A 56,671-nucleotide genomic window follows, 5' to 3' on the forward strand; every position below is an offset into this window, starting at 1 on the left:
CAACTGCACGGACGCCTGCCCCCGTGGCATCGAGGTCACCAAGGCGATCCAGGAAGTGAAGCGCGCGCTCATCACCCGCCGCTTCTGACCCACGAGTTGCGGGACAGGCCCCGTTTTCCGCACCGACTGTGCGGAAGGCGGGGCCTCTTGGTGCGTCCGGCGTGCCGGGAAGGTACGGTCATGCGGAGCCGGTCACCGGTTCGCCTCTTCCGGCGCAGCACGGCACGGGAGCAGAAGGCTTGATGGAGAACGGGGAACGTTGTGAGCGATCCGAATCCGTACGCGGACGACTCATACAAGTGGGGCCCGCCCCAGCCGCCGGGCAGCCCGCCCACGATGCCGGACGGCCAGGGATACGGCTACCCCGCGCCGGGCGCCGCCCCGGGGTACGGCTACCCGCAGCCGCTCCCCGACTCCGCCGCCCAGCCCGGCCCCGGTTACGGCTACCCGGGGCCCGGACAGCCCACCGAGCCCGGCTTCAACCTGCCGGTGCAGCACGGGGGCGGCAGCGTGCCGATGCTCTCCTTCGGTGACATCACCGTCATGAACGACGGCATCGTGACCCCCTCCGGGACGATGCCCCTCAAGGGGGCGGTGTGGACGGCGACCGACATGTCGCGCACCGAGGAGAAGATCCCGACCGTGGGCATCGTGCTCGCCATCGTGTTCGCCCTCTTCTGTCTGATCGGCCTGCTCTTCCTGCTGATGAAGGAGAAGAGGACGACGGGCTTCGTCCAGGTCACGGTGACGAGCGGCGGCCGGCACCACTCGACGATGATCCCGGCGACGGGTCCGGAGACCTTCCAGATGGTCATGGCGCAGGTCAACACCGCGCGGTCGATGAGCGCCTGAGCCGGAGCCGGACCCGGGCGCGGCCCCTCCGCCGCCGGGTGCCGGATCCGGCGGTGGATCTCCCGGATAGCCTGGGGCCGTGGCGAAGGACGAGAACGACCCCCCGGCTCCGGACGCGGTGGAACAGGCCGGAGACGACCGGCCGGCCAAGGCACCCAAGAGTGAGCAGACCCGCACGCTGATCCTGCGTACCGCACTGCGCCTCTTCGAGGAGCGGGGCTACGACCGCACGACAATGCGGGCCGTCGCCCAGGAGGCGGGGGTCTCCGTGGGGAACGCGTACTACTACTTCGCCTCGAAGGAACACCTGGTCCAGGGCTTCTACGACCGGATCGCCGCCGAGCACGAGGCGGCCGTCCGCCCGGTCCTGGCCGGCGACCCGGACCTGGCCGTACGCATCCGCGGGGTGTTGCTCGGCTGGCTGGACGTGGCCGGGCAGTACCACCGCTTCGGGGCCCAGTTCTTCAAGAACGCCGCCGACCCGGACAGCCCGCTCTCGCCGTTCTCCGACGAGTCGGTCGCCGCCCGCGAGGCCGCCGTCTCGATCCACCGGCGGTGCCTGGCCGGGGCGTCCACCCGGCCCGATCCGGAACTCGAGGAGTCGCTGCCGCAGTTGCTGTGGCTGATGCAGATGGGCCTGGTGCTCTTCTGGGTCCACGACCGGTCCGAGGGCGCGGAACGCAGCCGTCGGCTCGTCGAGCGCACGGCGCCTCTGGCCGCACGGGCGATCGCGCTCTCCCGTTTCCGGGTGCTGCGCCCGCTCGTGCGTCAGCTTCACGGCGTACTGGTGGAGTTCATGCCCGCCGCGACCTCGCGCCCGTCGGGAGCGACCTCGCGCCCGTCGGCCGGCACCGGGCCCGGCTGACCCCCGGGTCCGGCTGCCGTCACGCCCCGCCGACGCCGGGTCCGGCCGGCTGCCGTCGGATCCGGCGCTTTCCGTGGTCACGCGGGCAGCCCGCAGTCCGTGGTCACGCGGTCCCGCGGTCCCGCGGTCGAGGGAGCCGTGGCCGCTCAGGCCTGGCGGGAGGCGAGTTCCACCACGGTGATGTCGGAGGGCGCACCCACCCGCACGGGCGGGCCCCAGGCGCCCGCGCCACGCGACACGTAGAGCTGTGTGTCGCCGTAGCGTTCGAGCCCGGCGACCGTGGGATTGGCCAGCTCGGCCAGCAGGTTGCCCGGCCAGAGCTGCCCGCCGTGCGTGTGGCCGGAGAGCTGGAGGTCCACGCCGTACTCGACGGCGTCGTCGATCACGACGGGCTGGTGCGCGAGCAGGACGGAGGCACGGTCGCGGTCCCGGTCGCCGAGCGCGCGCCCGAAGTCCGGGCCCTGGCCCTCGCTCTCGCCCGCGACGTCGTTGACCCCCGCGAGGTCGAACCCGCCGATCTCGACCCGGGCGTTCTCCAGCGGGTGCAGCCCCAGTTCGCGTACGTGGTCCACCCACTCGGCCGCACCGGAGAAGTACTCGTGGTTGCCGGTGACGAAGTAGCTGCCGTGGCGGGCCTCGAGCCCGGCCAGCGGTTCGGCGGCGGAGCCCAGGTCGGCGACGGACCCGTCGACGAGGTCCCCGACGACGGCGACCAGGTCGGGCTGTGCCGCGTTGATCGCGTCGACGATGCGCCGGGTGTGGGCCCGTCCCAGGATGGGGCCGAGGTGGATGTCACTGACGACGGCGATCCGGAAGCCGTGCGCGGAGCGCGGCAGTTTCGCGAGCGGGACGGTGATCCGCTTCGTCCGGGGGCCGCGCAGCACTCCGTAGGTCCCGTACCCGACGGTGCCGAGCCCGGCGACGGCGGCTGCGCCGCCGACGGCGCGGGCGACGAACAGCCGCCGCGTGGGACCGGCGGCGGCCGGGGCCGCGGGGCCCTGCCCACCGGACGGGACGTCCGTACGGGTACCGGCTGCGGGCGCGGTGCCGCCGCGTGCGCCGGCGACGGCGTCCGTGGCCGCAACAGCCCCCGCACCGGCGCCGGCACCGGCGCCCGCGCCGGCAACGGCACCGGCGCCCGCGTCGGCCGTGCTCGCCGCCGTGTCCGCCGCGGGCTCCGGGGCCGTCCCGGCCACCCGGCGGGCCGTGACCCTGTGGAGCACGGGGCGTACGGCCTCACCGACGAGCAGAGCCAGCGTCAGGTACAGGAGCGCGGCCAGCCACAGGAAACCCGGCCAGGCCAGCACCTGCTGCACCACGAAGGGAAGACCCGTACGGCTCGACACGAGGGCGCCGACGCTCAGGAGCGGCAGGACGAACGCGGCGACCGTGCCGGCGCGGCGTGCGAGGCTGCCCGGGGCCGTCGTGTCACCGATCAGCCTGCGCCACACATAGCGGTGCACGCCGACGAGCAGCGCGAGGACCGCGACCGCCACCCCTGCGAAGACCACGATCACGTACGCTCCCCCGCCCACCCTCTGAAATTCGCCCGTCCGCGTTCACTCGTCGGCCGGGGGTGTCATGCGCTCTCGCGCCGCAATGCCCTGACGCCACGGAACCCGATGACCCCGACGGCCGTCCCCAGAAGAAACGACGTGATGGCGAGCAGCAGGTGGACCCAGAAGTACGCGGTCGGGTCGCCGGCGTCGTCGAAGGCGAGCCCGCTGCCGTCCTTCCACAGGTTCTTGACGAAAGTGACCCAGATGAACCAGCTCCACACCCCGAAGGCGAGCAGGAACCAGGAAACGGGGCGGCTGAGCTTCATGGCATCAGTATCGCCGCCACGCCCGGGGCCGGTCGCGCGGGGTGGGCTGTACCGGCGGTATGCACGGCGGGTCAAGCCATCCGGGTCTCTGTCCTCGTCAACGCCCTGTACGTTTTCGACCGTGCCTGCTCTGAAAAAGACCGCATTGACGGTCCTCTCTGCCGCGTTGCTGTCCGTATGTGTCATCAGCCCCGGAGTGGCGGCCGACAAGGACAAGACCGACGACCAACAGCCGAAGCCGCCCGGCCGGATGTCGACCGTGGGCGGCGGGCGACTGGGCCAGGTGGGCACCCAGGTCGATCTCGGCCCCGGCGCGCCGGTCCTGCCCAAGGGCCTCACCGGCCGGTCGTGGATCGTCGCGGACGCGGAGAACGGCCAGGTGCTCGCCTCGCACAACGCCCACTGGCGGCTGCCACCGGCCTCCACCCTGAAGATGCTCTTCGCGGACACGGTCCTTCCCGCCCTGCAGCCGAAGAGCATGACCCACACGGTGACCGAGAGGGAACTCGCCGGTATCGGCGCGGGCAGCAGCCTGGTGGGCCTCAAGGAGGACCACACCTACACCGTCCACGACCTGTGGCTCGGGGTGTTCCTCCGCTCCGGCAACGACGCGGTGCACGTGCTGTCCTCGATGTACGGCGGCGTCGACGCGACGGTCGCTGCGATGCAGCGCCACGCCGAGGAACTGCAGGCACTCGACACGACGGTCGTCTCGCCCGACGGCTACGACGCCCCCAACCAGGTCTCCAGCGCCTACGACCTGACGCTGTTCGCCCGGAGCGGGCTGCAGAAGGCGGACTTCCGCGAGTACTGCGCGACGGCCACCGCGGAGTTCCCCGGCGAGCAGAAGAAGGGCAAGAAGCGCGAGAGCTTCGAGATCCAGAACACCAACAGGCTGATCACCGGGGACATCGGGGTGGACCCGTACCAGGGCATCGCGGGGGTCAAGAACGGCTACACGACGCACGCGGGGAACACCTTCACCGGAGTCGCCGAACGCAACGGCAAGGTGCTGCTCGTCACCGTCATGAACCCGTCGTCCGACGTGAGTCACGCCGTGTACAAGGAAGCGGCCGGTCTGCTGGACTGGGGCTTCTCGGCGAGCGGCAAGGTGACGCCGGTCGGCGAGCTGGTGCCGCCGAAGTCCGCCGAGACCGGGACCGGCAAGGGGGCCCAGCCCACCGGCGAGGACACGGCCCCCGGCGACGCGGCCACGCAGGTCGCCGCGGCGCGCCCCGCCGGGGGGTCCGGCGGGGCCTGGATCGCGCTGTCGGTCGCCTGCGGGCTGCTGGTGGTCCTGGCCGGCGGGGTCTTCCTGGTCAACCGGCGCTGGCCGCTGCCGGACCTGGTGCGCCGTCTGCCTCGTCGCTGACGGTCGTGTCCGCGCTCTCCTTGCTCGGTGTGGCCGTCCAGGCGGCGCAGAACAGCAGCAGCTTCGCGCTGAAGTTGATCCAGAGGAGGAGCGCGACCGGGACCCCGAAGGCGCCGTACATGCTCTTGGAGGCGACGCCGCTCATGTAGCTGCCGAGCAGCAGCTTGAGGAGCTCGAAGCCGATGGCACCGATGAGCCCCGCGACGATCAGCCGCCGCCGGGGCGGCTCCACGCCGGGCAGCAGGGTGAGCAGGTAGAGGAGCAGCAGGAAGTCGGCGAACGCGGCGACGGCCAGGGCGGCCACCTGGAGCAGTACGCCGCCCGCGCCGTGCTCGGGGATGCCCAGCAGGTCGGCGGTCCAGCCGATGGCCGTGGAGCCGATCGTGGACGCGGCGAGTGTCACGAGAGCCGCACCGCCGAGTCCGAGCAGCAGCACCGCGTCCTTGAGCTTGCGGATCACCGGATTGCCCTCGTCCGCGTCGTCCCTCTCCCAGACGGCGCGCAGGCAGTCCCGCAGCGAACCGACCCAGCCGATGCCGGTGAAGAGCAGCAGCGCACCGGCGACCAGACCGACCGTGCCCGCGTGGGCCACGAGGTTCTCGATGCCCAGCTGGTCCGAGATGCCCGGCACCTGTTCGGCGAGCTTGTCCTCGATCGTCCGCAGCTGATCGGCGGAGAGCAGCGAGGCACCGATCGCCGCCCCGACCGCGATGAGCGGGAAGAGCGCCAGGAAACTGACAAAGGTGATCGCCGCGGCGAGCCTGGCCCAGTGGGCCCGGTCCAGCGTCTCGTAGGAGCGCCAGGCGTGCGTCTCCATCAGCCGCGCGAGAGGCGGCCCGATGACGGGGAGTCTTGTCAGCCAGTCCATGACGTACGCCTACCCTGCCGGACGCGGAAAACCGAGGTCCCGTAACTCTCCGGCTTCCGGTCACCCATTTCGGTGAGTGCTGTAACAAATCCCTCAAAAGGGTTTTCCCGGGCGATACGGTCACCTCCATGTCCGTCGACACGGTGTCCATGACCGGCTGGGGCCGCACCTCCCCGACGACCGCGCTGCGGTTCTGCCCCCGTACGTACGAGGAGGCCGTCGTCGCCGTGCGGGGCCGCGGGCCCCGGGGGGTCGTCGCCCGCGGGCTGGGCCGCGCCCACGGCGACGCCGCGCAGAACGCGGGCGGCTCCGTCGTCGACATGACCGCGCTGAACCGGATCCGCACGGTCGACGCCGTCCACGGCACGGTGGTCTGCGAGGCCGGGACCGACCTGCACCACCTGATGCGGGTACTCCTGCCGCTCGGCTGGTTCGTGCCGGTCACCCCTGCGACCCGCCATGTCACCGTCGGCGGCGCGATCGCCTCCGACGTCCACGGCAGGAACCACCTCTGGGCCGGTTCCTTCGCCCGGCACGTGCGCTCCCTCGACCTGCTCACCGCCGACGGCGAGGTGCGTACGGTGCTGCCGGGCACCCCGCTGTTCGACGCGACCACGGGCGGCCTGGGGCTGACCGGCGTCATCCTCTCCGCCACGCTCGGCTTCCGCCCCGTCGCCACCTCGATGATGTCGGTCGCCACCGAGCGCGCGGCCGACCTCGACGAGGCGATGGCCCGGCTCGCCGCCTCGGGCGGGTCCACCCCGTACGCGGCGGCCCGGATCGATCTCCTGGCGCACGGGAAGGCGACAGGACGCGCCGTCGTGACCCGGGGGGAACACGCACCGCTGGACGCGCTCCCGGCGCGCGCCCGGCGCACACCGCTCGCCTTCCGCACCGGGCAGTTGCCCGCGGCTCCCCCGTTCCTGCCTCCCGCACTGCTCGGCCGGACCTCCGCGGCGCTCCTGGGCGAGCTGCGCCACCGCAGCGCCCCCCTCTCCCGCGTCGGGGAGCTCCAGCGGATCTCCGCCTTCTTCCATCCGCTGGACGCCGTTCCCCACTGGAACCGCCTCTTCGGGCGGGCCGGCTTCGTGCGCTACCAGTTCGCCGTCGGCCACGGGCAGGAGGAGACGGTGCACCGCATCGTCCGCAGGCTCTCGGCCCGTCGCACCCCCGCCTTCCAGGCCGTGCTCAAACGCTTCGGCGCCGCCGGCCCCGGCTGGCTGTCGTTCCCCGTGCCCGGCTGGACGCTCTCCTTCGGGCTGCCCGCGGGGCTGCCCGGACTGTCGCGGCTGCTGGACGGTCTCGACGACGAGGTGGCGGGGGCGGGGGGCCGGGTCTGCCTGGCGAAGGACGCACGGCTGCACCCGGACGCCGTTGCCGCGATGTATCCGAGACTCGCCGAGTTCCGCGCCCTGCGCGAGGAGCTGGACCCGGACGGCGCCTTCCGGTCGGACCTGTCCCGCCGTCTCGGGCTGTGAATCCGGGCTCCGATCCGAGCCCCACCCACCTGCACGACCACCCCGCACGCCCGCCCCGCCACGCCCACCCCGCACACCCGGTCCACGTCGCCAGGAGTTTCCCGTGAAGGACGCCTTCGGTGCCCCGCAGTCCCTGCTCGTCCTCGGCGGCACCTCCGAGATCGGTCTGGCCACCGCGCGCCGGCTGATCGCCCGCCGCACCCGCACGGTCCGGCTGGCCGGCCGCCCCTCCCCCGCCCTGGAGCGGGCCGCGGCCGAGCTGCGCGAGCTGGGCGCGGACGTCCGCACGATCGCCTTCGACGCCCTCGATCCCGCGTCCCACGAGGAGGTGCTCGGAAAGGTCTTCGCCGACGGCGACGTCGACGCGGTACTGCTGGCCTTCGGCATCCTCGGCGACCAGGCGCGCGACGAGGAGGAACCGCTCTCCGCGGTCCGGGTGGCTCAGACGAACTACACGGGAGCGGTCTCCGCCGGCCTGGTCTGCGCCGGCGCACTCCAGGCGCAGGGCCACGGAGCGCTGGTCGTGCTCTCGTCGGTGGCGGGTGAGCGGGCCAGGCGGGCCGACTTCATCTACGGCTCCAGCAAGGCGGGCCTGGACCTCTTCGCGCAGGGCCTCGGGGACGCACTGCACGGGACGGGGGTGCACGTGATGGTCGTGCGCCCCGGCTTCGTGCGGTCGAGGATGACGGCGGGGCGCGAGCAGGAGCCGCTCGCCACCACCCCCGGCGCGGTCGCGGACGCGATCGTGACGGGCCTGCGGCGGCGCTCGGAGACCGTATGGGTGCCCGGCGCCCTGCGGGTGGTCATGTCGGCCCTGCGGCACGTGCCGCGCCCGCTGTTCCGGCGGCTGCCGGTGCGGTGAGACGGCAGGCCGTCAGGGCCGCAGCGTCGGCCGTCCCACGGGCCGGCCGCCCTGGGCCGGCACGGCGGTCGGGCCGCCGCCGGCCCCGAACGGGAATTCGTTGATCTGGCGCCAGACACTGTCCGCGCCCTGTTCGTACAGCCCGAAGGAACCGCAGGTCCAGGCCGCCTCGTAGGAGGAGAGCTCCTCGTACGCACGGTCCATCGCCTCCTCCGCGATGCCGTGCGCCACGGTCACGTGCGGGTGGTACGGGAACTGCAGCTCGCGCACCAGCGGTCCCGAAGCCTCCCGGACCCGCTTCTGGAGCCAGGAACAGGCCGAGGCGCCCTCGACGACCTGGACGAAGACGACGGGTGACAGCGGACGGAAGGTGCCCGTGCCGGACAGCCGCATCGGGAAGGGGCGGCCGGCCGCGGCGATCCCGTCGAGGTGCGCCTCGATCGCCGGCAGGTCGGCCCCCTCGGCCTCGGTCGGCGGGAGGAGGGTGACGTGGGTGGGAATGCCGTACGCGGCAGGGTCCCCGAAGCTCGCGCGCCGCTCCTGGAGCAGGCTGCCGTACGGCTCCGGGACCGCGATCGAAACGCCAAGCGTTACGGTCCCCACATCGTTCTCCTCAATCGTCGATGGTCGATTTTCGGCCGTACCGGCAGTCGTACCGACGCCAGTGTGCCGCGTCGGGCCGTGCCGCCGCCAGGGTCCTTTGACTCAGTGCTTCGCGGGCAGAAGGCCCATCCGGTCGTAGGTCTGCGCCAGCGTCTCCGCGGCGACGGCCCTGGCCTTCTCCGCCCCCTCGGCCAGGAGTGAGTCCAGCGTCTCCGGGTCGTCCAGATATTCCTGTGTGCGGTCCCGGAACGGCGTGACGAACTCCACCATCACCTCGGCGAGGTCGGTCTTGAGCGCGCCGTACCCCTTGCCCTCGTACTTCTGCTCGAGGTCCACGACGGCGGTGCCGGTGAGGGTGGAGTAGATGGTGAGGAGGTTGCTGACGCCGGGCTTCTTCTCGGTGTCGAAGCGGATCACGGTGTCCGTGTCCGTCACCGCGCTCTTCACCTTCTTGGCGGTGACCTTCGGCTCGTCCAGGAGGTTGACGAGGCCCTTCGGCGTGGAGGCCGACTTGCTCATCTTGACCGCCGGGTCCTGGAGGTCGAAGATCTTCGCCGTCTCCTTGAGGATGTACGGCGCCGGGATCGTGAACGTCTGCCCGAAACGGCCGTTGAAGCGCTCGGCGAGGTCACGGGTGAGCTCGATGTGCTGGCGCTGGTCCTCGCCGACCGGGACCTGGTCGGCCTGGTACAGCAGGATGTCCGCGACCTGGAGGACCGGGTAGGTGAAGAGGCCCACGGTGGCCCGGTCCGCGCCCTGCTTGGCGGACTTGTCCTTGAACTGCGTCATGCGGGACGCCTCACCGAAGCCGGTGAGGCAGTTCATGATCCAGCCGAGCTGCGCGTGTTCGGGTACATGGCTCTGGACGAAGAGCGTGCAGCGCTCCGGGTCGAGCCCGGCCGCCAGCAGCTGGGCGGCGGCGAGCCGCGTGTTGGCGCGAAGCTCCGCCGGGTCCTGCGGCACGGTGATCGCGTGCAGGTCCACCACCATGTAGAACGCGTCGTGGGACTCCTGGAGCGCCACCCACTGGCGGACCGCGCCGAGGTAGTTGCCGAGGTGGAACGAGCCTGCGGTGGGCTGGATTCCGGAGAGCACGCGGGGTCGATCAGAGGCCATGCACTCATTGTCTCAGGTGCGGAACCGATCTCCGCCAAGCGGTGCGGGAAAGATGTGCGGGCGGCGCACAGGGCGCGCCGCGCTTCGAAGGTTTCCCCGTGCGTGATCCGACCGACGATACAAAGTGGGCACACCCCGCCCACCCCGCACGACGAACGGAGACCCCGTGCCGACCACGGAAACCGCCCTCGCCTCCGCCGAGGCGCACAGTGCGCACAACTACCACCCGTTGCCGGTCGTCGTCGCCTCGGCGGACGGTGCCTGGATGACCGACGTCGAGGGGCGTCGCTACCTCGACATGCTGGCCGGTTACTCGGCGCTCAATTTCGGCCACGGCAACCGGCGTCTGATCGACGCGGCCAAGGCCCAGCTGGAGCGGGTGACGCTGACCTCGCGGGCCTTCCACCACGACCGGTTCGCCGACTTCTGCGCGGGGCTCGCCGATTTGTGCGGCATGGAGATGGTCCTGCCCATGAACACCGGCGCGGAGGCGGTGGAGACGGCGGTGAAGACGGCCCGCAAGTGGGGCTACCGCGTCAAGGGGGTGCCGGACGGGATGGCGAAGATCATCGTGGCCGCCGGGAACTTCCACGGCAGGACGACGACGATCGTCAGCTTCTCCACCGATTCCGAGGCGCGGGCCGACTTCGGCCCCTACACGCCCGGGTTCGAGATCGTGCCGTACGGGGACCTGACCGCGCTCGGCGAGGCGATGACCGAGAACACCGTGGCGGTGCTCATGGAGCCGATCCAGGGCGAGGCCGGGGTCCTGGTGCCACCACCCGGTTATCTGGCGGGGGTGCGCGAGATGACCCGGGAGCGGAACGTCCTGTTCATCGCCGACGAGATCCAGTCGGGCCTCGGCCGTACCGGCAGGACCTTCGCGTGCGAGCACGAGGGTGTGGTGCCCGACATGTACGTGCTGGGCAAGGCGCTGGGCGGCGGCGTGGTGCCTGTTTCGGCCGTGGTGTCCTCGGCCGCGGTGCTGGGGGTCTTCCGCGCCGGCGAGCACGGGTCGACCTTCGGCGGGAACCCGCTGGCCTGCGCGGTCGCGCTGGAGGTGATCGCGATGCTGCGCACGGGCGAGTTCCAGCAGCGGGCGACGGAGCTGGGCGACCACCTCCACCACGAGCTCGGGCTGCTGGCCGGCGGGGGCCCGGTGACGGCCGTACGGGGACGCGGTCTGTGGGCGGGCGTCGACATCGCCCCGGCGCTCGGCACGGGCCGGGAGATCTCGGAGAAGCTGATGGACCGTGGGGTCCTGGTCAAGGACACCCACGGCTCCACGATCCGGATCGCCCCGCCCCTGGTGATCACCAAGGAGGACCTGGACTGGGGCCTGGACCAGCTCCGGGGCGTGCTGCGGGGCTGAGCGCCAGCCGCCGGGCACCGGCCGGGGTGCCGGGCGCGGGGGCTTCCGTCCGGATCAGGCCCGCGAGCCCGGCATGGTCCGGACGCGAGACGCTAGAGGATGACGTGGGGCAGGAAGCGGGCGTACTCGTCCGTGACCGGTCCCGCCGACTCCCGGATGCCGAGCCCGGCCGCCTCGCTCCCGACCACCCAGGCGCCGAGGACCACCCGGTTGCCCGCGAAGTCCGGCAGCGGCGCGAACTCCTGGTAGCAGCAGGCCTCGTAGCGCGTCACCGGCGCGCTGCCCGGTTCGTGCACGGTGACTCCGGCGCCCTCGCGGCCGAGCAGCGGTTTGGTGACGTAACCCGCCGCCCCGTCGCCCGCGAGTTCGCGCGGGCCGTCGAGGTAGGCGGGCAGCAGGTTCGGGTGTCCGGGGTACAGCTCCCACAACAAGGCCAGCAGTGCCTTGTTGGAGAGGAGCATCTTCCAGGCGGGCTCGATCCAGCAGGTGGTGCCGGTGCCGCCGCCGTTGTCGAGGGTGTCCAGCACATGCGGCCCGAACCGGTCGGTCGCCAGCCACTCCCACGGGTAGAGCTTGAAGCAGCTGCGGATGAATCGGAGCCGCTCGTCGACGAAACGGCCGGTCAGCCGGTCCCAGCCGATCCGCTCCACGGAGAGGGCCTCCGTGGCGATGCCGGCCTGTTCGGCGGTCTCCCGCAGATAGGCGACGGTCATCAGGTCCTCGCCCAGCTCGTCACCGTCGGAGTGGACGAAGTGCAGCGGGCCGGACGGCAGGAGGGGGGCCTGCCGCTTCCACGCGTCGACGAGGCGCTCGTGCAGCGAGTTCCACTGGTCGGCCCCGGGGAAGCGGTCTTCCATCCAGAACCACTGGGGACCGGCCGCCTCCAGGAGGGAGGTCGGCGTGTCGGCGTTGTACTCCAGCATCTTGGCCGGCCCCGAGCCGTCGTACCGCAGGTCGAACCGGCCGTACAGGGAGGGGAGTTCAGCTCGGCGGCGCCAGGACTCGGCGATCAGCCCCGCCAGCCGGCGGTCGGTGATGCCGAGGTCGGCGAAGCGGTCGTGCTCGACGATGTACGCGGCTGCGGCCAGGCACATCGCGTGGAGCTCCTCCACGACCTCCTCCAGCGCCTCGACCTCGGGCAACGAGAAGACGTAGTAGGCGCTCTCGTCCCAGTACGGGCGCAGCGATCCGTCCGGGTAGCGGGTCAGGGGGTAGACCAGCCCCTGCTCCTCGACGGTCCGCTGCCAGCCGGGGCGGGGCTCGATGGTGCGGCGCTCCATGCGGGTCAGCCGCCGCCGGTGCCGGAGCTGCCGAAACCGCCGCGGTCGACCGCGGACTTGTCGAAGCTTCCGCCGGAGAGCTTGCCGCTGTGGCTGCTGCCCCCGTAGTAGTAGGAACCGCTGCCGCCGCTGCCCTTGCACTCGTAGCTGGGCAGTTCCTCCCGGGTCACCCGGTCGGCACACCGCCTGTCGGGTTCGGACCCGCAAGCGGTGAGCGTCGCCGCGAGCAGCCCCACGCCACCGAGCACCACCGTGCTCGACCGCAGCCTGCGCCTGATCATGTTCCGTCCCCCCGTCGTACCCACGAACCATTCGACTGCCGGTCAACCACTCCGACTTAACAGTCAGATTAGATGGCTGGCCAGCCTGGCCGAAACCCGGTGACGAGGCCCCCGCCCTCCATGTCCGGACCTCCGGCGCCCACGGCTCCACCCGCCGTCCCGCACCGGGCCGTCACGGCAGTACCCGGCAGAGGGCGTCCAGCGCCCCCGCCCAGCCGCTCTCCGACGGAGAGCCGTAGCCGATCACCAGGCCGTCCTGGACCGGCTCCGCCTCCCGGTGCCGGAACCGCGACAGCCGCTCCAGAGCGAGCCCCTGCCATGCTGCGGCCCGGGCCACCGACTGCTCGGTGCCCTCCGGGAGTTCGAGCACCGCGTGCAGCCCGGCCGCGATTCCGCTCACCCGGCAGCCCGGCACCCGCTCGGCGAGCGTCTGTACGAGCTGGTCGCGGCGCCGCCGGTAGCGCAGCCGGACGGAGCGCACGTGGCGGTCGTACGCCCCCGACCTCATGAACTCCGCGAGTGTCAGCTGGTCCAGCGTCCCGGACATCCAGTCGGAAGCGCCCTTCGCCTCGCACACCTCCCCCACCAGCCGCTGGGGCAGCACCATCCAGGCCAGCCTCAGCCCCGGGGCGAGGGACTTGCTGGACGTCCCCAGGTAGACGACCCGTTCGGGATCGAGGCCCTGGAGGGCACCCACCGGCTGCCGGTCGTAGCGGAACTCGCCGTCGTAGTCGTCCTCCAGGATCAGCCCCGACCCGGACCGCGCCCAGTCGATCGCCTCGGCCCGCCGGTCCGGGTGCAGCGGCACGCCCGTGGGGAACTGGTGGGCGGGGGTCATCAGCACCGCGCCCACGCCCCGCATCCCGCCCAGTTCACCGGTCCGGGCCCCGAGCGCGTCCACCGGCAGGCACGGGGTGCGCAGGCCCGCCTCGGCCAGGATGTTCCAGTGGATGTCGAGTCCGTACGACTCCACGGCCGTCTCCCGCACCCGGCGCTGCCGCAGCACCTTCCCCATCAGCATCAGCCCGTGGACGAACCCGGAGCAGATCACGATGCGTTCCGGGTCCGCGTACACCCCGCGCGCCCTCGCCAGGTAGTCCGCCAGCACGGTGCGCAGCTCGATGCGCCCCTGGGGGTCGGCGTACCCGAAGGCCTCGTCGGGGGCGGCGGTGAGGGCGCGCCGGGACGCCTTGAGCCATTCGGTGCGCGGGAACGCCGAGAGGTCCGGCGACCCGGGCATCAGATTGTGCACGGGGCGCCGCTCCTGGCGGGACCGTACCGGCCGGGTGGCCGGCCTCCGGGCGACGGCCCGCTGCGCGACCCTGGTCCCCGAGCCCTGACGTGCGGTGAGCCAGCCCTCCGCGACCAGTTCGGCGTAGGCGTCCGCGACGGTGTTGCGGGCTATGCCGAGGTCGACGGCGAGTGTCCGGGAGGAGGGCAGCCGGGTGCCGGGCACCAGCCGGCCGCTGCGCACCGCGTCCCGCAGCGCGTTCACCAACCCGCTGCGCACTCCGGCGCCGACCGGTTCGATGTGCAGGTCGGCACCGAAAGCGGCCCAGGTATCCGTCATGGAAATGGACCATACCGGTGCGCCACCCGCGCCGTAGCGTCATATCCATGACGACGCACACGCACTCCCACGCATCCGCCGAGCACGCCCCCGAGCACCCCGCCCGCCTGCAGTGGGCCCAGCTCGCCCCCGAGGTGTACAAGGCCATGGTCCGGCTGGACATCGCGGCCTCCAAGGGGCTCGACCCGGTGCTCGTCGAACTCGTGAAGATCCGCGCCTCGCAGCTCAACCGCTGCGCACTGTGTCTGGACATGCACTCGAAGGACGCGCTGGCGGCGGGCGAATCCGTCGAGCGGATCATTCAGCTCGGCGCCTGGGAGGAGTCGCAGCACTTCTACACGGAGAAGGAACTGGCGGCGATCGAGCTGACGGAGACCGTGACCGTACTGACCGACGGCTTCGTGCCGGACGAGGTCTACGCGAAGGCCGCCAAGCACTTCGAAGAGGCCGAGCTCGCCCAGCTGCTCGCCGCCATCACGGTGATCAACGCGTGGAACCGCTTCGGGGTGGCCACCCGCCAGGTCCCCGGCCACTACACGCCCGGTGACATCAAGCACTGAGCCGCCGGAGCAGGCGTCCGCCGCCCCTGCGCCCACCCTGCCGCCGGAAGCCGGCCACGGCTTCCCAGCATCGGAGCACCGATGAACGAGCCCGTCTCCGTCTTCCGTGCCCTGCACCAGGGCCGCTCCCCCGGCGACCCGCTGGTCCTGCCCGGCCCGTGGGACGCCCCCAGCGCACGCGCTTTCGAGGACGCCGGATTCCCGGCGCTGGCCACCCCGAGCGCCGGCGTCGCGGCCTGCCTCGGCCACGCGGACGGACGGACGCCCGCCACCGAGATGTTCGCGGCGGTGGCACGGATCACCCGCGCCGTGTCCGTGCCGGTGTCGGCGGACGTCGAGGCCGGGTACGGCCTGCCCCCCGCGGAACTCGTGGAGCGCCTCCTGGAAGCGGGCGCGGTCGGCTGCAATCTGGAGGACTCCGCCGACGGGGTCCTGCAGGATCCGGAGCGCCAGGCCGAACGCCTCGCCGCGGTCCGCGCCGCGGCGGGCGGGCACCTCTTCGTCAACGCCCGCGTCGACACGTACATCCGGGGGGTCCCGGCCGGTACGGACGTGGTCGAGGAGACGATCGCCCGCGCCCGGCTGTACGCGGCCGCCGGAGCCGAGTGCGTCTATCCGATCACCGCGCCGGCCGGCGACCTGCCCCGGCTGGCCGCGGCCGTCCCGGTCCCGCTCAACGCCCTCGGCTCACCCGACGGCCCGTCCGACGCCCGCCGCCTGGGGGAGCTCGGCGCGGTACGGGTCACGTTCGGCCCGCAGCTGCAGCGGCGTGCGGCGGACGCCGTGCGCGGTCTGGCCGACCGGCTGCGCGGCGACTGACCCCGGTGGACACGCGTGGGCGCCTCCCTTCAGCGATGCTGCAGGGAGGCGCCCACGTGCGTCCGGGTCCGGCCCGGGGGCCGGAAGACCGGTCAGATCAGGCCGAGCTCGCGAACCGCGTCGCGCTCCTCGGTGAGCTCCTTCACGGACGCGTCGATGCGCGCACGGGAGAACTCGTTGATGTCGAGACCCTGCACGATCTCGTACTTCCCGTCCTTCGTGGTGACCGGGAAGGAGGAGATGATGCCCTCGGGGACGCCGTAGGAACCGTCCGACGGGATACCCATCGAGGTCCAGTCGCCCTCGGCGGTGCCGTTCACCCAGGTGTACACGTGGTCGATGGCGGCGTTGGCCGCGGAGGCGGCCGAGGACGCACCCCGGGCCTCGATGATCGCGGCGCCGCGCTTGGCGACGGTCGGGATGAAGGTGTCGGCCAGCCATGCCTCGTCGTTGACGACCTCGGCGGCGTTCTTGCCGGCGACCTCGGCGTGGAAGATGTCCGGGTACTGGGTCGCCGAGTGGTTGCCCCAGATCGTCAGCCGCTTGATGTCGGAGACGGCGGCACCGGTCCGGGCGGCGAGCTGCGAGATCGCGCGGTTGTGGTCCAGGCGGGTCATCGCGGTGAAGCGCTCGGCCGGTACGTCCGGGGCGGCGGCCTGCGCGATGAGCGCGTTGGTGTTGGCCGGGTTGCCGACGACGAGGACCTTGATGTCGTCCGCGGCGTTGTCGTTGATGGCCTTGCCCTGCGGCTTGAAGATGCCGCCGTTGGCGGAGAGCAGGTCACCGCGCTCCATGCCCTTGGTGCGCGGGCGCGCGCCGACCAGGAGGGCGACGTTGGCGCCGTCGAAGCCGACGTTGGCGTCGTCGGTGATCTCGATGCCGCGCAGGAGCGGGAAGGCGCAGTCGTCGAGCTCCATGGCGGTGCCCTCGGCGGCCTTGAGGCCCTGCGGGATCTCGAGGAGTCGCAGGTTGACCGGCACGTCCGGGCCGAGCAGGTGGCCGGAGGCGATGCGGAAGAGCAGCGCGTAGCCGATCTGGCCGGCTGCGCCGGTCACGGTGACATTCACGGGAGTGCGGGTCATGGCGATCTCCGTTAGACAGCTGGCGGTAGGGGCCCCTGCCCCTGGTGCGGGACACCTCTGAATCTTGACGTGAAGAGATATCCGGCGATCAGGCTATCCGACTCGCCCCCTCCCGGCCGCGCGCCCCCCTGTGGGACTCCGCACACAGCCGGTCACATACCGCGTCCGCCGGCCGTGTGCCGCCCGTCGTTGCGTGACGATCACACGATGGCGGAATCGTCACCTCCGTGCCACAGGCACCGGGGGACCCTTGAACCGAATACCTCATGTCCATGACGCTGAAGGCAGGACAGGGCAAGGCCGCACAAGCCACCGCATTACCGGTCGTCTCGTGCCGGTCGCCCCGTCCGGTGTCCGTCCCTTCTCGGGGGAGGGGACGGACACCACCTGCCGGGCGACACGCCTAACGGATCGTGAAGTGGACGGCGTCCTGCAGGAAGGGGACGTCCAGCCACGGTTTGGGCTGCGCCATCAGGGCGAGCAGCACGATCAGCGTCCCCATCAGGCCGTACGTGACGAGGTCGGTGAACCGGGACCGCACGGCCAGCATGCCGACGGAGGGGACCACCCAGCGCAGCACCGCCCCGGTGAGCAGGGCGAGGCCGATCAGCATCGTGCCGATCCTGAACGCTTCGGTGAAGGGGTCGGCGCCCACGAGGAGCAGGCCGATTCCCGCGGTGCAGAGCACCGCGAGGAGCGGCCACTGCCGGGCGGGAGCGGGGGCGTCCCCCGAGGCGGCCCGGCCACCGCCCTCGGGGCGGGCGGTGTCACGGGTGAGCGAGAAGCGGCGCGAGGGCGCCCGGGTCGAGCCGCCGCCCTCTTCGGACCCGGTCGGGTCCCCGGGCTCGGCCGGCTCTCCGGCCTCCGCCGTCTTCACGACCTCCGCCGTGTGTACCGGCTCCGCGCTCCCGGTCCCGGCCGGCTCCTCGTGGCCCGCCCCGGCCGGCTCCTCGTGGCCCGCCCGGTCATCCTTTTCACGGCCGCCCGCGGCGACGGCCCCGGTGCCTGCGGACGTCCCGGCGTCCCCGGGCACCCCGGCGTCCCCGGCCGCCCCGGCCGCGTGCGTACCGTCCGCCGGACTCGTACCAGCACCCATGACTTCCTTCCGGTCCGGATCAGCCGGCGGACGCGGCGGAGTCGGCGGCGGCGCGCTCGGCCGCCTCGACCACGTTGACGAGCAGCTGGGCCCTGGTCATCGGACCGACGCCGCCCGGGTTGGGGGCGACCCAGGCAGCCACCTCCGCGACACCGGGGTGGACATCGCCGACGATCTTGCCGTTCTCGTCGCGGCTGACGCCGACGTCGAGCACGGCCGCGCCCGGCTTCACGTCCTCGGGCTTGATGAGGTGGGGGACGCCGGCGGCGGCGACGATGATGTCGGCCTGCCTGAGGTGGGCCGACAGGTCACGGGTACCGGTGTGGCACTGGGTGACGGTCGCGTTCTCGGACTTGCGCGTCAGCAGGAGGGGGATCGAGCGGCCGATGGTGACCCCGCGGCCGACGACCACCACGTGGGCGCCGTTGATCTCCACGCCGTGGCGGCGCAGGAGCGTGACGACACCCTGCGGGGTGCAGGGCAGCGGGCCGGTCTCGTTCAGCACGAGCTTGCCCAGGCTCATCGGGTGCAGCCCGTCGGCGTCCTTCGCCGGGTCCATCAGTTCCAGCACGCGGTTGGTGTCGATGCCCTTGGGGAGGGGGAGCTGCACGATGTAGCCCGTGCAGTCGGGGTCGGCGTTGAGTTCCCGTACGACGCCCTCGATGTCCTCCTGGGTCGCCGTGCCGGGAAGTTCACGCTGGATGGACGCGATGCCGACCTGGGCACAGTCACGGTGCTTGCCGTTCACGTACCACCGGCTGCCCGGATCGTCCCCGACGAGCAGGGTCCCCAGCCCGGGGGTGACGCCCTGCGCCTTGAGGGCCGCCACGCGGACGGTCAGATCGGACTTGATCGCAGCTGCGGTGGCCTTGCCATCGAGAATCTGGGCAGTCATGACACCCATCCTCGCGGATGACCCCGCCCGCATACCAATTCAGGTGTGCGATGTGGACACAAGGTTGCACTTGCACAACACATTCGGCGGTCGACTGGACAGAAAGCCGAGGTCGCGACGACGATGAGGCGCGCAGCACCGTGGACAGTGTCGGGGGGACAACCGTTCAGATCGCGCAGCTTTCCTCCGCCAGGACCGCGTCGTCCCCAGATTTCACAACGGAGGAAATGCGCCATGAGCTTCGGCGACCCCAACAACCCCTACGGCCAGCAGCAGCCCTACGGCCAGCAGCCGGGCGGGCAGCAGCAGGGCGGGCAGCCGGGCTACGGCTATCCCCAGCAGGCCCCGCAGGGTGTGCCCCAGCAGGGGTACGGCTACCCGCAGGCACCGCCCGTCCAGGGCGGTTACGGCTTCCCGGGGGTCCCCACGGAGATGCCCGGTGGCGTCAAGGCCGCGCGCGTCATGCTCTACGTGATCGTCGGCCTGCAGGTCATAGGCGCCATCATCTTCGCCCTCGCGGCCGTGGCGGTGAACGCCGCCAGGAACGACGAGACTCTCCAGGAAGACGTCCAGTTCCAGCAGCTCGCCGACTACTCGGGCAACGCGCTGTGGGCCATCGTCGCCTTCGCGGTCCTGTGGGGCGTCTTCGCCGTCGTCCTCGCCGCCAAGTTCGGCAAGGGGGGCAACGCCCTGCGGATCACCACCATCGTCTTCGGTGTGATCACCGCGATCCTCGGCATCTACCCGTTCATCGTCTTCGGTCTCGTCCACACGGTTCTCGCCATCCTGATCACCGTCTTCGTGGCGAAGTCCGACGGCGGCGCCTGGTTCAACCGCCAGCAGCCGCAGCACTGAACAGGCGCACGCGCCCGAAGGCCGTGACATCCGTCGATCCGGCGGATGTACGGCCTTCAGCCGTTTCCGGGCGCCGGCGTGGTCCGCTCCATCACCACGAACGGAGCCGCCTCGCGTGTGATCCGGTACCGGGCCTCGGGGTGGAGTTGCTGCGCGTATTTCACGGGGTCGTCGATCGGCCGTGACCAGCCGAAGTCCAGATTGATCGCGACGACGTCGGGCGCGGTGCCCGGGGCGCCGCCGACCCAGTAGACCGTACGGTCACCGGTCAGGTGCGCCATCAGCGTGATGTCCGTCTCCACCCGCGCGCCCACCGGAATGGCCTCCAGCGCCGCCTCGGCCGCGTCGGTGCGCGCGTCGGCGCCGTACGTCTCGGGGCGCAGCAGGTCGCGCAGCGGGAGGTGCTGGGTGAGCGCCACGGCGATCGCGGCGGCGACGGGGACGGCGACGTTCGCATAGGCGGCCAGCCAGGGCCGCGCTGATCCGCGGCTGCGGCGGACACCGTCGGCCATGGCCAGGAAGACCACCGGCATGAGGATCGCGCTGTAGTGCCAGACCATGCCCCAGTGGTTGGAGTCCTGGGAGAGCAGGCGCCAGCCGAGCGTGGGCAGCACGAGCAGGACCAGGGGCGAGCGCAGCGCCATGAAGGCGGTGATGCCGACGAGGAAGACCAGCATCTCGATCTTGACGGAGGAGTCGAGGACGCCGAGGACCGAATCGAGCGGGGAGACCCGCTGCCCACCGTCCTGCTCGATCTTCTTCCAGTAGTCGTACGTCCCCGCACTGCTGGCCGCCGGTATGAGGACGAGGACGGTCAGTGCGAACGCGAACACCCCGAAGGCCGCCAGCAGGAAGCCATGGAGCCGCCGCCCGTACACGGCCAGGAGCGCGCCGACGACCGCGACGGTGATCCCGAGGTCCTCCTTGACCAGGACGAGGGGCAGCGACCACAGGAGGGCGGCCCGCCAGCGCTCCATGAGCAGGGCCCGGCACACGAGCGCGATCAGCGGCACGGCGAAGGCTATTTCGTGGAAGTCGGCCTTCACCGCTTCCTGGAGGCCCCAGGAGAGCCCGTAGGCGACGGTGACGCACATGCCGCTGCGGCCGCCGAGGATCTGCTGGACGGTGCGCCCGACGACCGCCGCGGAGACGGCGAAGAGAGCGGCCTGCGCGAAGAGCAGGGCGAGGGCGGACGGCCAGATCCAGTACAGCGGCACCAGGAGCGCCACCACGGGGCTGAAGTGGTCGCCGAGTATCAGATAGCCGGGGCCCTTGATGTCGACGACCGGGGCCTTCAGCGAGGCGTACGCGCGCACCTCCTGCTCGAAGATCCCGAGGTCCCACGAGGGCGAGTGGAAGTGGCTGTACCGGAGGTAGGAGTACAGGAAGTAAAGCGCGCACAGGAGGATGGCCGCGATCACGTACGGACGCAGCGGGGCCGGGTGCGGCGCCGCGGCCGCCGCGGTACCGGTGGCCCGCCCCCGCTCCTCGTCACCGTGCCGACCGGACCCGTTCCCGTTCCCGTCTCCGTTCCCGGGCACGTCCGTCTCGCTCTGGTTCAGGTCAAGCACGATGCCCCCGCAACGGAGTCCCTCACTGGTCACTGCCGGCCGCGCCGGTTCCGGCCACTGCCCGACAAGGCCATTCATTAGAACAGAGGGACGACTGATATCCGTACGCCGCGACGCACCGCAGACCGCACCCGGAACGGGTACGGCCTACGGATGGGCGCTGCGGGTGCCGTCAGTGGAAGAAGTGGCGCGTGCCCGTGAAGTACATGGTCACGCCGGCCTTCTTCGCCGCCTCGACGACCAGCTCGTCACGGACCGAGCCACCGGGCTGGGCCACGGCCCTGATGCCGGCGGCGGTCAGGATCTCCAGGCCGTCGGGGAAGGGGAAGAAGGCGTCCGACGCGGCGTAGGAGCCCTTCGCCCGCTCCTCACCGGCCCGCTCGACGGCGAGCTTGGCGGAGTCGACGCGGTTGACCTGGCCCATGCCGACACCGACCGAGGCGCCGTCCTTGGCGAGCAGGATCGCGTTGGACTTGACGGCCCGGCAGGCCTTCCACGCGAAGGCGAGCTCCCTGAGCTCCTCCGCGGAGAGGGCCTCTCCGGTGGCGAGGGTCCAGTTGGCCGGGTCGTCGCCGTCGGCCTGGAGCCGGTCGGCGACCTGGAGCAGCGCGCCGCCGTCGATCGGCTTGACCTCGACCGTGGATGCCGGGGCGTCGGGGCAGCGCAGCACCCGGATGTTCTTCTTACGGGCGAGCACCTCGACGGCGCCGTCCTCGTATGCCGGGGCGACGATGACCTCGGTGAAGATCTCGGCGACCTGCTCGGCCAGCGCGACGGTCACCGGGCGGTTGACCGCGATGACACCACCGAAGGCGGAGAGCGGGTCACAGGCGTGCGCGTTGCGGTGCGCCGTCGCGACGTCCTCGGCGATGGCGATGCCGCACGGGTTGGCGTGCTTGATGATCGCGACGCACGGCTCGGCGTGGTCGTAGGCGGCACGGCGGGCGGCGTCGGTGTCCGTGAAGTTGTTGTAGGACATCTCCTTGCCGTGCAGCTGCTCGGCCTCGGCGAGGCCGCCCTCGCCGGAGGTGTAGAGCGCGGCGGGCTGGTGCGGGTTCTCGCCGTAGCGCAGGACGTTCTTCCGCGCGTACGTCGCACCGGAGAAGTCCGGGAAGCCGGAGTCGTCGGCCGCCGCGTAACCGTCGGCGAACCAGGAGGCGACGGCCACGTCGTACGCGGCGGTGTGCTGGAAGGCCTCGGCGGCGAGCCGCTTGCGGGCGGTCAGGTCGAAGCCGCCCGCCTTGACGGCCGCGAGGACGTCGGCGTAACGCTCCGGGCTCGTCACCACTGCCACGGACGGGTGATTCTTGGCGGCGGCGCGGACCATCGACGGGCCGCCGATGTCGATCTGCTCCACGCACTCGTCGTCGGACGCGCCCGAGGCGACGGTCGCCTTGAACGGGTACAGGTTGACGACCACGAGGTCGAACGGCTCGACGCCCAGCTCGGCGAGCTGCTCGCGGTGGGTGTCCAGGCGCAGGTCGGCGAGGATGCCGGCATGGACCCGGGGGTGCAGCGTCTTCACGCGGCCGTCGAGGCACTCGGGGAAACCGGTGAGCTCCTCGACCTTGGTGACCGGCACTCCGGCGGCGGCGATCTTCCCGGCGGTGGAGCCGGTGGAGACCAGCTCGACACCCGCCTCGTGGAGACCGCGGGCGAGGTCTTCGAGCCCCGTCTTGTCGTAGACGCTGACCAGGGCGCGGCGGATGGGCTTATTCACCGACATGACCGAGATGAACCTTTCGTCCCTCAATGCGATAGCCGTCGCGGGCGAGCCGCCCTACGGCCTCGACGAGCAGCTTGCGCTCGACTTCTTTGATGCGTTCATGGAGAGCGGCTTCGCCCTCCGCCGTGTCCTCTTCGGTCACCTCGACCACGCCCTGCGCGATGATCGGACCGGTGTCGACGCCGTCGTCGACGAAGTGGACGGTGCACCCGGTGACCTTGACGCCGTACGCGAGCGCGTCGCGCACTCCGTGGGCACCGGGAAAGCTGGGGAGCAGGGCGGGGTGGGTGTTGACGATCCGGCCGCCGAACGCGGCGAGGAACGCCTTGCCCACGATCTTCATGAAGCCCGCGGACACGACGAGGTCCGGACGGTGCTCGTCGACGGCCTCGGTGAGCGCCGCGTCCCATTCCTCGCGGGTCGCGTGTTCGCCGACCTTGCACACGAAGGTGGGAAGCCCGGCGCGCTCGGCGCGCTCGAGCCCGGCCGTTCCGTGGCGGTCCGCGCCGACCGCGACGACCTGGGCGCCGTAGCCCTCGGGATCGTCACCGATCGCGTCGAGCAGCGCTTGGAGATTCGTACCCGAGCCGGAGACCAGGACGACCAGGCGGGCCGGGGCGGCGGAAGGGGGCGGGGAGGCCACAGCTGGGCCCTTTCTCGCGTGGTAAGGCAGGTGCGATGTGCCAGGAATGCGTTTGTACGGTCGTACGAAAGAATCTCACCCCGGGATACGGGGAACTCTACGAACGGCCCGACCGTCAGCAACGATACCGGCACACCCGGCGGCCCCCACGGGACGGGGGCGTGGCCGGGAGGTAGCGTCAGGGGACAGGGAACCGTCCTCGGGGCGGAAACGACGAGATGGGGAAGACGTTCACCACATGCCGGACCGCCTCCGCACCGCCTTTGGCCACCCGCTGCCCGAGCGGGCATCCACGCTGATGCGGGAACGCCGGCCCTCGTCGCCGGACTCCTCGTCGCCGGGCTCATCGTCGCCGGGCTCCTCGGGCTCGGGGGCCCCGGACTCCTCCTCGGACGGCGCCCCCTCCAGGGACTCCTCCTCGGACGGCGCCCCCTCCAGGGACTCCTCCTCCGCGCCCTCGGACGACAATCCGTTCGCCGCGCCGCCCGAGGACCGGCCCGACCGGCCCTGGCAGCCCCGCCACCCCTCCCCGGGGCCGGGGAACCACGGCGGCGACGGCGGCAGTGGTGACGACGGTGACGGCCCGTCCGACGGCCGTCCGGTCTGGGGCAGCCGGTGGAGCGACCAGCAGCCGGGCCGGCAGGACGGCGGCTTCGGCAGCCGTCCCGGCAACACCGGCGGTGCGGGCGGCCAGGGCGGCCCCGAGGGCAAGCCCGGAGGGCTTCGCTGGGACCCGGCCGACCCCGCCCAACGGCGTGCGCGCTACGCACTGCTGGGTGGCATGTGGGCGTTCTTCTTCGCCCTCTTCGACTTCCCGGAGATCGCCCTGCTCCTCGGCGCCCTCGCCGTGTACTGGTCGATCAGCGCCTTGCGGGCGGGTCCGCACAGCACTCCCGCCCCCGTCTCCGGGAGCACCGGAATTCCGGATGGCGCGAGTGGCGACGCACCGGACCGTGCCCCCGCGCCGGTGCCGCCCGCTGCCGCGCCCGGCACCCCCCGGAGCGGCGGCCGGCAGCAGACCACGGCGGCCGTGAGCGGCCTGGTGACCGCGCTGCTCGCGCTGGCGATCGTCGCCACGGGCTACACGGTCCAGCTGGTCTACCGGGACTACTACACCTGCGTGAACGACGCCCTCACCAAGACCGGCGCCCTGGCCTGCAACGACCGGCTGCCGGATCCGCTCGAGCCCTTCTTCGGCGTGAAGAAGTAACGCGGCGGTCCTCGCCGATCAGTCCTCCCGGCCCGGTTCCACATGCCCTTGCGCATCGGGAACCGGGCCGTTCCGTGTGTCCCCCTGAGGAGCGGTATCGACCTCGGAAGCGGGAGGCGCGGGCACCGGGGTGCCGGGCGCCGGGGTGCCGGGCACCGGCGCCTGGGCTGCGGCTGGAGCGGTGGGCGGGACCGGTGCGGGAGCGGGAGTGGGAGCGGCAGCGGGGACGTGGCCGGGGACCGGCGGGAAGTCCGCCATGAGTCCTCCGGAGCCCTTCTTCAGCGAGGCCCACCGCGCGGTCCTCGCACCGTCCTCGTGCCAGGGGTCGGCCGAGAGGAATTCGTACGGATCCGCGTCCCCGTCCCACTCCTCCGGCTCCCTGCCCGCCTTGCGTGCGCGCCTCCGCGCCGCCCTGCGCTCCCACCACGACCCGGCTCCCGGCAGGGCTTCCGGCCGGGACTCTCCCTCGCCCTCCTCCTTCGTCTCCGCCTCCGCCCGCGGCTCCTCCTCGGCTTCCGGTCGCCCCTCGCTCCAAGGCTTCGGCGCTCCCGGCTGCCCGTGCGCCCGCTCCCTCTCCTCCGGGCGCGGCTTCTCCTCCGCCTCGGTCCGCACCGTGTCGCGCCGCCACTGCCACCCGTGCACCCGGAGTCTCCAGGACCTGAGCAGCAGCGCAGCGGGTACACCGATCACGGCCGTCCACGCCACCGCCGCCGGACCCACGAGCCACCACACCGGGCCGAACTCCGCCAGCGCCCCCGTACCCAGCGGGCCGCCCGACGCCGCCGCCAGCACCGCCGCACCCACCCCGCATCCCACGGCGGCGAGCCCCGCCGCCACGGCCGTGCCTCCCGGTTCCCACGCCTCCTCACGCACCCCGGGGACGGGAGCCGCTGCCCGGGCCGTGAACCGGGCGACGACCAGGCCCGCGACGACGGGCACCGCGACGGCCACCCAGTTCGCCCCCGTACCCGGGCCCTGGGACGGCACGGCGGCGAGCAGCGGGAAGTCGGGGAGCGCGGGGTGCCCGGTGACGGCGAGGGGGGTGGCCGTGGACGTCGTGCCCAGGGCGAAGCCGGGCCCGAGGCCGTAGGCGGCGCCCCACGTCGCCGCGTTCGGCACGAGGGCCAGGGCGAGCAGGAGCACCGAGACCCGGCCGGCCCAGTTGCCCGACAGCGCCATGAACGACGCATGCGCCGCCCCCGCGTGCCACGCCAGTGCGACCGCGGCCAGCAGCGCCCCGGTGCCCAGCAAGGCCAGGACGCCGGCGGCCGACGACCGCAGGACCGCGTCGGCCCCGGCCCGGCAACGCGAGCGGGCCGCCGCCTCCTGCAGACGCAGCGGCGCCCAGGCGAGCAGCGGGCCGAGGGGGCGCCCTCGCGCCGTCCACATCCCCGCCGCGGCCGCACCGGTCACCACGGCGGTGAGCGGGAAGGCGAGCGAGGCCCGCTCGGCGGGCAGCCCACCGCCCTGCGCGTACGCCGCCGCCACCAGCGCCACCAGCAGGTATCCGGCGCTGACCGCACAGAACGCACCGACCGCCGAGTGCCGTGCCGCAGGCTGCTCGTCGGCCTCCCCGGAGTCCCGGGCCGCCCGGTGCAGCAGCCACATCGGCAGAATCGCGAGCAGCAACGGGACGGTCCCCACAGGCGCCGGGTGCCCGCTGAGGGTGTCGGCTCTGACGAGTTCCGCGCCGTGGGCGAGAAGCCAGAGTCCGGTCGCCACCCGAAGGGCCCCGTCCGGGCCGCTGTCGGGGTACGGGGAGATGATCCACAGCACCACGACGAGGACCGCCAGCGAGCCGAGTCCGAGCCCCGCAGCCACCGCTCCGCGCACGAAAGCGGAGGCCAGCGCGGCTGACCTGCTCCGCTCGGCCTGCAACATCGGGCTGCGTTCGGTCACTTGGGTCACCGGGTCATGGTCCCAACGACACGCGCTTATTTCGTGTAACGGGCGATCGGCCGCTGTGTCGCCCAATATATGTTTATGTACTTTTTCACCCAGTGCAGTGTCATGAGGGGCCCGGAATGACCCGGAGCACCCCCGGCCCGGCCCCGGCCTCCAGGGACCTGTTGCCCTCCCCCAAGGAACGTCGTCGGCTGCGCGAGGCCCGCGCCCTGAGCGAGGAGCAGATCGCGGCCGCCCTGGGCGTCACCCCCGCGACCGTGCGCGCCTGGGAGAAGGGGCGCACCAGCCCGCGGGGGCGCCGACGCGTCGCGTACGCCCGGCTGATCGGCTCCGCCGAGGCGCCGGCGGCGGTGCGGGACGAGCCGCCCACCGAGGTCGAAGTCCCAGGGGGCACCACGTCGTCCCGGACCGAGGCCTCCGGGAGCATCACGCCGCCTCCGACCGAGGGCGAAGCCCCCGGGAGCACCACGACGTCCCCGACCGAGCCCGGCACCGGCATCGGCACGGGCACCGGGCCCTCCACCCGGCAGGCCGTGTCCGCCGGAGCCACCGGGCCCCCGGAATCGGGTGGGCGCGCCGCTCCTGACGTGCCCCCTGACGTACGGACACCGGCGCCCCCCACGGCCGAAGAGGCGTTCGACGCCCTGTACACCCGGACCGCCCCGGGCCTCGCCCGCCAGACGTACGTGCTGACCGGGCGCCGGGCTCTCTCCCGGGAGGCCGTCGAGCACGCCTTCCAGCTCGCCTGGCAGCGCTGGCCCGAGGTCGCCAGGGACCGCGACCCCGCGGGGTGGGTGCGGGCGGCGGCGTACGAGTACGCGACGTCACCCTGGCACCGTCTGCGCCGCGCGCACCGCCGCCCCGACGCACTCCCCGAGGACCCGGGCCGGCGGGCGCTGCTGGAGGCACTGCTCGCCATGCCGCCCGCGCACCGCCGCACGCTGCTGCTCTACGACGGCGTGGGGCTGGACCTGCCGGAGACGGCTGCGGAGACGGAGGCGAGCACCCCCGCCGCGGCCAACCGGCTGATGCGCGCGCGGGCCGCCGTCACCGAGCGGCTGCCCGAACTGGCGGGCCGCTCCTCGCCCGGCGCACAGTCCGCGCTGCTCCATCAGCGGCTCGGTGCGCTCGCCCTCGGTGAACACGTGCCGGCGCCACCCTCGGCCCGTACCGTGCGTACGGGCGGCGAACGCAAGGCCGAGCTCTGGACCCGGGCGGCAGTGTGCTTCGGTGTGCTGCTCGTCGGCGCGACGAGCTTCACCCTGCACACGGCTCCCACGCGCTACGAGCAGCCGATCGCCCCGGCCGAACGGGTCGCGGGCGTGCCCGTGCTGAGCGGCCCTCAGAGACTGGCGCCGCAGGACCTGAAGCTGCAGGAGAAGCTCCGCGGCGAACTCGTGCACGGCCCGGAACGCCTGGTGCCGGGCATCCCCTGACGGCAGTCCGGCGGGCGGTCCCCTGCCCGCCGCCGTTCGCCCGGCACGCGCAACGGCGCGGGTCCGCACCCCGTCGATGGGGGTGCGGACCCGCGCCGTTGCTGCGGTGACACGGTGCCGGGCGGACGGGCCGCCGCGGCGCGCGGTCAGCCGCCGAGGATCTCGCGCGCCAGCTTGGCGGTCTCGGTCGGCGTCTTGCCGACCTTCACGCCGGCGGCCTCGAGGGCCTCCTTCTTGGCGGCGGCGGTGCCGGAGGAACCGGAGACGATGGCGCCCGCGTGGCCCATGGTCTTGCCCTCGGGGGCGGTGAAGCCCGCGACGTAACCGACGACCGGCTTGGTGACGTTCTTCGCGATGTAGTCGGCCGCGCGCTCCTCGGCGTCGCCGCCGATCTCGCCGATCATCACGATGAGGTCGGTGTCGGGGTCCGCCTCGAACGCCGCGAGGGCGTCGATGTGCGTGGTGCCGATGACCGGGTCGCCACCGATGCCGACGGCGGACGAGAAGCCGATGTCACGGAGCTCGTACATCATCTGGTAGGTCAGCGTGCCGGACTTGGACACGAGACCGATGCGGCCGGGCTTGGTGATGTCGCCCGGGATGATGCCGGCGTTCGACTGGCCGGGGGTGATCAGACCGGGGCAGTTCGGGCCGATGATCCGGGTCTTGTTGCCCTTCGAACCGGCGTACGCCCAGAAGGCGGCCGAGTCGTGGACGGCGATGCCCTCGGTGATCACGACGGCGAGCGGGATCTCGGCGTCGATCGCCTCGACGACGGCGGCCTTCGCGAAGGCCGGCGGCACGAAGAGGACCGACACGTCGGCGCCCGTCTTCTCCATCGCTTCCTTGACGGAGCCGAATACGGGTACCTCGGTGCCGTCGAAGTCGACGGACGTGCCCGCCTTGCGCGGGTTCACGCCACCGACGATGTTGGTGCCGTCGGCCAGCATGAGCTTGGTGTGCTTCATGCCCGTGGCGCCGGTCATCCCCTGGACGATGACCTTGCTGTCCTTGGTGAGGAAGATAGCCATGGTGTTGGAGTCCCTCGTCCCTTACTTCGCAGCCGCGGCGAGCTCGGCGGCCTTGTCGGCCGCGCCGTCCATGGTGTCCACACGCTGCACGAGCGGGTGGTTGGCGTCGGAGAGGATCTTGCGACCCAGCTCCGCGTTGTTGCCGTCGAGGCGCACGACCAGCGGCTTGGTGACGTCCTCACCCTTGGACTTGAGCAGCTCCAGGGCCTGGACGATGCCGTTGGCGACCTCGTCGCAGGCGGTGATGCCACCGAAGACGTTGACGAAGACGGACTTGACGTCCGGGTCGCCGAGGATGATCTCCAGGCCGTTCGCCATGACCTCTGCGGAGGCGCCGCCACCGATGTCCAGGAAGTTGGCGGGCTTCACGTTGCCGTGGTTCTCACCGGCGTACGCGACGACGTCCAGGGTCGACATGACCAGACCGGCACCGTTACCGATGATGCCGACCTCGCCCTCGAGCTTGACGTAGTTGAGGTTCTTGGCCTTGGCGGCCGCCTCGAGGGGGTTGGCCGCGGCCTTGTCCTCGAGCGCCTCGTGGCCGGGCTGACGGAAGTCGGCGTTCTCGTCGAGAGACACCTTGCCGTCCAGCGCCAGGATGCGGCCGTCCTTGGTCTTCACCAGCGGGTTGACCTCGACGAGGAGCGCGTCCTCGGCGACGAAGGTGTCCCACAGGGTCACCATGGCCTCGGCGACACCCTCGGCCACCTCGGCCGGGAACTTCGCCTGGGCCACGATCTCGCGGGCCTTCTCGATGTCCACGCCGTCGACAGCGTTGACCGGGACCTTCGCGAGGGCCTCGGGGGTCTTCTCCGCGACCTCCTCGATGTCCATGCCGCCCTGCACCGACGCCATGGCGAGGAAGGTGCGGTTGGTGCGGTCCAGGAGGTACGAGACGTAGTACTCCGCCTCGATCTCCGGGGAGAGCTCGGCGATCATCACCTTGTGGACCGTGTGGCCCTTGATGTCCATGCCGAGGATGTCGGTCGCGCGAGCGACCGCCTCATCCGGGTCTGCCGCCAGCTTCACGCCACCGGCCTTGCCTCGGCCACCGACCTTCACCTGCGCCTTGACGACTGACTTGCCGCCCAGCCGCTCGGTCGCCTCGCGGGCTGCCTCAGGCGTGTCGATCACTTCACCGGCCAGCACCGGTACACCGTGCTTGGCGAAGAGGTCCCTCGCCTGGTACTCGAACAGGTCCACGCGCGTCCGTCCCTTTTAGTGGTCTCGCGGTTCGTTCTTCTGCGTGGGCGTGCCGCGAGGGCAACGTGACTGCGCGGTCACAGGGGAGGCGCACACGGTGACCCGGTACGCGGCATGTCCATCCGGCAGGTTATCCCCGCGCTCCTCCGGACCCTAAATTGCAGATCACACCTGAGCGGTGATAACGGTCACAGACCACGCCGGTGGCCGGGGCGCGGAGGACGGAACGGCACGGCGGTGTCCCGTTTCCGGTGTCCCCTTTCCGGCGGCCGGTCTCCGGTGTCCCGCTTCCGGCGGCCCGCTTCCGGCGGCCGGTCTCCGGTGTCCCGCTTCCGGCGGCCCGTTTCCGGCAGCCGGTCTCCGTACCGCCGGGCGGTCCCGGCGAGGCACCGCCGGGGCCGCCCGTTCTCATCGGCCGGGCTCCGGTATCGGCAGGGGCCGTTTCTCGAGCGCCGCCGCCATGACCGCCGGAAACAGATCCGGCGTACAGGCGAAGGCCGGCGCGCCGAGCGCTCCCAGCGCCGCGGCGTGCTCCCGGTCGTAGGAGGGCGCGCCCTCGTCCGAGAGGGCGAGCAGGGTCACGAACTGCACACCGGACGCCGTCATCGCGGCGGCGCGCCGGAGCATCTCGTCCCGGATACCACCCTCGTAGAGATCGCTGATGAGCACGACGACGGTGTCCGCCGGGCGGGTGATCTTCGACTGGCAGTAGGCGAGGGCACGGTTGATGTCCGTACCGCCGCCGAGCTGCGTGCCGAACAGCACGTCGACCGGGTCGTCGAGCCGGTCGGTGAGATCGGCCACGGCCGTGTCGAACACCACGAGCCTGGTCGCCAGGGTGCGCATGGACGCGAGCACCGCTCCGAAGACGGAGGCGTACACGACCGAGGGGGCCATGGATGCCGACTGGTCGATGCAGAGGATGACGTCCTTCTTCACGGACCGGCCGGCTCGCCCGTACCCGACGAGGCGCTCGGGGACGACCGTGTGAGCTCCGTCCCCTCCGGGAAGGGGCAGGTAGTTCCTGAGGTTGGCCCGGATCGTGCGGTCCCAGTCGATGTCCCGGTGGCGCGGCCTGGCCGCGCGGACGGAGCGGTCCAGGGCACCGGTGACCGTCGCCCTGGTCCGGGCGGCCAGGCGGCTCTCCAGATCATCGACGACCTTGCGCACGACGGCCCGGGCGGTTTCCCTCGTCGTCTCGGGCATGGCCTTGCTGAGCGAGAGCAGTGTGCCGACCAGGTGGACGTCCGGTTCCAGCGCCTCCAGCATCTCCGGTTCCAGCAGCAGCGCGGACAGCCCGAGACGGTCGATGGCGTCCCGCTGCATGACCTGGACGACGGAGCCGGGGAAGTACGTACGGATGTCCCCGAGCCAGCGGGCGACGGACGGGGCGGACGCGCCGAGCCCGGCCGAACGCTCGGCCCCTCCGCGGCCACCCGGTTTCTTCCCGCCGCCGTAGAGGTCGGTCAGCGCGCCGTCCATCGCGACGTCGCGGCCGGTGAGTGTGTACCCCGTGCTCTCGGCGCCGTCCGCGCCGAGCACCATGCGCCAGCGCCGCAGCCGCTCGTCCTCGGACGCGACCGCTGCCCTCTCCTTCTCCTCCCCCGGCCGTTCCCCGATGCCTGTCCTGCCGGTCGTCATCGGCCCATCCCCCGTGTCCGTCCTGCCGGTGGTCATCGCGCACCTGTCCGATCCGCTCCGGTGCCGCTCCCGAGCAGCAGCCGGAGCACGGGCACCACGGCGGCCGCCCGCTCCTCGTCGAGTCCGGCGCCGAAGCCCGGTGCCGCCGCCTCCACCTCGCCCCGCGCCCGGTCCGGGTCCCGGCCGCGCCGGACGAGTTCGCCCAAGGCGCGCCGCGTGCCCGGCTCGTAGGCGGAGAACGTGCGGCGCAGAAGAGGCAGTACGTCGGTGAACGTCCCGGCCGGTACCCCGGTCAGCCAGGCGTCGACGAGTCCCAGGAGCCGCTCGTCGTGGACGAGCAGCATGCCGCCGCCGGCCGCCCCGCCGAAGAAGCCCTCGATCCACGCCGCCGCCTCGGCCGGCGGTGTGCCCGGTGAGAGGGCCAGTCCCATCAGCCGCGCCGCGCCGTCGCCGGCGAGCCGTCCCTCGTCCAGGAGCAGGCGCGTGGCGCGGCCCCGGATCACGCCCGCGACCGTGTCCCTGGCCGCCAGCGTGCCCAGGACTCCGGCCCAGCGCTCGCGCAGCCCGTCCGCCGGTACGGCGCCGGCCAGCAGCCCCACCGCCGTGTGCACGCCGTCCACCTGCCGGTGCACCTCCGCCGCGGCGTCCGCGTCGAGACCGGCGCAGGCGGACGGCAGACCCACGCAGACGCGGTCGGCGAGGCCGACGGCCACCTCTCCCAGGGCCGCCGTGCCGGTGGAGCGCACGTCCCCGTACCGCAGGGAGCGGGCCAGAGCGGGCAGCGCGTCGGCGAGGTGGCCCACGTCCGTGTCGAGGGCCGCGCGGTCGGCGAGGGCCTTCATCACGACGGGCAGCGCATCGGACAGCCCGGCCAGGAGACACCGCTCGGCGAGCGCCGTGACCTCGGCGAGGGAGGCCGCCGCCACGGCGTCCGCCGCACTCCGGGCGGTCGCCGCGGAGAGCACGGTGGTGCCCCACACCCCGGCTTCCGCGATGCGTACGGACAGCTCCGGCTGCCAGCGCAGCCGCCAGGTCTCCCGGAACGTACCCGTGCTGCCCCTGCCCGCCGCGGGTTCGCCCCAGCCGATGTCCAGGAGCCGCAGCCGGTGCAGCAGCCTGCTGCGGGCCGCGTCGGTGTCCTTGCGCAGGTCGAGCTCCAACTCGCGCTCCTGCGCGTCGGGTCTGAGCCTCAGGGTGCGCTGCTGTCCGGTCAGGTCGCGCTGCAGTGGGACGGCGGGGGCGGTGTCCGGCACCTCGCCGAGGGTCTCGCCCACGACGAGCCGGTCCCGGACGAGGTGGAGCGGTACGTCGGAGCCCTCGCACATGACGGCCCGGACCGCGTCGGTGGTCTCGGCCAGCCCGGCGGCCGGGCGGCCCCTCAGTGCGGCCAGCGTGCCGGCGAGCCGCACGGCCTCGATGACGTGGGCGGAGGAGACGAACCGGTCCTCGTCCCGCAGCAGCCCGGCGACTTTCGTCATCCAGCGCTCGACGGTCCGGTCGGGCGCGGCGAAGAGGTGGCCGTACCACCCGGGTGATTCGATCCCGGCGCCGTAGCCGCTGTGCCGGGCGAGCCGGCGGTGCGTCCACGGGACCCACGTCAGCTCCGTCCTGACCTTGGGCATTCCCTTGAGGAGGGCCTTGTCGGCGGCGACCGTCGTGCGCGCGGCCAGCGCGGGAACGTGCCAGGCGCCACAGACCACGGCGACGTCGTCCCCGTACTCCTTGCGGGCGGAGCGCAGGCGGAGGCGCATGCAGGCCTCCCTGACGGCGTCCCGGGGGTGCCCACCGTCGCCGTACGCCTCACGCAGGGCCGTCATGGCCTCGGCGAGCGCGGCGAACGGGGCCCACGGGCCGGCCGGGGAACCGTCGGCCGACCGGTGCTCGACCACGTCCTCCCACCAGCGCTCGGGGTCGTCGTAGCCGGCGGTTCGGGCGAGGATCCCGATGGGGTCGATGCCCCGGTCGTCCTCCGGGGCGCCCTCCCCCCGCTCCGTCATGGCCAGGGAGTGGGCGGCCGGCAGGTCGATGAAGCGCACCGGTGTGCCGTGCGCCAAGGCCCAGCGGATCGCCACCCACTCGGGGGAGAACTCGGCCATCGGCCAGAACGCGGCGTGACCCGGGTCGTCCACCGCGTGGGCGAGGAGCGCGACCGGCGGACGCATCCCCTCGTCGGCGGCGAGCGCCAGCAGCGCGTCGCCCTCGGGCGGTCCCTCGACGAGCACGGCACGCGGCCGTACGGATTCGAGGACGGCAAGGACCGCGCGCGCTGATCCCGGCCCGTGGTGACGCACCCCGAGCAGCAGCGGTCCCTCGGGCGCCCGCCCCGGGCCCGGCGCGGGGGGCGTCACGCGGACGCCTCACGGCAGGCGCGGTAGAAGTCCTTCCAGCCGTCGCGCTCCCGGACCACCGTCTCCACGTACTCCTGCCAGACCACGCGGTCGGCCGAGGGGTCACGGACGACCGCGCCGAGGACACCGGCCGCCACATCGCCGGGCCGCAGGACGCCGTCGCCGAAGTGGGCCGCGAGCGCGAGGCCGCCGGTGACGACGGAGATGGCCTCGGCCGTGGACAGCGTCCCGGAGGGGGACTTGAGCCTGGTGCGGCCGTCCGTGGTGACCCCGTCGCGCAGTTCGCGGAAGACGGTGACGACCCGTCTGATCTCGGTGATGCCGTCGGGAGCCGGAGGCAGGTCGAGCGCACGCCCTATCTGGTCGACACGCCGGGACACGATGTCCACCTCGGCCTCGGGTGTCGCCGGCAGGGGCAGCACGACGGTGTTGAACCGGCGGCGCAGGGCGCTGGAGAGCTCGTTGACCCCGCGGTCGCGGTCGTTGGCCGTAGCGATGAGGTTGAAGCCGCGGACCGCCTGGACCTCCTGTCCCAGCTCGGGGATGGGAAGCGTCTTCTCGGACAGGATCGTGATGAGCGCGTCCTGCACGTCGGCGGGGATGCGGGTGAGCTCCTCGATCCGGGCGGTCATGCCCTCGGCCATGGCCCGCATGACCGGACTCGGCACCAGTGCCTCGCGACTGGGGCCGTGGGCCAGCAGTTGCGCGTAGTTCCAGCCGTGGCGGACGGCCTCCTCGGGGGTGCCGGCGGTCCCCTGGACGAGCAGGGTCGAGTCCCCGCTGACCGCGGCGGCGAGGTGCTCGGACACCCACGTCTTGGCGGTGCCCGGCACGCCCAGGAGCAGCAGCGCCCGGTCGGTCGCGAGCGTGCTGACGGCGACCTCCACGAGGCGGCGCGGGCCTACGTACTTGGGTGTGATCAGCGTGCCGTCCGCGAGCGTGCCGCCGAGCAGATAGGTGGCTACGGCCCACGGCGAGAGCTTCCAGCGGGCGGGCCTCGGCCGGTCGTCCGCGGCGGCGAGGGCCGTGAGTTCGTCGGCGAAGGCGTGCTCGGCGTGCGGCCTCAGGGCCTCGCCCCCGGCAGGTGCGGTGTCCGCGAACGCGGTCATGGATCCCCCTCCAGATCGTCGACCCGATGTGGTCCCACCGTGCACCACGGCACTGACAATCGGCCCCGAAGGCGTCCCAGGTGGGTGGTGCCGGTCATGTGCTTCATCTGGTCTCCCCGCGTGACGGCCGCGTGCGCTCGACCGCGGGCAAGCGAGCGGGCCCGCCGCGGTCAGGAGTTGGAGAACGGGAAGAAGCACAGGTCGGAGCCGGTTGTCAGTGGGGCGCCCTACCGTCGTACCCATGCTGCTATCTCACGGGGGAGAAACGCCGCGCACCGCCGGGTCCGTGGTGCGCTGGACGGTGGGGCAGGTCCTGGCGCTGGCCCCTGACGCGGCGTCACGCTCGGCGGGGAGCGGGCTAGGCGTGCCGCGCCGGTGGTCGGACGCGGGCTGCGGCGATTCGGGCATGGTGTGGGGCGTGTGCGCGGGAGGCGGCGGCACGCCCTACCGCACGGTGATCGACACGAAGGCGCCCGCGTACCGGTGCGGCTGCCCCAGCCGGCAGCTCCCGTGCGAGCACGCGCTGGGGCTGCTGCTCCTCTGGGCCTCCGGCGACCCGGCGGTGGCCTCGGGCGACGCCCCCCACTGGGCCGCGGAGTCACCGGCGGCCGGCCGCGCCCCGGAACCGGCACGGCCGGACGCCCCCGCCGCCGGCCCCGCGGACCCCCAGGCCGCCAGGCGGCGCGCGGAACGGCGCGCCGAGCGGATCACCGGGGGCGCGCTGGAGCTGGAACAGCGCCTCGCCGACCTGCTGCGCGGCGGCCTCGCGACGGCCGGCGGACCGGGGCGCACGCTGTGGGAGGAGACCGCGGCCAGGATGGTGGACGCACAGGCACCCGGACTCGCGGGCCGGGTGCGCGAGTTGGGTGCGATCCCGGACTCCGGCGCGGGCTGGCCGGTGCGGCTGCTCGAGGAGTGCGCGCTGCTGCATCTGCTGGACTCGGCGTGGCTCCGGCTCGACCGGCTGCCGGAGCCACTGGCGGCGACGGTCCGCACCCGGGTCGGGCTGACGGCCCCCGCCCGGGGTCCGGCGATCCGCGACCGGTGGCAGGTCCTCGCGCAGTACGACACCCCGGACGGCAAGATCGTCACCCGCCGCAGCTGGCTGTACGGCGAGGTGTCGGGCCGCACGGCCCTGCTGCTCTCCTTCGGGGCGGCGGGGCGCTCCCCCGGCCATGACCTGCCGGTGGGGGCGACGGTCGACGCCGAGGTGACGGCGTATCCGGGCGGCGGCCGGCTCAGGGCCGACCTCGGACGGCAGTTCGGCACGCCCTCCGTGACGGCGGCCCCGCCTCCGGGCGGCACGACGGCCGATGCCGTCGCCGCGTACGGGCGCGCCCTGCGGGACGATCCCTGGCTGGGCTCCTGGCCGGCCATCCTGCGCGAGGTCGTACCCGTGCCGGCCGGGGACGGCTGGCAGCTGGCCGGCGCGACGGACGGGGAAGCCCTGCCGGTCGCCCCCTGGGCACTGTCCCGGCCGGGTCTGTGGAAGCTCGTCGCCCTCTCCGGAGGCCGTCCGGTGACGGTGTTCGGCACCTGCGGGCACCAAGGCTTCGATCCTCTCGCGGCCTGGTGCCGGGAGTCGTCCGACGGCATCGTCGCGGGCGCACCCGTGGCGCTCCGCTGACGCGGCCCCGAGCCCCGGCCCGCACGTGCCGACCGCATTCCCCGACCCGTGATCCGACTCTTTCCCGACGACCGGAGGGAACCGATGCCCGACACCGCCCCCGTCTCCCGTTCCTGCACGCCCGCCGAGCCCGACAGCCCTGTGCGCACTCCGTGGGAAGAGCTGGTCACGTCGGCACTGCTCGGCACGGACCGGCGCCCGCCGAGGAGGGACGGCGACCCGGCGGACGGGCCGACGGCGCTGCTGGACGCCGCGGCTCTCCACACCGTGCGGCGCCGGGCCGCACTGCGGCCGGCCACCGCGGCCGCCGCACCTCCGGCGGCTCCCGCCGATCCCCGGCCGCCGCTCCCCGCCGCCGCCCGTCGCCGGCTCGCCCAACTCCTCGCCGACCGTTCCGCTCCTCCCGTCGGCGGACGGCGGGGGACGGCTCCCGATCTCACCGAGCTCATCCCCCAGTGGCTCGCCACCGCCGGTGCCCACGGCTTCCGAGCGCCGGCCGAGCTGCTGCCCGCACTGCTGGACGCCGCCAGAGCACGCACCGACCTGCGCCCGCAGGCACTGGCGTTCGCCGGGCCGCGCGGGCTCTGGCTGGCCGGCCTGAACCCGGACTGGAGGTTCGCGCTGCGCGCCTCGGCCGGCGGTGCGCGGCGGCCCGGTACCGATGACCCGGAGGCGGTGCGCCGGCTCTGGGAGGAGGGGCTCTTCGCGGAACGGGTCGCGCTGCTCGGAGCCGTACGGGCGCGGGATCCCGGTGCCGCGCGGGCGCTGCTCGCCTCCACATGGCCCACCGAGCGGGCCGAGGACCGGCTGATGTTCCTCGATTCCCTGCGGGCCGGCCTGACCGGTGACGACGAGGCGTTCCTGGAGGAGGCCCTCTCGGACCGCAGCCGTAATGTCCGCGCCACGGCTGCCGAACTGCTGTCCGCGCTGCCGGGCTCGGCGCTCGCCGGGCGGATGGCGGACCGCGCCACCTCCTGTGTGAGCCCCGACCGCACGGGGCCCGCCGTCTCCGTCGCCGTGGAGGCACCGCACGAGTGCGATGCCGCCATGCAGCGCGACGGCGTGGTCCCGGTTCCGCCGTCGGGGCGGGGCGAACGGTCGTGGTGGCTGGGTCAGCTGGTGGAGGCCACCCCCCTGGGCGCCTGGCGGGAGCGGTTCGGCGGCCGTACGGCTCAGGAGGTCGTCGCCCTGCCCGTCGCCGACGACTGGGGCGGCGAGCTCCATGCCGCCTGGTGCCGCGCGGCGGTACGCCAGCGGGATCCCGACTGGGCGCGCGCGCTGCTCGGCGCCCCCTCCACGCCCCCGGCGAGCGGCCCCGGGACGGTGTCCCTCGCGGAGCGGGCGCAGCTCCTCGCCGTGCTGCCTCCTGCCGAGCGGGCTGTGTGGGTGGCCGGCTTCATAGCGGCGCACGGGCTGTCCGAGGCGTTTCAGCTGCTGGGTGTCTGCCCCGTGCCCTGGGCGGGGCCGCTCGGCCGCTCGGTGGTGGACGCGCTGGACATCGCGCGGGACGCGGGGAGCTACCCGTGGAGTTTCAGCGGCGTGATGGGCCTCGCCGAGCGCTGTCTGAACCCTGCCGAGGCGGACCGGCTCGAGGTGCTCACCACCACGCCGGACGAGCCGGAAGGCGCGTCGCCCGGGGCGGGCGGCTACTGGTCGGAGGCGTTCCAGCGGCTGGTCTCCACGTTGCGCCTCCGCGCGGCCATGGACGCGGAACTGACCCCGGAGCCGGACGGGGAGCCGACCGAGCCGGACGGGGAGCCGGCCCCGGAGCCGACCGAGCCGGAGGCGTAGCCGGCCCCGGACGCGGCGCGGGGTGGAGACGTAGCCGACCACGGACTCGGCGCGGGCCGTACCTCCGCAGCCGGCCACTGCTCAGGAGGCGCGTACGGACCCCGAGCCGGCCACCGCTCCCGCACCGGACACCGATCGGGCCGGGAGCACCGCCCCGGGCCGGATCGGGCCCCGGGGCCGGCCCCGGACGTCGTGAGCCGGCCCCGGGGCACCCCCCGGCCCTTGCCGACCGGGGGTCCACGGCCCTCGGTCAGGCCTCCGCCGGCTGGCGGACGTGAGCGTTCACCCAGTCGACGATGGAGGCCGTCGTCGCACCCGGGGTGAAGATCGCCGCGACGCCCCGCTCCTTCAGCGGAGCGATGTCCGCCTCGGGGATGATGCCGCCGCCGAACACCTTGATGTCCTCCGCCTCGCGCTCCTTCAGGAGCTCGATGACCTTGGCGAAGAGCGTGTTGTGCGCGCCGGAGAGGATCGAGAGGCCGATGGCGTCGGCATCCTCCTGGATCGCCGTGTCCACGATCTGTTCGGGCGTCTGGTGAAGCCCCGTGTAGATGACCTCCATACCCGCGTCCCGCAGCGCCCGCGCGATCACCTTGGCCCCGCGGTCGTGGCCGTCGAGGCCCGGCTTGGCCACCACCACACGGATCGGACCGGTCACACCCATCACTGCCTCCACATGCGTTTCCCGTACCGAAAGGGCCGGGGATGTGAACGAACGTTATCCACAGCATCTCGCACGGCGTCGTTTCGCGGTGGGCGGGGAGGGGGAAATCACACATGGGACACGTTCGCCAAGCGTCGCTCCCCGCATCGCGCGGCTCATCCGCCGCACAGGGAGCATCGCCAGGGGAGCCGCAACGAGGTCGTCGTGTCACCGCGCCGTCAGCCGCACGGCACGGTGACACGACGCCCGGTCCGACGAGGGCCGTCGCCACCTCCACAGCGACACCCCACGGGGGCGTACGGGGCAGGGAGCCGCCTGCCCCGTACGCCAGTGCAGGAGGTCGGCCATGAAGGTCATGAGGGTCCTGCCCATCCTTTCCCTACTGCTGCACCGATCGCCGTTCCGGCCGACCTGGCTGTCGTTCGCACTGGTCAGAGCGTCGGCGCTGGAGCTGGCCGTCCTCGCCGGGCACGTCCTCATCTACCCCTCGGGCATGACGTCCGAGCGCCGGGCCCCCACGGCGCCCCCCGCCCCCGGCGGTCGCACGGGGGCCGACGGCTCCCCCGCCACAGACCCCGCCGGAACCGCCCTCGGCATCGCTGCCGGCACCTCCGCCGGAGACCCCGCCGACACCGACCGGTTCACCCGTTCGGCCGAAGCGACCACGCTGCCGACGAGCGCGCTGGGCGGCCCTCCCGCCGAGGACCGCCTGCCCGTCGTCCTCCTGCACGGTTTCATCGACAACCGCTCGGTCTTCGTCCTGCTGCGGCGCTTCCTGGCGCGCCACGGCTGGCACCACCTGGAATCGCTCAACTACTCCCCGCTCACCTGTGACGTCCGCACGGCGGCCGAACTGCTGGGCCGCCACGTCGAGGAGATCTGCGACCGCACCGGACGCCACGAGATCGACATCGTCGGGCACAGTCTCGGAGGCCTGATCGCGCGGTACTACGTGCAGCGGCTGGGCGGCGACCGACGGGTACGCACCCTCGTCACCCTCGGTACCCCACACGGCGGCACGGCCGTCGCCCCACTGGCGGCCGCGCTCCCGATCGTCCGCCAGATGCGCACGGGTTCCGACCTGATCGAGGAGCTCCGCCACCCGGCCTCAGGCTGCAGGACCCGGTTCGTCAGCTTCTGGAGCGAGTTGGACAGGGTGATGGTCCCGGTCGAGACGGCGCGCATCGACCATCCCGACCTCGACGCGGTCAATGTGCGCGTGACCGGCATCGGCCATCTCGCACTGCCGGTCCATCCCGCGGTCGCGGCCGCGATCCGCCAGGCACTGGAGTCCGGGACCGCGGCCATCGACGTCCCGGGAACCGCTTCCGTCGCCTGACCATCGGGCGGCAAGGCTCAGGCACGGCGGCAGGCACTCCGACAGGCTTCGCCGACAGCGCCGGTAACCGAACGTCAATCGAAAATAGAGCCAAGCCTCTTGCCCCTGTCCACCGAAAGGCCGCCGATTGCCCGTTTCCTGAGCAACCGGAACCTGCCGAAGATTGTCGTCGTCACGTACCGCCGGGTACAGTCGCGGCCACTGCTTCCCCTGGGATCCTCCAACCGGACCCCAGAACAGGTCCTGCTGCCGAGGCGAGAGAGAAGTTGGTGAACGACCAGCACCCCCACGCCGGGTACGTCGGGTACGACAGCCATTCAACCGGCAGCTTCGACACCGACCCGCTCTTCGGAACCCTTCCGGGTCACCCCGACAACGGCCATGAGACGTACGACGGCGGCTACGCCACCGCGTACGACGGCGCCGACACCGGCTACTCCACCGCCTACCCCGCCGAGCCCTCTTCTCACACCGGATCGTGGGACACGGGCGCGCATCAGCAGGCCTCGTACGACGCCTACGGCGCCCAGACCCCCCCGCAGGCGCAGCCGGGGTACGAGACGACCGCCACCACCGCCACGTGGATGCCCGAAGCCGGAATCCCGGCGCAGGCAGCCGCCCACTCCCCTGACGCGACGGGCCAGTGGGACACCACCGGCTGGGAGAACACCGGCCAGGCGGACCAGTGGGCCACGGGCGACACCGGAGCCTTCCCCACCACGACGTTCAGCAGCACCGCCTACGCCACGGGCACCTACGCGGTCCCGGCCTTCGAGGCCTCCGGGTACGGAACCACCGACACCGGCGCCTACGACGCCACCGCCTGGAACACGGGCGCCACGCCCGATAGCGCCGCGTACACACCCGAACAGACGTCGCAGACCTCGTACGAACACCAGTCGCCGTCCTACGAGTCCTACGAGTCCCACGAGTCCTACGCCTCGGAACAGCACGCGGCACAGCCGTACGAGACGGAACAACACGCGGCGGAGCAGCACGCGTCGGAGCAGTACGGATCCGAGCCGTACGAGGCCCGGCCGTACGAGCCGGAACCCTACGGAGCTGACGCGCCCGGTTCCCACGGCGCCGCGGCCGGGACCGCCGACGCGGAGGCCGACAGCCACGCCGCCGCAGGGGCCGACGCCCACGACGCCGGGACGGGGGACGACCCGGACACCCGCATCGCCGACGTGACCGTGGCCCACGCCTCCGTAGCCGCGCGCCCGGTGGGCCGTGCGGCGCAGCGTGGCGGCAGCCGCGGCCGGCGGCGCACCCCGGCCAAGCGGTCCGCCCTCCTCACCGTCGCCGTCCCCTCCGCCTGCGTCATGAGCGTGGCAGGCATCGCCGCGGCTTCGGTGAGCGGCGTCGGCGCTGACGAGGAGAAGAAGGACGCCTCCACGTCCATGGCGGCCGCCGACACCGTCAAGCCCGTCGTCGCCAACAACAAGCTGGACACCCAGCTCGCCAATCTCAGCGCCGACGCGGAGAACTTCGCCGACCGCGCCAGCCGCACGCAGGAGCGCATCGACCTCAGGGAACGTCAGGCCGCCGAGAAGCAGAAGCGCGAGGAGGAGGCCGCTCGCCGCGAGGCGGCGCGCCCGAAGTTCCTCCTGCCGGTCGGGCAGCACGGCCTCAGCGCGTACTACGGCCAGGCCGGCGTGAACTGGATGTCCGTCCACACGGGCATCGACTTCCCCGTCTCGTACGGCACTCCCGTGATGGCGGCGACCGACGGCACGGTGCGCACCCAGTGGAACAGCGCCTACGGCAACATGGCCATCGTCACCTCGCCCGACGGCACGGAGACCTGGTACTGCCACCTCAGCAGCACCAAGATCCGTTCGGGTTCGGTGAAGGCCGGTGACGTCATCGCCTACTCGGGCAACTCCGGGAACTCCACCGGCCCCCACCTGCACTTCGAGGTGCGGCCGGGCGGCGGCTCGGCGATCGACCCGATGCCCTGGCTCCGCAGCCACGGCCTCAACCCCAACTGACACGACGCCGTCCCCGGGCTCCCGGGGACGGACCGGCCCCCGGGGACGAACCCCTGGGGACCGTCCCCGGGGACACCCCCGGGGACGTATCCCGCGAGTGCTACAGCTTCTCCACCGGTGCGTACCGGAGCAGCAGCTTCTTGGGCCGCTCGTCCCCGAAGTCGACCGTCGCCTTCGCCTGGTCCCCGAAGCCCTCGACCGCTGTCACCGTGCCCAGGCCGAACTGGTCGTGGGTGACCCGGTCGCCCACCACCAGCGTGGCCACCGGCTTGTCCGAGGTGCGCCGGGTCGCGAAGCCCGAGGGCCCGGACCTGGAACGGGCCGAGGAGAGCGATGACGTGATGCCCGACGTGGGCCCCGCCGGAGCCGCCATCGGTCCCTTGCGCTTCCACTCCAGATGGGCGTCCGGGATCTCTTCCAGGAACCGCGACGGCGGGTTGTACGAGGGCTGCCCCCACGCGCTGCGCATGGCCGCGCGCGTCAGGTACAACCGCTCGCGAGCGCGTGTGATGCCCACATAGGCGAGCCGGCGCTCCTCCTCCAGCTCCTTCACCTGCCCCAGGGCGCGCATGTGGGGGAAGACGCCGTCCTCCATGCCGGTCAGGAACACCACCGGGAATTCGAGACCCTTGGCGGTGTGCAGCGTCATCAGCGTGACGACGCCGGAGCCGTCCTCGTCCTCGTCGGGGATCTGGTCGGCGTCGGCGACGAGCGCGACCTTCTCGAGGAACTCGGCGAGCGTGCCCGCGCCTTCCTCCTCCGCCCGCTCCTGCTCGAATTCGAGGGCGACCGCGGCGAGCTCCTGGAGGTTCTCGATACGGGTCTCGTCCTGCGGGTCGGTGGAGGCCTGGAGTTCGGCGAGATAGCCGGTCCGCTCCATGACGGCCTCCAGCACGACCGCCGGTCCGGCGCCGGACTCCACGATCGTGCGGAGCTCCTCCATCAGCGTGTTGAACCGCTTCACCGCGTTGGTCGAGCGGGCCGCCATGCCGTACGCCTCGTCGACCCGGCGCAGCGCCTGCGGGAAGGAGATCTTCTCGCGCATCGACAGCGCGTCGATCATCGCCTCGGCCCGGTCACCGATGCCCCGCTTGGGGACGTTGAGAATGCGGCGCAGCGGGACGGTGTCCTCGGGGTTGGACAGGACCCGGAGGTAGGCCAGGACGTCCCTGACCTCCTTGCGCTCGTAGAAGCGCACTCCGCCGACGACCTTGTAGGGCAGTCCGACGCGGATGAAGATCTCTTCGAAGACACGGGACTGGGCGTTCGTACGGTAGAAGACGGCGACGTCGCCCGCCTTCGCGTCCCCGGCGTCCGTGAGCCGGTCGATCTCGTCGGCGACGAACTGGGCCTCGTCGTGCTCGGTGTCGGCGACGTAGCCGGCGATACGGGTGCCGGCGCCCGCGTTCGTCCAGAGGTTCTTGGGCCGGCGGCTCTCGTTGCGCTCGATCACGGCGTTGGCGGCGGACAGGATCGTCTGCGTGGAGCGGTAGTTCTGCTCCAGCATGATCGTCTTCGCGTCCGGGTAGTCCTCCTCGAACTGGAGGATGTTGCGGATGGTCGCGCCACGGAAGGCGTAGATCGACTGGTCCGCGTCACCGACGACGCACAGCTCACCCGGGGCGTCGGCGGCCTCGCCCGACGGGCCCACCAGCTCGCGCACGAGCGTGTACTGGGCGTGGTTGGTGTCCTGGTACTCGTCGACCATGACGTGGCGGAAGCGGCGGCGGTAGTGCTCGGCGACGTCGGGGAACGCCTGGAGCAGGTGCACCGTCGTCATGATGATGTCGTCGAAGTCCAGCGCGTTGGCCTCGCGCAGACGAGCCTGGTACAGCGCGTAGGCCTGCGCCAGGGTCTTCTCGAAACCGTCGGTGGCCTGGCCGGCGAAGGTCTCCTCGTCGATCAGCTCGTTCTTCAGGTTCGAGACCTTCGCCGTGAACGACTTCGGCGGATAGCGCTTCGGGTCGAGGTCCAGATCGCGGCAGACCAGTGCCATCAGGCGCTTGGAGTCGGCGGCGTCGTAGATCGAGAACGACGAGGTGAAACCGAGGAGCTTCGACTCGCGGCGCAGGATCCGCACGCACGCGCTGTGGAAGGTCATGACCCACATGGCGTTGGCGCGCGGTCCGACGAGCTGCTCGACCCGCTCCTTCATCTCGCCGGCGGCCTTGTTGGTGAAGGTGATCGCGAGGATCTGCCCCGGATGCACGCCGCGCTCGGCCAGCAGATGGGCGATCCGGTGCGTCAGCACCCGGGTCTTCCCGGAACCGGCCCCGGCGACGATGAGCAGCGGGGAACCGGCGTGGACGACGGCGGCGCGCTGCTCGGTGTTGAGCCCGTCGAGCAGCGCGGCGGAGTCGAGGACGGGGCGCGGGGCACCGTCGCGGTAATAGGCCTCGCGCGGCGGCGGGGGGGTGTCGAAGACGTCCCCGAAGAGGCCCTCCGGCACCGGTTCGGGCGCGTGGTCCTCGGGGGGCGGCGGGGGGCCTTCACCCGCTTGCTGGAGGCCGGTCAGGAAACTGTCGTCAAAGAGGCTGCTCATCGCCTCACGAGTCTAGGCGGACCCACCGACAGCCCGGGCCGGTTTCCGCACGGGGAACCGTCTCCGTGCGCACAGGGAGAGGACGCGCACACGGTGCGTACGGATCCGGGGCCTGATCGTGGCGGCCGGTCCACGCCGCGGGAAAGGTCACGAAAATGTATCGGGCATATCGAACATCAACCTTCACAGGGGCAGCACGGGTTGGCTAGCGTGCTCCGACGGGCGACCCGTACCCCCTTGAGGCGAACCGCGCCGCGCGGGCGCCCCCGCCGAATCCGTACCGCCTCCACGGGCGCCCGGAACCGGGGACCCACACGCAGCACCGGGGTGAATCGGTCCTTTCCCACCGGACCGCAGGGCAGCCTTCCGTTCCGCCCGAACCCTCCCCCAGTGCCTGAACGGCCTGGGGGGACCCCCATCGCTAACCCGGTAGGCGGTCCACGGAAGGAGATGCCGGCCTTGGAGTCGCATCGCAAGCCGCGCACCCGCGCGCGCACGAACACCCCTGCCTTCGGCCTCACCACAGCGGCGCTCGCCTCCGTCACCCTGCTGTCCACACAGAGCGCGACAGCCGCCCCGGCCGAGCCCAGGCCCGGCATCGAGGAGGTGCAGAAGAAGGTCGACGACCTCTACCGGCAGGCAGGCACCGCCACCCAGCGGTACAACAAGGCGAAGAGCGCCTCCGCCCAGCAGCGTTCCGAGGTCGACGCCCTGCTCGAGGCCGCGGCCCGACGGGCCGACAAGCTGAACGAGACGCGCCGCGAGCTCGGTGGTTACGCGGCGGCCCAGTACCGCAGCGGCGGAATCGCCCCGACGGCGACGTTCTTCCTCGCGGACGACCCCCAGTCGTACTTCGACCAGGACCAGCTGATGGCGCGGATGACCAGCCGCCGGCAGAAGGCGGTGGCCGACTTCCGCACGCAGCAGAAGGAGGCGGCGGCGAAGCGGGCCGAGGCGACGAACAGCCTGAAGACGCTCACCGAGTCGCAGGCCACCCTGCGCACCAGCAAGCAGCAGGTGCAGCAGAGGCTGAGCGAGGCACGCTCGCTGCTGTCCCGGCTGACCGCCGAGGAGAAGGCGCGGCTGGCCGAGCTGGAGCGCAGGAAGGAGGCCGAGGCCGAGCGCAAGGCGAAGGAGCTGGCGCGGCAGCAGGCCGCCGCCACGAAGGCGGAGGCCGACCGAGCCGCGCAGGAGGAGGCCGGCACGGACGAGGCAGGCTCCGGGACGGCCACGGGTGGCGACACGGGCTCCGACACGGGCTCCGGCACGGACAGCGGCTACGCGTCCAAGGCCGACAAGGTGCTGGGCTTCGCGCGGGCCCAGATCGGCAAGCCGTACGTCTGGGGCGCGGCGGGCCCCGCCTCGTACGACTGCTCCGGGCTGACGCAGGCGGCGTGGAAGGCGGCGGGTGTCGACCTGCCCCGGACCACCTGGGACCAGGTGGAGGTCGGCACGCGGGTCGCCACTGCCGATCTGCGACCGGGTGACCTGGTCTTCTTCTACGACGACATCAGCCACGTCGGCATCTACAAGGGCGACGGCATGATGATTCACGCGCCGAAGCCGGGCGCGAACGTCCGCGAGGAGTCGATCTACTACATGCCGATCTACGGCAGCGTGCGACCGGCGTAGCCACGGGGCACGGCGCCGGGCGACCCCGGACGGGCCGGGCGCCCGCGCCCGTCCGGGTCAGGTCCAGAGCGTGGCGATGAAGATGTTGACGACCGTCAGCCCGCCCACGGCCGCGAACGCGCCCTTGCCGGCCTTCTCGTCGTCCCGCTTCACGTAGACGAGCGCGAGGATCACGACCAGGATCAGCAGCTTGACGCCGATCTTGATGTTGTTCACGCTCTGGTCGTTCGCCTGGTCGAGCCCGACCAGGGCGACGCCGGTGACCAGCATGGTGAGCGCCCCGTGCAGCATCGCGGGCACGAAGCGGGCCGTGCCCGCCCCCATGGCCTTCATCTGGGTCAGGAAGCCGCCCAGCAGGGAGGCGATGCCGATGATGTGCAGGGCCACGAAGACATTGATGAGTACGTCCATGGCCGCAGCCTAGCCACGGCAAACCACCACTCTTCGGCCAGGTATGACTTCCCTATGAGAGCGCTGCGTCTGCGCGCTCGACATGTCCGAAACGTCGGCCTCCGGACAATTTTTCGGTCATTGATGGACAGCGAAACGCGATATCCGGGCAATAGTAGTCATTACACCTCTTCCCCATGCGCCGGGTTTAGCGTCCCTTCCAGTGACCGGCTCTCCACCGCCGCCCCCCGCACCGGGGCGGCACACCGGTCGCCCCGCCGGGAGGTCCGGCGGTGGGCCACTCCCCCTGTGGTGGCCCGCCGCCGGATCCGGGCGGGCCCGCCGGCACCCCCCGACGGGCAGTCGAACGGAAGGACCCCCGCCCTCGTGGCCGCGCCCCGCAAAGCCGCTCACCGCAAGCCCAAGCAGCGCCTGTTCACCGGCCCTGCTGCCCGCACCGCAGCCACCCTGGCCTTCGCCGGAGCGGCGACCGCGACCGCCTTCGAAGGCGCCGCCCAGGCCGAGCCCCCGCTCACCCCGGCCCAGGTCAAGGCCGAGGTCGACCGGCTGTACCACGAAGCCGAGATCGCCACCGAGCAGTACAACGGCGCGAAGGAGAAGGCCGCCGCCACCGCGAGGTCCCTCGACACCCTGCGCGACGAGGCCGCCCGCAGGACCGAGCGCCTCAACGCCTCGCGCGACGCCCTCGGCTCGTTCGCCGCCGCGCAGTACCGCACCGGCGGCATCGACCCGGCCGTCCGGCTGGCGCTCTCCTCCGACCCCGACCAGTACCTCCGGCGGGCCGCGTACCTGGACAGGGCCGGCGACCGGCAGGCCGGCGCGCTCAACGGCGTACGCCGGCAGGTCGGTGACATCGCCCAGCTGCGCGCCCGCGCCGAGGGCGAGCTCGCGACCCTCGCCGCGCGCCGGGCCGAGCTGCAGAAGCGCAAGGACACGGTCCGCAGCAAGCTGGCCGACGCCCGGAGGCTGCTGGCCACCCTGACCGCCGCCGAGCGGGCCGACTACGAGCGGACGGCGGACGCCGCGCACGGCGGCGGAGCCGCCCGTGCCGACCGCGGCGTCCCGCGCGGCTCCGTGGCCGCCTCCGGCGCCCGCGCGGCGCAGGCCGTCGACTTCGCCTACGGGGCACTCGGCAAACCGTACGTCTGGGGCTCCACCGGCCCCTCGTCCTTCGACTGCTCCGGGCTCACCCAGGCCGCGTGGCGGGCCGCCGGTGTCTCCCTGCCCCGCACCACGTACACCCAGATCAACGCGGGCAGGCGGGTCTCCCGTCTCCGAACTGGCCCCGGGCGACCTGGTGTTCTTCTACTCGGGGATCAGCCACGTCGGGCTCTACATCGGCGGGGGACAGATGATCCACGCCCCCCGACCCGGCGCCCCGGTCCGCATCGCCCCCATCAGCGAAATGCCCTTCGCCGGAGCGACCCGGGTGGCATAGGCTCCGCGCCGACCGGAAGCCGCCAGAGAGAAGGCCCCCCTTGTCCACGGACACCGCCGTCCAGAGGTACGCGCGTACGCTCGCCCTGCGCTCCCCCGACCACTACCGCGTCGGCCCGTTCACGGTGCGACACAACCCGGGCTGGGAGCTGAAGTTCGCCAACTACGCCATCCCCGACCAGGACGCCGAGCCCACCGCGGGGGACGTCACCGACCTCATGGCGGCGATGCGCGCACACGGCCGGCTGCCCCGACTGGAGTTCCTGCCGTCCTGGGCGCCGGCCGTGGAACAGGCCCTGCTGGACGCCGGTTTCACCGTGGAGAACCGCGCCCCGGTACTCGCCTGCACACCCGGCACGCTCCGCGCGCCGAAGCCGGTGGACGGGCTGCGCATCGCCGAACCCGGGACCGACGACGAGTTCGCGGCGGCCGCCGCGATCCAGCACACGGGCTTCGGCGGCGAGGGCGGCCCCGACGACGGCGAGATCGCGTGGCTGCGCGCGGCGACGGCCGGCGGTGGTGTGTCGGCCCTGGCCACCGTGGACGGCCTCCCCGCCGGTGCGGGCGGCTGTTCGGCCCCGGTCGACGGCATCGGTGAACTGGCCGGCCTGGCCGTCGCCGACGTCTTCCGCCGCCGGGGCGTCGGCGCCGCGCTCTCCGCATGGCTCACGACCACTGCCTTCGAGCGGGGCTTCGACACCGTCTGGCTGGAGCCGGGCAGCCCGGAGGTCGAGCGGATCTACGCGGGCATCGGCTACCGCCGGGTCGGCGAGAAGCTCAACATCTCGCTCGAACCGGATGCCCGCTGACCCCGTGACCGGTCAGACCAGCCGGCGTGCCGTCGCCCACCGCGTCAGCTCGTGCCGGTTGGACAGCTGGAGCTTGCGCAGCACCGCCGAGACGTGCGACTCGACCGTCTTCACGGAGATGAACAGCTGCTTGGCGATCTCCTTGTACGCGTACCCGCGGGCGATCAGCCGCAGCACCTCCCGCTCGCGCTGCGTGAGCCGGTCCAGGTCCTCGTCGAGCGGCGGTGCGTCCGTCGAGGCGAAGGCGTCGAGGACGAAGCCGGCCAACCGGGGCGAGAACACCGCGTCGCCGTCCTGGACCCGGAAGACCGAGTCGACCAGGTCGGTTCCGGTGATGGTCTTGGTGACGTAACCGCGGGCGCCGCCGCGGATGACCCCGATGACGTCCTCGGCGGCGTCGGAGACGGACAGCGCCAGGAAGCGCACCGGGTTCTCCACCGCGCCCATCATCGGTGCGCACCGGCGCAGCACCTCGACGCCGCCGCCACCCGGGAGGTGGACGTCGAGGAGGACGACCTCGGGGCGGGTCGCCGTGATCACGGTGACCGCCTGGTCGACGTCGGCGGCCTCGCCGACGACCTCGACACCGGTCTCCTCGGTGCGGCCGATCTCGGCCTGCACCCCTGTGCGGAACATCCGGTGGTCGTCGACGAGCACGACCCGTACCCGGCGCTCCGGGCCCCCGGTGGCTTCGGTGTTCTCGGTCATTCGCCCGCCCTCTCCATCTCCAGCTCGACTTCCGTGCCCCCGCCGGGCACCGGACGCAGCCGCGCCGTACCGCCGTTGCGCTGCATCCGGCCGATGATTGATTCTCGTACGCCCATCCTGTCGTCCGGGACGTCGTCCAGGTCGAATCCCGGCCCCCGGTCCCGTACCGACACGAAGACGGTGCGGCCCTCGACCTCCGCGAAGACCTGGACGGCTCCGCCCTCGCCACCGTACTTGGCGGCGTTGACCATCGCCTCGCGTGCGGCCTGCATCTGTGCGGTCAGCTTCTCGTCGAGCGGGCAGTCCCCGACGACCACGACCTCCAGCGGGACACCGTGCTTGTCCTCGACCTCGGCGGCGGCGCGCTTGACGGCCTCGGCGAGGGTCGTGGGCTCGTCGTCGTCGTCCTTGCCGGTGCCCTCCGGGTTGTACAGCCAGTTGCGCAGCTCGCGCTCCTGGGCGCGGGCCAGCCTGCGGACCTCGCCTCCGTCGTCCGCGTTGCGCTGGATCAGGGTGAGGGTGTGCAGGACGGAGTCGTGGACGTGCGCCGCGACTTCGGCGCGCTCCTGGGCCCGGATGCGCATCAGGCGTTCCTCGGAGAGGTCCTGTGTCATCCGTACGAGATAGGGACCCGCCAGGAGCGCGATGCCGGTGAGTACGGCGATGGCGGCGGTCAGTACGTTGCCGAGCTGGGCCGCGGAGCCGCGGACCACCATGAAGACGGCGAGACCGAGGCCGACGAGGGCGACACCGGCCAGGGCGCGGGCGAGGTGCAGCACGCGCCGGCGACGGCCGACCTCGATCCAGCGGGCCCGCCGCGCGTTGTCCGCCTGACGCCAGACCAGGACGGACCCGGCGCCGATCAGCAGCGTCGGCCAGATGTAGCGGTCGGCCTCACTGCCCATGTCGACGTTGCCGACGAAGATCACGGCGCCCACGAGCAGCGCGACCAGGGCGAAGACCTGGCCCTTGTCGGGCTTGCGGAGCCTGCGCCGGCCGTCCGGGGCCGTCTCGAAGACGGAACGCGTCGTCTCCACACCCCCCACCCCGAGCGGGACGACGATCCAGAACACGGCGTAGAGCAGTGCGCCGAGACCGTCCGCGAAGAACAGCCCGAGGAAGAGGAACCGAACCCAGGCGACGGGCAGCCCCAGGTGCCCGGCCAGCCCTCGGGCGACGCCGCCGAGCAGCCGTCCGTCGGCGCTGCGGTACAGCTTGCGCAGCGGCTCCTCCGGATCCGGGGCGTGGGAGCTCGGGGCTCGGGTCGTGGCTGTCGGCATGGACCGATCGTCACACGTTCAGGCCGGTCGCGGCATCAGGGTCGCCCCGGACTCGTCCCTGAGGCCTGCCGGCGTCCCCTGCGGGCTGCCCTTCGGCGTCACCCGCGGCTCCCACCGGAGCCCGCAGGGGACGCCGGGGAGCAATATCAGGGATCACCCAGGGTCGCCGCGGGTCCCACGAGGGCGTACGGGCCGTCACCATGGAGCCATGACCGTTCCCCAGGACGCCGCTCCCGGCGTCACGCCGCCCCCGGAACCGGAGCCGCAGCTGCGCCGCAGCCCGCGGCAGAAAGTGGTGGCAGGGGTGTGCGGCGGGCTCGGCCGGTACTGCGACGTGGACCCCGTGATCTTCCGCATCGTGCTCGGCGTCCTCGCGGTGACCGGCGGCATCGGCCTGATCTTCTACGGTTTCGCCTGGCTCCTCCTCCCCCTGGACGGCGAGGAGGAGAACGAGGCGCGCAGGCTGCTGTCGGGCCGGGTCGAAGGCGCCTCGCTGATCGCGCTGCTGCTCGCGCTGGTGGGCTGCGGGCTGCTGCTGTCGATGCTGCACAACGGCGGGATGCTGGCGTTCGCGGCGATGCTGTCACTGGCCGTCATCGGCTTCTCCGTCTGGACGCAGCACCGCAGGACGGCTCCCGAGGACCCCCCTGGGGTGGCGGCGCAGGCGCCGGGCGGAGCGGCCCACGCCGCGGGCCACGGGGCGCCGCCCGAGGTGAAGGCGCCTCCCACGCCGGGCGGGCCGTCGTGGTGGCGCGATCCGATCGTCAAGGACGGCACGACGGGCCCGGTGGGACCCGGATACCTGTGGGGCCCCGTGGACGCGGTCTCCGACCCCGCGGTGCGGCCCCGCAGGGCGACCGCGGACGCTCCCTACCGTGCTCCCTACCGGCCGCCGGGCACCCGGGGTCCGCGGTCGATCGGAGGGCTGGTCCTCCTGCTCGCCCTCGTCGCGGGCGGCCTCGGTACGGGGCTGAGCTGGGAGGCGCATCCCCTGGGGACGTGCCTGCAGATCGGACTGGCCGCGGCGCTCGGGGTGTTCGGTGCCGGCCTGCTCGTCTCCTCGGTCCTCGGCCGGACGGGGTTCGGCACGATCCTGCTGGCCGTGGTCACGGCGGGCCTCCTGGCGGGCGCCTCGGCCGTACCGAAGGACATCGGCACCGACTGGATCCGCGAGGAGTGGCACCCGGTCTCCGTGGCGGCGGTCCAGCCCCGCTACGAACTGGACACCGGGGTGGCGACGCTCGACCTGTCCGGCGTCACGGTCCCCCGGGGCGACACGCTGCGCACCCGGATCGAGGTCGGAGCGGGCGCCGTCCGTGTCGTCGTACCGAACGGCGTGACGGTGAGGGTGGACGCCGGGACGGGGCTCGGCGACATCCGGCTCTTCACCGAGGCCCACGACGGGATACGTCTCGCCACGGACCTGCACGAGCGGCGGACCGTCGGCCCGCTGGAGGACAGCAAGCCCGCCGGGACGGTCGATCTGGACCTGGAAGTCGGCGTCGGACAAGTGGAGGTCACCCGTGCTGCGACATGAGTTCCGGCCCGGTCGCGCGGTGGCGGGCGCCGTCATGCTCGCGCTGGCCGGCGGTTACGCGGCGGACGCCGCCGGCGCCTGGAGCGTCCCGTGGTCCTTCTTCGCCCCCGTACTCCTCGGGGGCCTCGGGCTCGCGGCCGCGGTGACGTGGGGAAGCTACCGGCTGCGCCGCCGCCGTGACGCGAGGAAGGCGTCGGCGGAGAACTCGGCGGCCCCCGCGAGCAGCAACGGCAGCCAGGCCATGAGGTAGACGAGGTCGTTGCCGTAGTAGTACGGCTCCGTCTGCCAGCTCACGGTCAGCCACAGGCTCAGCGAGATCAGGACCCCACCGAGGGCCGCGAGCCGTGCCCACAGGCCGATGAGCGTGCCGAGGCCGACGGCGAGCTCGCCGAACGCGATGGCGTGGCCGAAGCCCTCGGGGCTCTTGAGTGCGAGGTCGACGAGCGCCGGGATCGCGGACGTGTCACGTACGGCGTTCATCATCTCGCCGATGGACCCCGGCCCGGTCGCCGACAGGAACCCGCTGTCGGTCAGCTTGTCGAGACCCGCGTAGACGAAGGTGACGCCGAGGAAGACCCGCAGGGGAAGCAGCGCGTACTGCCGCGCGCGGTCCCGGAGGCCTTTCGGCTCGTGCAACCCGTAGGAACCGCCGCCGTACCCATGCATCTCTGCCCCGCCTTCCGTTGGCCTTTCAACAGACCTTACGTATGCCGGTCGGGCAGGGCTCACCGGTGTGCGGTGCGAACCGGTCCTAGTCGGTGACGTCGATCGGGCACGCGTTGGTCTCGGCACCTGCCGCGGTGACCACCTGGACGTCCACGACACCCGGTTCGACCTCGACCGGGACCGGGACGGTGAGCACGGTGTCGGCCGGGTTGGCGAAGCCTCCGGCGACCGGGATGAGCGGCACGTGGACGTGTACCCGGCCGATCCTGACGACCACCCGCGCCAGCCGGTCGGGGCTGCCCGCGCCGGCCGGTACGAACCCGGCGCCGCGGATCTCGATGTCATCACCGGTCCGGATCGGTGCGTCCAGGTCCCCCGCCTCCCGGGCCCGCACGACCGAGTGGATGACCGGGCGCCCGCCCTCCGCGTACTTCCCGGAGAAGTACGTGGCGGCGGACACCGCCACCAGGAGCGCGAGGCCCCAGGGCAGGTCGGGCAGTTGCTCGGGACGGCGCGCGAGGCGGACCGCGGCGAACAGCACGGCGACGGCGCTGACGAGGACGTACTGCACGTCGGTGAAACTGCCGCGCCCGGAGTCGTCGGTGAGCAGATCGGCGGCGTGCGGCCGGTCGGCCCGCAGCTTCTGCAGGCGCTGCGCCAGGACCCGTACGCTCACGACACGGCGTACGAGGACGGCGACGGCGCACACCAGAGCCAGCACGGTGAGCACGCCGGCCGAGCGGACCAGGTCCAGGCCCTCGATCAGCTCGTCCCGGTCGTCGTGGCCGGAGGCACCGGCCAACTGCAGCGCGAGGACGAGCACGGCGAAAACGGCGAGCAGCACCCAGGACGCGGCGACGGTGCGTGAGGTGGAGAGCCGGTTGTCCTCGCCGATGAGCGGGGCCAGCAGACCGCCGCGGGCCCGGTGGACGCGGGCGGCGCCCGTCAGCAGGCACGCGGTGACGAGCCCGGCGATCAGCCCCGCGGTCCGGGCGGTGGACCAGCCGGCGCCGATGGCGGTGACGGCCTCGCCGATGACCAGCAGCGCGACGCCGCCCCAGACCACGACGAGCGTGCGCCACCAGACCACGTGGAGCCAGGCGTCACCGGCTTCCCGGCTGCGCTCGGCGACGACACGGGCCGAGCCGGTCAGCTCGTCCGACACCCACTGCCGGGACGCCGACGGGGACTGTGCGACCCCTGCGGGCAGGCCCTTGCCCGCCGCCAGTTCGTCCCGCTTGGTGAGGAAGGCCGCCACCGCGCGGCGGTGTCCCTCGCGTGCTCCGTGCGGGCAGCCGCCGCACGTACAGCCACCGCCGTGCGTGCCCGTCGTCCTCGCCTCGTCCAACGCCACGGAGAACGCCGCCCTTTCCCGCACCCGTACAAGTAACTCGCCTCTGATTACTGCGAATTGTGCCGTACTGGGCGAGCGACGGCCTCATCGGGGCGGGCTGGGGGCACAGGTGGACCGTATGTGCGAATTTCAGGTGCTGAGAACGAGGTAGGCGAGGCCGAGTGTTCCCCGGTATCCCCCGTAATATCCGGTGCGGCGGGTGTCCACGGCCGCGGTCACCCCGGAGTGCAGCGGATGGCCGGGGTGGGCCAGTGCCCAGCGCTCGCCCCGGCCGATGTTGGCGGCGGACTCGAACAGATCCCACTCGCGCTGGTCGGCGACGGTCACCTGGAGCGGCCGGAGGCCGGTGGCCTCGGCCTGCCGGATCAGCTCCAGCAGCGAGCCGAAGTCGCCCGGCTCGGCGCCCAGCCCTTCGAGCGCGGCGGCCGACGGCTCACGCTCCCAGAACCCGTCCCCGAACAGCACCCTGCCGCCGGGCCTCACGGCGGCCCGCAGCGCCTTCAGTGCCTCCGGGGTGCCCCCGGGCCAGGCGTGCGCGGAGCCGATGGAGACGACCAGGTCATAGCCGTCACCCGGATATTCGGCGGCGGGCACCTCGTGGAAGCGCACCCGTTCGGCGAGCCCTCGCTCCCCGGCCAGCCGCCGTCCCCGCGCCACCGCGTCCGGGTCGGTCTCGACGCCGTCCCCCGTGGTGCCGGGAGCGGCTTCGACCAGCCGCATGAGCAGCTCGCCCCAGCCACTGCCGAAGTCGGCGATCCGGGCTCCGGGGGCGGGTGCGCAGGCGGCGATCAGCTGAGCGGCGTGGGTTTCGGACAGCGGGGTGTTCCAGGTCAGCTGGTCGTTCCCCGGGGCGGACATCAGGGCGCGGATCTCTTCGGCGGACATGGGGCCGGAGCCTGCCACGGGGGCCCGCGGCCCGCCAGGCGATTTACGTCCGCCCGGGTGGCGGGGCTCCGGGGGACGCCGCTTCCGCCGGGAACGGGGCACCCCACGGGACCGGTGCACCGGGCGGCAACGCCGATGCCGCCGCCCAGGTGGCCTGGGCGGCGGCATCGGTGTCGGCCTCACGAGGCGGGGATCACTCCTCCTCGGTGGTCACGAGGCGGGGATCACTCCTCCTCGGTGGTCACGAGGCGGGGGTCACTCCCACTCGATGGTCCCCGGCGGCTTGCTCGTCACGTCGAGCACCACACGGTTGACCTCGGCGACCTCGTTGGTGATACGGGTGGAGATCTTCGCGAGCGTCTCGTACGGCAGGCGCGACCAGTCGGCCGTCATGGCGTCCTCGGAGGAGACCGGGCGCAGCACGATCGGGTGGCCGTAGGTGCGGCCGTCGCCCTGGACACCGACGCTCCGCACGTCCGCGAGCAGAACCACCGGGCACTGCCAGATGTCCCGGTCCAGAC

General features: G+C 72.6%; 48 protein-coding genes and 1 pseudogene (2 of these 49 cut by a window edge). 20 read left to right on the forward strand and 29 right to left on the reverse strand.

Annotated features, from left to right (window positions below):
* The 3 genes from QFZ58_RS14430 to QFZ58_RS14440 form a co-directional block, all read left to right on the forward strand.
* Positions 1–88: the final stretch of a succinate dehydrogenase iron-sulfur subunit gene (locus tag QFZ58_RS14430; RefSeq protein WP_307125339.1), read on the forward strand. 680 nt of this gene lie to the left of the window's left edge; the window shows 88 of its 768 coding nt (coding positions 681–768); the start codon falls outside the window, past its left edge; its stop codon occupies positions 86–88.
* A 173-nt stretch (positions 89–261) separates the two neighbouring features.
* A complete protein-coding gene (locus tag QFZ58_RS14435) occupies positions 262–852 on the forward strand; it encodes a hypothetical protein (protein WP_307125340.1) in 591 nt (196 codons plus the stop codon).
* Positions 853–970: 118 nt separating this feature from the next.
* Complete coding sequence (locus tag QFZ58_RS14440) at positions 971–1,717, forward strand: TetR/AcrR family transcriptional regulator (protein WP_307128865.1); 747 nt, start codon at positions 971–973, stop codon at positions 1,715–1,717.
* 146 nt (positions 1,718–1,863) lie between these two features.
* Here QFZ58_RS14440 and QFZ58_RS14445 read toward each other — a convergent pair whose 3' ends face one another.
* Together QFZ58_RS14445 and QFZ58_RS14450 are read right to left on the reverse strand one after the other, a co-directional pair.
* Positions 1,864–3,228 (reverse strand): metallophosphoesterase, encoded by a 1,365-nt coding sequence (locus tag QFZ58_RS14445; RefSeq protein WP_307128866.1) that lies wholly within the window; start codon positions 3,226–3,228, stop codon positions 1,864–1,866.
* A 68-nt stretch (positions 3,229–3,296) separates the two neighbouring features.
* On the reverse strand, positions 3,297–3,542 hold the full coding sequence (locus QFZ58_RS14450; protein WP_307125341.1) for an SCO4848 family membrane protein: 246 nt from the start codon (positions 3,540–3,542) through the stop codon (positions 3,297–3,299).
* A gap of 121 nt (positions 3,543–3,663) precedes the next feature.
* Here QFZ58_RS14450 and QFZ58_RS14455 point away from each other — a divergent pair, with 121 nt between their 5' ends.
* Positions 3,664–4,914, forward strand: coding sequence for a D-alanyl-D-alanine carboxypeptidase family protein (locus QFZ58_RS14455; protein ID WP_373428550.1), 1,251 nt, complete (start codon positions 3,664–3,666; stop codon positions 4,912–4,914).
* On the opposite strand, the gene QFZ58_RS14460 is transcribed toward QFZ58_RS14455, so the two are convergent.
* Positions 4,862–5,782, reverse strand: coding sequence for a YihY/virulence factor BrkB family protein (locus QFZ58_RS14460; RefSeq protein ID WP_307125343.1), 921 nt, complete (start codon positions 5,780–5,782; stop codon positions 4,862–4,864). The two genes, QFZ58_RS14455 and QFZ58_RS14460, sit on opposite strands and share 53 nt — an antisense overlap.
* Before the next feature lie 128 nt (positions 5,783–5,910).
* Here QFZ58_RS14460 and QFZ58_RS14465 point away from each other — a divergent pair, with 128 nt between their 5' ends.
* Both QFZ58_RS14465 and QFZ58_RS14470 read left to right on the forward strand, forming a co-directional pair.
* Entirely contained in the window at positions 5,911–7,260 is a 1,350-nt protein-coding gene (locus QFZ58_RS14465; protein ID WP_307125344.1) for an FAD-binding oxidoreductase, read from the forward strand.
* A gap of 103 nt (positions 7,261–7,363) precedes the next feature.
* Positions 7,364–8,122 (forward strand): decaprenylphospho-beta-D-erythro-pentofuranosid-2-ulose 2-reductase, encoded by a 759-nt coding sequence (locus QFZ58_RS14470; RefSeq protein WP_307125345.1) that lies wholly within the window; start codon positions 7,364–7,366, stop codon positions 8,120–8,122.
* A gap of 12 nt (positions 8,123–8,134) precedes the next feature.
* On the opposite strand, the gene QFZ58_RS14475 is transcribed toward QFZ58_RS14470, so the two are convergent.
* Both QFZ58_RS14475 and trpS read right to left on the reverse strand, forming a co-directional pair.
* The gene (locus QFZ58_RS14475) at positions 8,135–8,725 is read right to left on the reverse strand and encodes a 2'-5' RNA ligase family protein (RefSeq protein ID WP_307125346.1); all 591 of its coding nucleotides are present in this window, start codon (positions 8,723–8,725) and stop codon (positions 8,135–8,137) included.
* Between the two features lie 102 nt (positions 8,726–8,827).
* Positions 8,828–9,841 (reverse strand): tryptophan--tRNA ligase, encoded by a 1,014-nt coding sequence (gene trpS, locus QFZ58_RS14480; RefSeq protein ID WP_307125347.1) that lies wholly within the window; start codon positions 9,839–9,841, stop codon positions 8,828–8,830.
* A gap of 166 nt (positions 9,842–10,007) precedes the next feature.
* Between trpS and rocD the strand changes: the two genes are divergently transcribed.
* Positions 10,008–11,213, forward strand: a complete 1,206-nt coding sequence (gene rocD / locus QFZ58_RS14485) for an ornithine--oxo-acid transaminase (protein ID WP_307125348.1) — start codon at positions 10,008–10,010, stop codon at positions 11,211–11,213.
* 92 nt (positions 11,214–11,305) lie between these two features.
* Here rocD and QFZ58_RS14490 read toward each other — a convergent pair whose 3' ends face one another.
* The 3 genes from QFZ58_RS14490 to QFZ58_RS14500 all read right to left on the reverse strand — a co-directional run bounded on the left by QFZ58_RS14490 (position 11,306) and on the right by QFZ58_RS14500 (position 14,344).
* Positions 11,306–12,493, reverse strand: coding sequence for a glutathionylspermidine synthase family protein (locus tag QFZ58_RS14490; RefSeq protein ID WP_307125349.1), 1,188 nt, complete (start codon positions 12,491–12,493; stop codon positions 11,306–11,308).
* A 5-nt stretch (positions 12,494–12,498) separates the two neighbouring features.
* A complete protein-coding gene (locus tag QFZ58_RS14495) occupies positions 12,499–12,774 on the reverse strand; it encodes a hypothetical protein (protein WP_307125350.1) in 276 nt (91 codons plus the stop codon).
* 172 nt (positions 12,775–12,946) lie between these two features.
* Positions 12,947–14,344, reverse strand: coding sequence for a PLP-dependent aminotransferase family protein (locus QFZ58_RS14500; protein WP_307125351.1), 1,398 nt, complete (start codon positions 14,342–14,344; stop codon positions 12,947–12,949).
* A gap of 47 nt (positions 14,345–14,391) precedes the next feature.
* Here QFZ58_RS14500 and QFZ58_RS14505 point away from each other — a divergent pair, with 47 nt between their 5' ends.
* Together QFZ58_RS14505 and QFZ58_RS14510 are read left to right on the forward strand one after the other, a co-directional pair.
* On the forward strand, positions 14,392–14,904 hold the full coding sequence (locus QFZ58_RS14505; protein ID WP_307125352.1) for a carboxymuconolactone decarboxylase family protein: 513 nt from the start codon (positions 14,392–14,394) through the stop codon (positions 14,902–14,904).
* 81 nt (positions 14,905–14,985) lie between these two features.
* A complete protein-coding gene (locus QFZ58_RS14510) occupies positions 14,986–15,723 on the forward strand; it encodes an isocitrate lyase/phosphoenolpyruvate mutase family protein (protein WP_307125353.1) in 738 nt (245 codons plus the stop codon).
* A gap of 92 nt (positions 15,724–15,815) precedes the next feature.
* On the opposite strand, the gene QFZ58_RS14515 is transcribed toward QFZ58_RS14510, so the two are convergent.
* From QFZ58_RS14515 to QFZ58_RS14525, 3 genes are all read right to left on the reverse strand, one after another.
* Positions 15,816–16,805, reverse strand: a complete 990-nt coding sequence (locus QFZ58_RS14515; protein WP_307125354.1) for a malate dehydrogenase — start codon at positions 16,803–16,805, stop codon at positions 15,816–15,818.
* A gap of 403 nt (positions 16,806–17,208) precedes the next feature.
* The gene (locus QFZ58_RS14520; protein WP_307125355.1) at positions 17,209–17,901 is read right to left on the reverse strand and encodes a DUF3017 domain-containing protein; all 693 of its coding nucleotides are present in this window, start codon (positions 17,899–17,901) and stop codon (positions 17,209–17,211) included.
* 19 nt (positions 17,902–17,920) lie between these two features.
* Positions 17,921–18,796 (reverse strand): bifunctional methylenetetrahydrofolate dehydrogenase/methenyltetrahydrofolate cyclohydrolase, encoded by an 876-nt coding sequence (locus QFZ58_RS14525; protein ID WP_307125356.1) that lies wholly within the window; start codon positions 18,794–18,796, stop codon positions 17,921–17,923.
* 234 nt (positions 18,797–19,030) lie between these two features.
* On the opposite strand from QFZ58_RS14525, the gene QFZ58_RS14530 reads away from it, so the two are divergent.
* Positions 19,031–19,651, forward strand: a complete 621-nt coding sequence (locus QFZ58_RS14530; protein WP_307125357.1) for a hypothetical protein — start codon at positions 19,031–19,033, stop codon at positions 19,649–19,651.
* 56 nt (positions 19,652–19,707) lie between these two features.
* Here the strand turns inward: QFZ58_RS14530 and QFZ58_RS14535 are convergent, their stop codons facing one another.
* From QFZ58_RS14535 to purN, 3 genes are all read right to left on the reverse strand, one after another.
* A complete protein-coding gene (locus QFZ58_RS14535; RefSeq protein ID WP_307125358.1) occupies positions 19,708–21,300 on the reverse strand; it encodes a DUF2079 domain-containing protein in 1,593 nt (530 codons plus the stop codon).
* A gap of 94 nt (positions 21,301–21,394) precedes the next feature.
* A complete protein-coding gene (gene purH / locus QFZ58_RS14540; protein ID WP_307125359.1) occupies positions 21,395–22,948 on the reverse strand; it encodes a bifunctional phosphoribosylaminoimidazolecarboxamide formyltransferase/IMP cyclohydrolase in 1,554 nt (517 codons plus the stop codon).
* Positions 22,935–23,591, reverse strand: coding sequence for a phosphoribosylglycinamide formyltransferase (gene purN / locus QFZ58_RS14545; protein WP_307125360.1), 657 nt, complete (start codon positions 23,589–23,591; stop codon positions 22,935–22,937). Before purN ends, purH begins: the two co-directional genes overlap by 14 nt.
* Before the next feature lie 238 nt (positions 23,592–23,829).
* Here purN and QFZ58_RS14550 point away from each other — a divergent pair, with 238 nt between their 5' ends.
* Positions 23,830–24,801, forward strand: coding sequence for a hypothetical protein (locus tag QFZ58_RS14550; RefSeq protein WP_307125361.1), 972 nt, complete (start codon positions 23,830–23,832; stop codon positions 24,799–24,801).
* Positions 24,802–24,819: 18 nt separating this feature from the next.
* On the opposite strand, the gene QFZ58_RS14555 is transcribed toward QFZ58_RS14550, so the two are convergent.
* Complete coding sequence (locus QFZ58_RS14555; RefSeq protein ID WP_307128867.1) at positions 24,820–26,682, reverse strand: DUF6350 family protein; 1,863 nt, start codon at positions 26,680–26,682, stop codon at positions 24,820–24,822.
* A gap of 143 nt (positions 26,683–26,825) precedes the next feature.
* Here QFZ58_RS14555 and QFZ58_RS14560 point away from each other — a divergent pair, with 143 nt between their 5' ends.
* Positions 26,826–28,142 carry a sigma factor-like helix-turn-helix DNA-binding protein gene (locus tag QFZ58_RS14560; protein ID WP_307125362.1) on the forward strand — a complete coding sequence of 439 codons (1,317 nt, stop codon included), beginning with the start codon at positions 26,826–26,828 and terminating at the stop codon, positions 28,140–28,142.
* A gap of 146 nt (positions 28,143–28,288) precedes the next feature.
* Here the strand turns inward: QFZ58_RS14560 and sucD are convergent, their stop codons facing one another.
* From sucD to QFZ58_RS14585, 5 genes are all read right to left on the reverse strand, one after another.
* Positions 28,289–29,173, reverse strand: a complete 885-nt coding sequence (sucD, locus tag QFZ58_RS14565) for a succinate--CoA ligase subunit alpha (RefSeq protein ID WP_307125363.1) — start codon at positions 29,171–29,173, stop codon at positions 28,289–28,291.
* A 21-nt stretch (positions 29,174–29,194) separates the two neighbouring features.
* Positions 29,195–30,376: an ADP-forming succinate--CoA ligase subunit beta gene (gene sucC / locus QFZ58_RS14570; RefSeq protein WP_307125364.1), complete on the reverse strand. Its 1,182-nt coding sequence runs from the start codon at positions 30,374–30,376 to the stop codon at positions 29,195–29,197.
* A gap of 408 nt (positions 30,377–30,784) precedes the next feature.
* Positions 30,785–31,921: a VWA domain-containing protein gene (locus QFZ58_RS14575; RefSeq protein WP_307128868.1), complete on the reverse strand. Its 1,137-nt coding sequence runs from the start codon at positions 31,919–31,921 to the stop codon at positions 30,785–30,787.
* A 128-nt stretch (positions 31,922–32,049) separates the two neighbouring features.
* Entirely contained in the window at positions 32,050–34,365 is a 2,316-nt protein-coding gene (locus QFZ58_RS14580) for a DUF5682 family protein (RefSeq protein WP_307125365.1), read from the reverse strand.
* Positions 34,362–35,474, reverse strand: a complete 1,113-nt coding sequence (locus tag QFZ58_RS14585) for an AAA family ATPase (protein ID WP_307125366.1) — start codon at positions 35,472–35,474, stop codon at positions 34,362–34,364. Before QFZ58_RS14585 ends, QFZ58_RS14580 begins: the two co-directional genes overlap by 4 nt.
* Before the next feature lie 241 nt (positions 35,475–35,715).
* Between QFZ58_RS14585 and QFZ58_RS14590 the strand changes: the two genes are divergently transcribed.
* Both QFZ58_RS14590 and QFZ58_RS14595 read left to right on the forward strand, forming a co-directional pair.
* Positions 35,716–37,101 (forward strand): SWIM zinc finger family protein, encoded by a 1,386-nt coding sequence (locus tag QFZ58_RS14590; RefSeq protein WP_307125367.1) that lies wholly within the window; start codon positions 35,716–35,718, stop codon positions 37,099–37,101.
* A gap of 84 nt (positions 37,102–37,185) precedes the next feature.
* Entirely contained in the window at positions 37,186–38,892 is a 1,707-nt protein-coding gene (locus tag QFZ58_RS14595; RefSeq protein ID WP_307125368.1) for a DUF5691 domain-containing protein, read from the forward strand.
* 250 nt (positions 38,893–39,142) lie between these two features.
* On the opposite strand, the gene QFZ58_RS14600 is transcribed toward QFZ58_RS14595, so the two are convergent.
* The gene (locus tag QFZ58_RS14600; RefSeq protein ID WP_307125369.1) at positions 39,143–39,556 is read right to left on the reverse strand and encodes a cobalamin B12-binding domain-containing protein; all 414 of its coding nucleotides are present in this window, start codon (positions 39,554–39,556) and stop codon (positions 39,143–39,145) included.
* A gap of 355 nt (positions 39,557–39,911) precedes the next feature.
* Between QFZ58_RS14600 and QFZ58_RS14605 the strand changes: the two genes are divergently transcribed.
* On the forward strand, positions 39,912–40,895 hold the full coding sequence (locus tag QFZ58_RS14605) for a triacylglycerol lipase (protein ID WP_307128869.1): 984 nt from the start codon (positions 39,912–39,914) through the stop codon (positions 40,893–40,895).
* A gap of 269 nt (positions 40,896–41,164) precedes the next feature.
* Complete coding sequence (locus QFZ58_RS14610) at positions 41,165–42,889, forward strand: M23 family metallopeptidase (protein ID WP_307125370.1); 1,725 nt, start codon at positions 41,165–41,167, stop codon at positions 42,887–42,889.
* A 100-nt stretch (positions 42,890–42,989) separates the two neighbouring features.
* On the opposite strand, the gene pcrA is transcribed toward QFZ58_RS14610, so the two are convergent.
* A complete protein-coding gene (gene pcrA, locus QFZ58_RS14615) occupies positions 42,990–45,431 on the reverse strand; it encodes a DNA helicase PcrA (protein ID WP_307125371.1) in 2,442 nt (813 codons plus the stop codon).
* A 450-nt stretch (positions 45,432–45,881) separates the two neighbouring features.
* Here pcrA and QFZ58_RS14620 point away from each other — a divergent pair, with 450 nt between their 5' ends.
* Complete coding sequence (locus QFZ58_RS14620) at positions 45,882–47,063, forward strand: NlpC/P60 family protein (RefSeq protein ID WP_307125372.1); 1,182 nt, start codon at positions 45,882–45,884, stop codon at positions 47,061–47,063.
* 57 nt (positions 47,064–47,120) lie between these two features.
* On the opposite strand, the gene QFZ58_RS14625 is transcribed toward QFZ58_RS14620, so the two are convergent.
* Positions 47,121–47,474 (reverse strand): hypothetical protein, encoded by a 354-nt coding sequence (locus QFZ58_RS14625; RefSeq protein ID WP_307125373.1) that lies wholly within the window; start codon positions 47,472–47,474, stop codon positions 47,121–47,123.
* A gap of 366 nt (positions 47,475–47,840) precedes the next feature.
* On the opposite strand from QFZ58_RS14625, the pseudogene QFZ58_RS14630 reads away from it, so the two are divergent.
* Positions 47,841–48,912: pseudogene (locus QFZ58_RS14630) on the forward strand (NlpC/P60 family protein).
* Positions 48,913–48,952: 40 nt separating this feature from the next.
* Entirely contained in the window at positions 48,953–49,720 is a 768-nt protein-coding gene (locus QFZ58_RS14635) for a GNAT family N-acetyltransferase (RefSeq protein WP_307125374.1), read from the forward strand.
* 12 nt (positions 49,721–49,732) lie between these two features.
* Here the strand turns inward: QFZ58_RS14635 and QFZ58_RS14640 are convergent, their stop codons facing one another.
* The gene (locus QFZ58_RS14640; RefSeq protein ID WP_307125375.1) at positions 49,733–50,428 is read right to left on the reverse strand and encodes a response regulator transcription factor; all 696 of its coding nucleotides are present in this window, start codon (positions 50,426–50,428) and stop codon (positions 49,733–49,735) included.
* On the reverse strand, positions 50,425–51,708 hold the full coding sequence (locus QFZ58_RS14645) for an ATP-binding protein (protein WP_307125376.1): 1,284 nt from the start codon (positions 51,706–51,708) through the stop codon (positions 50,425–50,427). The genes QFZ58_RS14640 and QFZ58_RS14645 overlap by 4 nt, the downstream gene beginning before the upstream one ends.
* Before the next feature lie 208 nt (positions 51,709–51,916).
* On the opposite strand from QFZ58_RS14645, the gene QFZ58_RS14650 reads away from it, so the two are divergent.
* On the forward strand, positions 51,917–53,245 hold the full coding sequence (locus QFZ58_RS14650; protein WP_307125377.1) for a PspC domain-containing protein: 1,329 nt from the start codon (positions 51,917–51,919) through the stop codon (positions 53,243–53,245).
* Between the two features lie 156 nt (positions 53,246–53,401).
* Here the strand turns inward: QFZ58_RS14650 and QFZ58_RS14660 are convergent, their stop codons facing one another.
* The 4 genes from QFZ58_RS14660 to guaA form a co-directional block, all read right to left on the reverse strand.
* A complete protein-coding gene (locus tag QFZ58_RS14660; RefSeq protein ID WP_307125379.1) occupies positions 53,402–53,911 on the reverse strand; it encodes a DoxX family protein in 510 nt (169 codons plus the stop codon).
* A gap of 85 nt (positions 53,912–53,996) precedes the next feature.
* On the reverse strand, positions 53,997–55,265 hold the full coding sequence (locus QFZ58_RS14665) for a hypothetical protein (RefSeq protein ID WP_307125380.1): 1,269 nt from the start codon (positions 55,263–55,265) through the stop codon (positions 53,997–53,999).
* A 129-nt stretch (positions 55,266–55,394) separates the two neighbouring features.
* Positions 55,395–56,150, reverse strand: coding sequence for a cyclopropane-fatty-acyl-phospholipid synthase family protein (locus QFZ58_RS14670; RefSeq protein WP_307125381.1), 756 nt, complete (start codon positions 56,148–56,150; stop codon positions 55,395–55,397).
* 255 nt (positions 56,151–56,405) lie between these two features.
* Positions 56,406–56,671, reverse strand: partial view of a glutamine-hydrolyzing GMP synthase gene (guaA, locus tag QFZ58_RS14675; protein WP_307125382.1) — the 3' portion only. 1,327 nt of this gene lie beyond the right edge of the window; the window shows 266 of its 1,593 coding nt (coding positions 1,328–1,593); its start codon lies off the right edge, out of view; it ends in the stop codon at positions 56,406–56,408.

It is taken from the genome of Streptomyces sp. B1I3, assembly GCF_030816615.1.
GTDB lineage: Bacteria > Actinomycetota > Actinomycetes > Streptomycetales > Streptomycetaceae > Streptomyces.

What these genes read in the sequence shown, in the direction of transcription:
- QFZ58_RS14495 (WP_307125350.1), bottom strand. Translation starts at nt 12,774, where the DNA reads ATGATCAGGCGCAGGCTGCGGTCGAGCACGGTGGTGCTCGGTGGCGTG.
- QFZ58_RS14590 (WP_307125367.1), top strand. Translation starts at nt 35,716, where the DNA reads ATGCTGCTATCTCACGGGGGAGAAACGCCGCGCACCGCCGGGTCCGTG.
- QFZ58_RS14465 (WP_307125344.1), top strand. Translation starts at nt 5,911, where the DNA reads ATGTCCGTCGACACGGTGTCCATGACCGGCTGGGGCCGCACCTCCCCG.
- QFZ58_RS14505 (WP_307125352.1), top strand. Translation starts at nt 14,392, where the DNA reads ATGACGACGCACACGCACTCCCACGCATCCGCCGAGCACGCCCCCGAG.
- QFZ58_RS14525 (WP_307125356.1), bottom strand. Translation starts at nt 18,796, where the DNA reads ATGACTGCCCAGATTCTCGATGGCAAGGCCACCGCAGCTGCGATCAAG.
- QFZ58_RS14625 (WP_307125373.1), bottom strand. Translation starts at nt 47,474, where the DNA reads ATGGACGTACTCATCAATGTCTTCGTGGCCCTGCACATCATCGGCATC.
- QFZ58_RS14550 (WP_307125361.1), top strand. Translation starts at nt 23,830, where the DNA reads ATGCCGGACCGCCTCCGCACCGCCTTTGGCCACCCGCTGCCCGAGCGG.
- QFZ58_RS14595 (WP_307125368.1), top strand. Translation starts at nt 37,186, where the DNA reads ATGCCCGACACCGCCCCCGTCTCCCGTTCCTGCACGCCCGCCGAGCCC.
- QFZ58_RS14650 (WP_307125377.1), top strand. Translation starts at nt 51,917, where the DNA reads ATGACCGTTCCCCAGGACGCCGCTCCCGGCGTCACGCCGCCCCCGGAA.
- pcrA (WP_307125371.1), bottom strand. Translation starts at nt 45,431, where the DNA reads ATGAGCAGCCTCTTTGACGACAGTTTCCTGACCGGCCTCCAGCAAGCG.
- QFZ58_RS14500 (WP_307125351.1), bottom strand. Translation starts at nt 14,344, where the DNA reads ATGACGGATACCTGGGCCGCTTTCGGTGCCGACCTGCACATCGAACCG.
- QFZ58_RS14460 (WP_307125343.1), bottom strand. Translation starts at nt 5,782, where the DNA reads ATGGACTGGCTGACAAGACTCCCCGTCATCGGGCCGCCTCTCGCGCGG.
- trpS (WP_307125347.1), bottom strand. Translation starts at nt 9,841, where the DNA reads ATGGCCTCTGATCGACCCCGCGTGCTCTCCGGAATCCAGCCCACCGCA.
- QFZ58_RS14585 (WP_307125366.1), bottom strand. Translation starts at nt 35,474, where the DNA reads ATGACCGCGTTCGCGGACACCGCACCTGCCGGGGGCGAGGCCCTGAGG.
- QFZ58_RS14645 (WP_307125376.1), bottom strand. Translation starts at nt 51,708, where the DNA reads ATGCCGACAGCCACGACCCGAGCCCCGAGCTCCCACGCCCCGGATCCG.
- QFZ58_RS14620 (WP_307125372.1), top strand. Translation starts at nt 45,882, where the DNA reads ATGCCGGCCTTGGAGTCGCATCGCAAGCCGCGCACCCGCGCGCGCACG.
- QFZ58_RS14450 (WP_307125341.1), bottom strand. Translation starts at nt 3,542, where the DNA reads ATGAAGCTCAGCCGCCCCGTTTCCTGGTTCCTGCTCGCCTTCGGGGTG.
- QFZ58_RS14670 (WP_307125381.1), bottom strand. Translation starts at nt 56,150, where the DNA reads ATGTCCGCCGAAGAGATCCGCGCCCTGATGTCCGCCCCGGGGAACGAC.
- QFZ58_RS14600 (WP_307125369.1), bottom strand. Translation starts at nt 39,556, where the DNA reads ATGGGTGTGACCGGTCCGATCCGTGTGGTGGTGGCCAAGCCGGGCCTC.
- QFZ58_RS14515 (WP_307125354.1), bottom strand. Translation starts at nt 16,805, where the DNA reads ATGACCCGCACTCCCGTGAATGTCACCGTGACCGGCGCAGCCGGCCAG.
- QFZ58_RS14555 (WP_307128867.1), bottom strand. Translation starts at nt 26,682, where the DNA reads ATGTTGCAGGCCGAGCGGAGCAGGTCAGCCGCGCTGGCCTCCGCTTTC.
- QFZ58_RS14510 (WP_307125353.1), top strand. Translation starts at nt 14,986, where the DNA reads ATGAACGAGCCCGTCTCCGTCTTCCGTGCCCTGCACCAGGGCCGCTCC.
- QFZ58_RS14575 (WP_307128868.1), bottom strand. Translation starts at nt 31,921, where the DNA reads ATGGTGCTCGGCGCGGACGGCGCCGAGAGCACGGGGTACACACTCACC.
- QFZ58_RS14530 (WP_307125357.1), top strand. Translation starts at nt 19,031, where the DNA reads ATGAGCTTCGGCGACCCCAACAACCCCTACGGCCAGCAGCAGCCCTAC.
- QFZ58_RS14490 (WP_307125349.1), bottom strand. Translation starts at nt 12,493, where the DNA reads ATGGAGCGCCGCACCATCGAGCCCCGCCCCGGCTGGCAGCGGACCGTC.
- QFZ58_RS14640 (WP_307125375.1), bottom strand. Translation starts at nt 50,428, where the DNA reads ATGACCGAGAACACCGAAGCCACCGGGGGCCCGGAGCGCCGGGTACGG.
- QFZ58_RS14660 (WP_307125379.1), bottom strand. Translation starts at nt 53,911, where the DNA reads ATGCATGGGTACGGCGGCGGTTCCTACGGGTTGCACGAGCCGAAAGGC.
- QFZ58_RS14535 (WP_307125358.1), bottom strand. Translation starts at nt 21,300, where the DNA reads ATGAATGGCCTTGTCGGGCAGTGGCCGGAACCGGCGCGGCCGGCAGTG.
- QFZ58_RS14605 (WP_307128869.1), top strand. Translation starts at nt 39,912, where the DNA reads ATGAGGGTCCTGCCCATCCTTTCCCTACTGCTGCACCGATCGCCGTTC.
- purH (WP_307125359.1), bottom strand. Translation starts at nt 22,948, where the DNA reads ATGTCGGTGAATAAGCCCATCCGCCGCGCCCTGGTCAGCGTCTACGAC.
- sucD (WP_307125363.1), bottom strand. Translation starts at nt 29,173, where the DNA reads ATGGCTATCTTCCTCACCAAGGACAGCAAGGTCATCGTCCAGGGGATG.
- QFZ58_RS14560 (WP_307125362.1), top strand. Translation starts at nt 26,826, where the DNA reads ATGACCCGGAGCACCCCCGGCCCGGCCCCGGCCTCCAGGGACCTGTTG.
- QFZ58_RS14520 (WP_307125355.1), bottom strand. Translation starts at nt 17,901, where the DNA reads ATGGGTGCTGGTACGAGTCCGGCGGACGGTACGCACGCGGCCGGGGCG.